The 55,609-nt window shown below is 74.0% G+C and carries 51 protein-coding genes, 2 tRNA genes and 1 riboswitch (1 of these 54 only partly in view); of the genes, 24 read left to right on the top strand and 29 right to left on the bottom strand.

The window, feature by feature from the left end:
• Positions 1–10: 10 nt before the first annotated feature.
• The 6 genes from CLV72_RS09625 to CLV72_RS09600 form a co-directional block, all read right to left on the bottom strand.
• A complete protein-coding gene (locus CLV72_RS09625; RefSeq protein WP_106243235.1) occupies positions 11–1,756 on the bottom strand; it encodes an OmpA family protein in 1,746 nt (581 codons plus the stop codon).
• A 154-nt stretch (positions 1,757–1,910) separates the two neighbouring features.
• Positions 1,911–2,315 carry a hypothetical protein gene (locus tag CLV72_RS09620; RefSeq protein ID WP_106243231.1) on the bottom strand — a complete coding sequence of 135 codons (405 nt, stop codon included), beginning with the start codon at positions 2,313–2,315 and terminating at the stop codon, positions 1,911–1,913.
• Positions 2,316–2,394: 79 nt separating this feature from the next.
• On the bottom strand, positions 2,395–3,759 hold the full coding sequence (locus tag CLV72_RS09615) for a dihydrolipoamide acetyltransferase family protein (RefSeq protein ID WP_106243228.1): 1,365 nt from the start codon (positions 3,757–3,759) through the stop codon (positions 2,395–2,397).
• Between the two features lie 16 nt (positions 3,760–3,775).
• Positions 3,776–4,765 (bottom strand): alpha-ketoacid dehydrogenase subunit beta, encoded by a 990-nt coding sequence (locus CLV72_RS09610; RefSeq protein WP_106243225.1) that lies wholly within the window; start codon positions 4,763–4,765, stop codon positions 3,776–3,778.
• Positions 4,765–5,922 carry a pyruvate dehydrogenase (acetyl-transferring) E1 component subunit alpha gene (pdhA, locus tag CLV72_RS09605; RefSeq protein WP_106243222.1) on the bottom strand — a complete coding sequence of 386 codons (1,158 nt, stop codon included), beginning with the start codon at positions 5,920–5,922 and terminating at the stop codon, positions 4,765–4,767. The genes CLV72_RS09610 and pdhA overlap by 1 nt, the downstream gene beginning before the upstream one ends.
• Positions 5,923–6,312: 390 nt before the next feature.
• The gene (locus CLV72_RS09600) at positions 6,313–6,933 is read right to left on the bottom strand and encodes a sigma-70 family RNA polymerase sigma factor (protein ID WP_106243219.1); all 621 of its coding nucleotides are present in this window, start codon (positions 6,931–6,933) and stop codon (positions 6,313–6,315) included.
• Positions 6,934–7,380: 447 nt separating this feature from the next.
• Between CLV72_RS09600 and purS the strand changes: the two genes are divergently transcribed.
• The 5 genes from purS (at position 7,381) to purL (ending at position 11,880) form a co-directional block, all read left to right on the top strand.
• Entirely contained in the window at positions 7,381–7,623 is a 243-nt protein-coding gene (purS, locus tag CLV72_RS09595) for a phosphoribosylformylglycinamidine synthase subunit PurS (protein ID WP_106243216.1), read from the top strand.
• Between the two features lie 116 nt (positions 7,624–7,739).
• Entirely contained in the window at positions 7,740–8,183 is a 444-nt protein-coding gene (locus tag CLV72_RS09590; RefSeq protein ID WP_106243212.1) for an ATP-binding protein, read from the top strand.
• Positions 8,184–8,364: 181 nt separating this feature from the next.
• On the top strand, positions 8,365–9,051 hold the full coding sequence (gene purQ / locus CLV72_RS09585; protein WP_106243208.1) for a phosphoribosylformylglycinamidine synthase subunit PurQ: 687 nt from the start codon (positions 8,365–8,367) through the stop codon (positions 9,049–9,051).
• A gap of 10 nt (positions 9,052–9,061) precedes the next feature.
• Positions 9,062–9,520, top strand: a complete 459-nt coding sequence (locus CLV72_RS09580; protein WP_106243205.1) for a hypothetical protein — start codon at positions 9,062–9,064, stop codon at positions 9,518–9,520.
• 68 nt (positions 9,521–9,588) lie between these two features.
• A complete protein-coding gene (purL, locus tag CLV72_RS09575) occupies positions 9,589–11,880 on the top strand; it encodes a phosphoribosylformylglycinamidine synthase subunit PurL (protein ID WP_106243201.1) in 2,292 nt (763 codons plus the stop codon).
• Positions 11,881–12,133: 253 nt separating this feature from the next.
• Here the strand turns inward: purL and CLV72_RS09570 are convergent, their stop codons facing one another.
• From CLV72_RS09570 to CLV72_RS09545, 6 genes are all read right to left on the bottom strand, one after another.
• Entirely contained in the window at positions 12,134–12,835 is a 702-nt protein-coding gene (locus tag CLV72_RS09570) for a response regulator transcription factor (protein ID WP_106243197.1), read from the bottom strand.
• Entirely contained in the window at positions 12,832–14,043 is a 1,212-nt protein-coding gene (locus CLV72_RS09565) for a sensor histidine kinase (RefSeq protein WP_211302785.1), read from the bottom strand. The genes CLV72_RS09570 and CLV72_RS09565 overlap by 4 nt, the downstream gene beginning before the upstream one ends.
• Before the next feature lie 26 nt (positions 14,044–14,069).
• A complete protein-coding gene (locus CLV72_RS09560) occupies positions 14,070–14,354 on the bottom strand; it encodes a hypothetical protein (RefSeq protein WP_106243194.1) in 285 nt (94 codons plus the stop codon).
• 93 nt (positions 14,355–14,447) lie between these two features.
• Entirely contained in the window at positions 14,448–14,795 is a 348-nt protein-coding gene (locus CLV72_RS09555; protein WP_106243191.1) for an ArsR/SmtB family transcription factor, read from the bottom strand.
• Entirely contained in the window at positions 14,795–15,250 is a 456-nt protein-coding gene (locus CLV72_RS09550) for an SRPBCC domain-containing protein (protein ID WP_106243189.1), read from the bottom strand. The genes CLV72_RS09555 and CLV72_RS09550 overlap by 1 nt, the downstream gene beginning before the upstream one ends.
• A gap of 157 nt (positions 15,251–15,407) precedes the next feature.
• Positions 15,408–17,480 carry a PhoX family protein gene (locus tag CLV72_RS09545; RefSeq protein ID WP_106243186.1) on the bottom strand — a complete coding sequence of 691 codons (2,073 nt, stop codon included), beginning with the start codon at positions 17,478–17,480 and terminating at the stop codon, positions 15,408–15,410.
• A 188-nt stretch (positions 17,481–17,668) separates the two neighbouring features.
• Between CLV72_RS09545 and CLV72_RS09540 the strand changes: the two genes are divergently transcribed.
• The 4 genes from CLV72_RS09540 (at position 17,669) to purM (ending at position 22,575) form a co-directional block, all read left to right on the top strand.
• The gene (locus CLV72_RS09540; RefSeq protein ID WP_106243183.1) at positions 17,669–18,124 is read left to right on the top strand and encodes a sterol carrier family protein; all 456 of its coding nucleotides are present in this window, start codon (positions 17,669–17,671) and stop codon (positions 18,122–18,124) included.
• Between the two features lie 73 nt (positions 18,125–18,197).
• Positions 18,198–19,841, top strand: coding sequence for a 3-hydroxyacyl-CoA dehydrogenase NAD-binding domain-containing protein (locus tag CLV72_RS09535; RefSeq protein ID WP_245930035.1), 1,644 nt, complete (start codon positions 18,198–18,200; stop codon positions 19,839–19,841).
• Positions 19,842–19,922: 81 nt separating this feature from the next.
• Entirely contained in the window at positions 19,923–21,437 is a 1,515-nt protein-coding gene (gene purF, locus CLV72_RS09530; RefSeq protein WP_106243180.1) for an amidophosphoribosyltransferase, read from the top strand.
• Positions 21,438–21,525: 88 nt separating this feature from the next.
• Complete coding sequence (gene purM, locus CLV72_RS09525; protein ID WP_245930034.1) at positions 21,526–22,575, top strand: phosphoribosylformylglycinamidine cyclo-ligase; 1,050 nt, start codon at positions 21,526–21,528, stop codon at positions 22,573–22,575.
• A 152-nt stretch (positions 22,576–22,727) separates the two neighbouring features.
• Here the strand turns inward: purM and CLV72_RS09520 are convergent, their stop codons facing one another.
• The gene (locus CLV72_RS09520) at positions 22,728–22,979 is read right to left on the bottom strand and encodes a DUF3073 domain-containing protein (protein WP_106243669.1); all 252 of its coding nucleotides are present in this window, start codon (positions 22,977–22,979) and stop codon (positions 22,728–22,730) included.
• Positions 22,980–23,330: 351 nt separating this feature from the next.
• Here CLV72_RS09520 and CLV72_RS09515 point away from each other — a divergent pair, with 351 nt between their 5' ends.
• Together CLV72_RS09515 and bldC are read left to right on the top strand one after the other, a co-directional pair.
• Positions 23,331–24,302, top strand: coding sequence for a DUF8083 family protein (locus CLV72_RS09515; RefSeq protein WP_245930032.1), 972 nt, complete (start codon positions 23,331–23,333; stop codon positions 24,300–24,302).
• Between the two features lie 428 nt (positions 24,303–24,730).
• Positions 24,731–24,940, top strand: a complete 210-nt coding sequence (bldC, locus tag CLV72_RS09510) for a developmental transcriptional regulator BldC (RefSeq protein WP_106243177.1) — start codon at positions 24,731–24,733, stop codon at positions 24,938–24,940.
• A gap of 269 nt (positions 24,941–25,209) precedes the next feature.
• Here bldC and CLV72_RS09505 read toward each other — a convergent pair whose 3' ends face one another.
• Positions 25,210–25,605: a YkvA family protein gene (locus tag CLV72_RS09505; protein ID WP_106243173.1), complete on the bottom strand. Its 396-nt coding sequence runs from the start codon at positions 25,603–25,605 to the stop codon at positions 25,210–25,212.
• A gap of 117 nt (positions 25,606–25,722) precedes the next feature.
• Here CLV72_RS09505 and CLV72_RS09500 point away from each other — a divergent pair, with 117 nt between their 5' ends.
• Complete coding sequence (locus tag CLV72_RS09500) at positions 25,723–26,604, top strand: N-acetylmuramoyl-L-alanine amidase (protein ID WP_106243170.1); 882 nt, start codon at positions 25,723–25,725, stop codon at positions 26,602–26,604.
• 39 nt (positions 26,605–26,643) lie between these two features.
• Here CLV72_RS09500 and CLV72_RS09495 read toward each other — a convergent pair whose 3' ends face one another.
• Entirely contained in the window at positions 26,644–27,150 is a 507-nt protein-coding gene (locus CLV72_RS09495; RefSeq protein WP_245930081.1) for a MarR family winged helix-turn-helix transcriptional regulator, read from the bottom strand.
• 271 nt (positions 27,151–27,421) lie between these two features.
• Between CLV72_RS09495 and CLV72_RS09490 the strand changes: the two genes are divergently transcribed.
• A complete protein-coding gene (locus CLV72_RS09490) occupies positions 27,422–28,594 on the top strand; it encodes a homogentisate 1,2-dioxygenase (RefSeq protein WP_106243163.1) in 1,173 nt (390 codons plus the stop codon).
• Between the two features lie 36 nt (positions 28,595–28,630).
• Here CLV72_RS09490 and CLV72_RS09485 read toward each other — a convergent pair whose 3' ends face one another.
• From CLV72_RS09485 to CLV72_RS09475, 4 genes are all read right to left on the bottom strand, one after another.
• Positions 28,631–29,002, bottom strand: coding sequence for an HNH endonuclease (locus CLV72_RS09485; RefSeq protein WP_245930031.1), 372 nt, complete (start codon positions 29,000–29,002; stop codon positions 28,631–28,633).
• 95 nt (positions 29,003–29,097) lie between these two features.
• Positions 29,098–29,189 (bottom strand) — tRNA-Ser (locus CLV72_RS32110).
• Between the two features lie 128 nt (positions 29,190–29,317).
• A tRNA-Leu gene (locus CLV72_RS09480) sits at positions 29,318–29,402 on the bottom strand.
• A gap of 121 nt (positions 29,403–29,523) precedes the next feature.
• On the bottom strand, positions 29,524–29,715 hold the full coding sequence (locus tag CLV72_RS09475) for a hypothetical protein (RefSeq protein WP_106243156.1): 192 nt from the start codon (positions 29,713–29,715) through the stop codon (positions 29,524–29,526).
• A gap of 316 nt (positions 29,716–30,031) precedes the next feature.
• Between CLV72_RS09475 and CLV72_RS09470 the strand changes: the two genes are divergently transcribed.
• Positions 30,032–30,730 carry a tetratricopeptide repeat protein gene (locus tag CLV72_RS09470; RefSeq protein ID WP_146159398.1) on the top strand — a complete coding sequence of 233 codons (699 nt, stop codon included), beginning with the start codon at positions 30,032–30,034 and terminating at the stop codon, positions 30,728–30,730.
• A gap of 40 nt (positions 30,731–30,770) precedes the next feature.
• Here the strand turns inward: CLV72_RS09470 and CLV72_RS09465 are convergent, their stop codons facing one another.
• Positions 30,771–31,328: a TetR/AcrR family transcriptional regulator gene (locus tag CLV72_RS09465; RefSeq protein WP_106243150.1), complete on the bottom strand. Its 558-nt coding sequence runs from the start codon at positions 31,326–31,328 to the stop codon at positions 30,771–30,773.
• Between the two features lie 99 nt (positions 31,329–31,427).
• Here CLV72_RS09465 and CLV72_RS09460 point away from each other — a divergent pair, with 99 nt between their 5' ends.
• The 3 genes from CLV72_RS09460 to CLV72_RS09450 all read left to right on the top strand — a co-directional run bounded on the left by CLV72_RS09460 (position 31,428) and on the right by CLV72_RS09450 (position 33,485).
• The gene (locus CLV72_RS09460; protein ID WP_106243147.1) at positions 31,428–32,351 is read left to right on the top strand and encodes an oxidoreductase; all 924 of its coding nucleotides are present in this window, start codon (positions 31,428–31,430) and stop codon (positions 32,349–32,351) included.
• Between the two features lie 101 nt (positions 32,352–32,452).
• A complete protein-coding gene (locus CLV72_RS09455) occupies positions 32,453–32,914 on the top strand; it encodes a PPOX class F420-dependent oxidoreductase (protein ID WP_106243143.1) in 462 nt (153 codons plus the stop codon).
• Between the two features lie 64 nt (positions 32,915–32,978).
• Positions 32,979–33,485, top strand: coding sequence for a GNAT family N-acetyltransferase (locus tag CLV72_RS09450; RefSeq protein ID WP_106243140.1), 507 nt, complete (start codon positions 32,979–32,981; stop codon positions 33,483–33,485).
• On the opposite strand, the gene CLV72_RS09445 is transcribed toward CLV72_RS09450, so the two are convergent.
• The 5 genes from CLV72_RS09445 to CLV72_RS09425 form a co-directional block, all read right to left on the bottom strand.
• Positions 33,442–34,794: a glycosyltransferase gene (locus tag CLV72_RS09445; RefSeq protein ID WP_106243137.1), complete on the bottom strand. Its 1,353-nt coding sequence runs from the start codon at positions 34,792–34,794 to the stop codon at positions 33,442–33,444. The two genes, CLV72_RS09450 and CLV72_RS09445, sit on opposite strands and share 44 nt — an antisense overlap.
• Before the next feature lie 249 nt (positions 34,795–35,043).
• A complete protein-coding gene (locus tag CLV72_RS09440; protein WP_106243135.1) occupies positions 35,044–36,327 on the bottom strand; it encodes an ROK family transcriptional regulator in 1,284 nt (427 codons plus the stop codon).
• A gap of 2 nt (positions 36,328–36,329) precedes the next feature.
• Positions 36,330–37,604, bottom strand: coding sequence for a sugar ABC transporter permease (locus CLV72_RS09435; RefSeq protein ID WP_106243132.1), 1,275 nt, complete (start codon positions 37,602–37,604; stop codon positions 36,330–36,332).
• Positions 37,605–37,620: 16 nt separating this feature from the next.
• Entirely contained in the window at positions 37,621–38,403 is a 783-nt protein-coding gene (locus CLV72_RS09430; RefSeq protein ID WP_106243129.1) for an ATP-binding cassette domain-containing protein, read from the bottom strand.
• A gap of 128 nt (positions 38,404–38,531) precedes the next feature.
• Complete coding sequence (locus CLV72_RS09425) at positions 38,532–39,617, bottom strand: sugar ABC transporter substrate-binding protein (RefSeq protein ID WP_211302784.1); 1,086 nt, start codon at positions 39,615–39,617, stop codon at positions 38,532–38,534.
• A gap of 334 nt (positions 39,618–39,951) precedes the next feature.
• Between CLV72_RS09425 and CLV72_RS09420 the strand changes: the two genes are divergently transcribed.
• The 3 genes from CLV72_RS09420 (at position 39,952) to CLV72_RS09410 (ending at position 45,119) form a co-directional block, all read left to right on the top strand.
• Positions 39,952–40,722: a thioesterase II family protein gene (locus CLV72_RS09420; protein ID WP_106243121.1), complete on the top strand. Its 771-nt coding sequence runs from the start codon at positions 39,952–39,954 to the stop codon at positions 40,720–40,722.
• A 97-nt stretch (positions 40,723–40,819) separates the two neighbouring features.
• Positions 40,820–41,084: riboswitch (cobalamin riboswitch) on the top strand.
• A 140-nt stretch (positions 41,085–41,224) separates the two neighbouring features.
• Positions 41,225–43,729, top strand: a complete 2,505-nt coding sequence (locus CLV72_RS09415) for a ribonucleoside-diphosphate reductase subunit alpha (RefSeq protein WP_281262402.1) — start codon at positions 41,225–41,227, stop codon at positions 43,727–43,729.
• A 268-nt stretch (positions 43,730–43,997) separates the two neighbouring features.
• Positions 43,998–45,119, top strand: a complete 1,122-nt coding sequence (locus CLV72_RS09410) for a ribonucleotide-diphosphate reductase subunit beta (RefSeq protein WP_106243117.1) — start codon at positions 43,998–44,000, stop codon at positions 45,117–45,119.
• Positions 45,120–45,176: 57 nt separating this feature from the next.
• Here CLV72_RS09410 and CLV72_RS09405 read toward each other — a convergent pair whose 3' ends face one another.
• The 3 genes from CLV72_RS09405 to CLV72_RS09395 all read right to left on the bottom strand — a co-directional run bounded on the left by CLV72_RS09405 (position 45,177) and on the right by CLV72_RS09395 (position 48,092).
• Entirely contained in the window at positions 45,177–45,629 is a 453-nt protein-coding gene (locus tag CLV72_RS09405; protein ID WP_106243114.1) for a hypothetical protein, read from the bottom strand.
• Positions 45,630–45,895: 266 nt separating this feature from the next.
• Entirely contained in the window at positions 45,896–46,714 is an 819-nt protein-coding gene (locus tag CLV72_RS09400) for a neutral zinc metallopeptidase (RefSeq protein WP_106243111.1), read from the bottom strand.
• Positions 46,715–47,096: 382 nt separating this feature from the next.
• Entirely contained in the window at positions 47,097–48,092 is a 996-nt protein-coding gene (locus tag CLV72_RS09395; protein WP_245930029.1) for a LacI family DNA-binding transcriptional regulator, read from the bottom strand.
• Between the two features lie 270 nt (positions 48,093–48,362).
• Here CLV72_RS09395 and CLV72_RS09390 point away from each other — a divergent pair, with 270 nt between their 5' ends.
• Positions 48,363–49,490 carry an endo-1,4-beta-xylanase gene (locus CLV72_RS09390; protein WP_281262401.1) on the top strand — a complete coding sequence of 376 codons (1,128 nt, stop codon included), beginning with the start codon at positions 48,363–48,365 and terminating at the stop codon, positions 49,488–49,490.
• A 62-nt stretch (positions 49,491–49,552) separates the two neighbouring features.
• Here the strand turns inward: CLV72_RS09390 and CLV72_RS09385 are convergent, their stop codons facing one another.
• Complete coding sequence (locus CLV72_RS09385) at positions 49,553–51,994, bottom strand: beta-xylosidase/alpha-l-arabinosidase (protein ID WP_211302783.1); 2,442 nt, start codon at positions 51,992–51,994, stop codon at positions 49,553–49,555.
• Positions 51,995–52,395: 401 nt separating this feature from the next.
• Between CLV72_RS09385 and CLV72_RS09380 the strand changes: the two genes are divergently transcribed.
• The 3 genes from CLV72_RS09380 to CLV72_RS09370 all read left to right on the top strand — a co-directional run.
• Positions 52,396–53,502: a Gfo/Idh/MocA family protein gene (locus CLV72_RS09380; RefSeq protein ID WP_425428053.1), complete on the top strand. Its 1,107-nt coding sequence runs from the start codon at positions 52,396–52,398 to the stop codon at positions 53,500–53,502.
• Between the two features lie 67 nt (positions 53,503–53,569).
• The gene (locus tag CLV72_RS09375) at positions 53,570–54,562 is read left to right on the top strand and encodes an ABC transporter permease (protein ID WP_106243106.1); all 993 of its coding nucleotides are present in this window, start codon (positions 53,570–53,572) and stop codon (positions 54,560–54,562) included.
• 12 nt (positions 54,563–54,574) lie between these two features.
• Positions 54,575–55,609, top strand: partial view of an ABC transporter permease gene (locus tag CLV72_RS09370; protein ID WP_106243103.1) — the 5' portion only. 126 nt of this gene lie beyond the right edge of the window; the window shows 1,035 of its 1,161 coding nt (coding positions 1–1,035); the start codon lies at positions 54,575–54,577; its stop codon lies off the right edge, out of view.

Below are 55,609 nucleotides of genomic sequence, written 5' to 3'. Positions count from 1 at the left end.
GGCCCGGCCGCTACGGCTGCTGGATCGGCACGTCCTCGATCAGCCCGAACTCCCCGGCGTTGACGTGCAGCGCGGTGACCTCGGGTGGGGGCGCCGGCAGGTAGAAGAAGCCCCGGTTGGCGCCGGCGCCCGCCGTCAGGTGCACCGGCCAGGCGGGGGTGCCGACCCGGCCGATCTCGTTCTCGTCGCGGCCGTCGGTGGCGCCGATCTGCACGTGCCGGTACGTGATGCCGGTGGCCGGGTCGAAGGCGGCGAAGTCGTCGAAGGCGCCCCTGCGGTAGCCGAAGTGGTCGGTGCTGTTGGTGCCGGGGTTGAGGTCCTCGCCGCTGACGACGGTGAAGTCGAAGGTCGCGACCAGGAAGGCGCCGTCGCGGAAGAAGGGGTAGACGTCCAGCCGGTAGGTGGTCTCCTCGGCGTTGCCCCACGGCTGGAGGGTGACGGTGCGGGTGGCCGCCGGCTCGCCGGGGCCGGGGCGGAACGGTGCGGGCTCGCCGCCCTCCTCGGCCCGGTCGAGGTGCTGCTGGACGTCGCCGGTCGCCCCGGCGGTCGGCTGCACCGTGGTCGGGGACGCGGTGGACGTGGTGGTCTCGCGGTAGTGGTAGGAGATCTCCACCCGCCGGTTGCGGGCGCGGGCCTCGCTGTCGTCGTCGCCGCCCTCGGTGGCCACCGGGTCCTCGCTGCCGCGCCCCTCGGACTCGTAGGCGAACTCCGGTCCGAGTTCGGCCGCCAGCAGCTCGCGCACGGCCTCGGCGCGCCGCTCGGAGAGGTCCTGGTTGTAGGCGTCCTCGCCGATGCCGTCGGTGTGGCCGACGATGGTGATCGGCGGCCGCTCGGGGTCGGCGCGCCGACGGGTCTCCTCGATCACCTCGGCCAGCACGCCGCGGGCGCCGTCGGTGAGCGTCGCCTCGTCGAAGTCGAAGAGCACGTCGGCGCGCAGGGCCACCGTCTCGGTGTCCGCCTCCACCTCGCGGTTCTGCACCACCGTCTCGGTCACCCCGAACAGCTCGGCGACGTCCTCTTCAGGAGCGGTCACCGGCCCGTCGACCACCGGCAGCGTCACCCGCTCGCCCGGCGCGGGCCGCTCCTCGCTGTCAGGCCGCCAGTCCACGAACGGGGTCTCCGACAGCGAGGGCACCGGTTCGGGCTCGGGCACGTCGGTGACGGGCACACCGGTGAACGGGCCGATGTTGCCCGGCGCGACCACGGTGACCGCGCCCAGGTCCTCGGGCAGCCGCGGGAAGTACGCGACCAGGTCGTACTCCACCTCCGGCACCCACTCGAACAGCCCGTTGGGCTGGCGGCTGCCCAGGTGGTTGCCGGCCTGGATCTGCGGCTCGCCGTCGAAGAGCAGCCGGTAGCGGCGCTGCCCGACCGCGTCGATGAGGCTGAAGCCGCTCAGCGTGGTGTCCAGCCCGTGCCAGCCGAGCACCCCGAAGGTGTGCCGGGGCGGCGCGGACTCCTCGCCCAGCGGGGTGTACCGGAAGCGCAGCGCGGTGCTGTCGGGCTCCCGCTCCACCGCCAGGATCTCGATCCGGCCCGGACTCGCGTTGTCCATCCAGCCCAGGTCGCCCTCCCGCACGAAGCCCTCGGCCGGGGCGGGCGGCGCCGAGGCGGCGGACGGATCGGCGCCGCCCGCCCGGTTGCCCGCGGGCACGCATCCGGCCAGCAGCAGCGCGAGCACCGCCGCCGCGCCGAGGAGGCCGGCCCGCGGGCGTCGCAGGGCCGGCGGGACGGGCAGGGGCGCTGAGGCTGGCATGGCGGGTACCTCCGTCATCCGGCGCGTCCGTACGGCCGCGGCTACCTGAATTGGATAACAGAGGGCGCTTGTGCGCTCCCTGGATAGCGAAGCTCGGCCGTATCCGGTCAGTACTTCGCGTCACCGGACAAAGCGCCGGACGCCGGCCGGCGCGCTACTCGGGGAAGACGGCCCCATGGGCGCCGAGGACGGGCGGCGAAGCGCCCCACCCGGTGCCCAGCAGCTCGGCGACGGCCACCGCGGCCGCGAACTCGATGTCGCCCGGCCCGGTGTCGGCGTACGTGCCGTAGATCCGGACCACGGTGACCGCGAGGGGCGCCCGCCCGTCCGCCGACCGGCGCAGCGCGTAGGCGGCACCGGCCCGGGCCTCGGCGGCCCAGCGCTCGTCCTCCGCACCGCCGATGGCCGCGCCGGGCCCGTAGACCGCGCGCCGCCAGCCGAGGGCGTCCGGGTCGACCGTGACGCGGTCGCGTCCGGCCGGCTCGCCGCGCACGGTGACCTCGGCGAGGTGGGGGACGCCGCCGACGTAGCGCCGCAGCCGGTGCGCCGCCTCGCGCACGCTGCCACCTCCTGCGGGTTCGCGGCCGGAAACGGCGCGGGGCCGGGCACCGCCCCGGCCCCGCGCTGGTGCGGGTGGATCAGCTCCAGGCCAGGGCCGTGAGCGGGTCGTGCAGCACCGCGCCGACGTCGCGCAGCACCTTGGAGCCGAGTTCGCCGTCGACGATGCGGTGGTCGAAGGAGAGCGCCAGCGTGGTGACCTTGCGCACCGCCAACCGGCCCTCGTGCACCCACGGCAGCTCGCGGATCTGCCCGAAGGCGAGGATGGCGGCCTCACCGGGCACCAGGATCGGGGTGCCGGCGTCCACGCCGAACACGCCGACATTGGTGATGGTGATCGTGCCGCCGCTCAGGTCGGCCGGGGTGGACCGGCCCTCGCGGGCGGTGGCCGCCGCCTCGTTCAGCCGCGCGGCCAGCTCCGGCAGCGGCAGCGCGTGGGCCTCCTTCACCGTCGGCACCACCAGGCCGCGCTCGCTGGCCACCGCGATGCCCAGGTTCACGTAGTGCTTGACCACGATCTCCTGCGCGGTCTCGTCCCAGCTGGAGTTCACCATCGGGTGCCGGCGCACCGCCAGCAGCAGCGCCTTGGCCACCAGCAGCAGCGGCGACACCTTCACCCCGGCGAACTCCGGCAGCTCGCGCAGCCGACGCACCGCGGCCATGGTCTCGGTGACGTCGACCTGGAGGAACTCGGTGACGTGCGGCGCGGTGAAGGCGCTGGCCACCATCGCGGCGGCGGTGTGCTTGCGCACGCCCCGGATCGGCACCCGCTCCTCGCGGGCGCCCGGGGCGCCGGCCACCGGGGCGGGCGCCGGCGCGCCCGTGTCCGCGTGCCGGTGCACGTCGTCGCGGGTGACCGTGCCCCCCGGGCCGGTGGGCTCGACGGCGCGCAGGTCGACGCCGAGGTCCTTGGCCAGCTTGCGCACCGGCGGCTTGGCCAGCACCGCCACCCGCCCCTCCGGCTCGGCCGCCGGGGGCGGCGGCTCGGGGGCCGGGGCCGGGGCGGCGGCCCGGGGCGCCGGAGCCGGCTCGGCCGCGGCGACCGGGCGGCCCCTGCGGGCGCGCCGCCGGGTGGCCGCCGCCTTCGCGCCGTAGCCGACCAGGTTCGGCTGCGGCTTCTCGGCCGCACCGGTCTTCTCCGGCGCGGCCTCCGCCGCGGCGCCGCCCTCGCCGGTGTCGACCGCGATGATCGGCGTGCCGACGTCCACGGTCTGGCCCGCCTCGACCAGCAGCTCGGTGACGGTGCCCGCCCACGGGCTGGGCAGCTCCACCGCCGCCTTGGCCGTCTCGATCTCCACGATGGTCTGGTTGACCGCGACCTGCTCGCCGGGCCGCACGTGCCAGCTGATGATCTCCGCCTCGGTCAGTCCCTCGCCCACGTCGGGGAGGATGAACCGGCGGACGGACCCGCCGTCCGCCGCGGCGGACGCCTGTCCCGCACTCATGTACGACCTCCCCGTCTCAGTGGCTCAGCGACCGGTCGACCGCGTCGAGGACGCGGTCCAGGTCCGGCAGGTAGTGCTCCTCCAGCCGGGCCGGCGGGTACGGGGTGGCGAAGCCGCCCACCCGGATCACCGGCGCCTCCAGCTGGTAGAAGCACTCCTCGGTGACACGCGCGGCGATCTCGCCGCCCAGGCCGTAGGCGACCGGCGCCTCGTGCGCCACCACCAGCCGGCCGGTGCGCCGCACCGAGTCGAAGAGCGCGGGGTAGTCGATCGGTGAGAGCGAGCGCAGGTCGAGCACCTCCACCGAGCGCCCCTCCTCCTCGGCCGCGGCCGCCGCCTCCAGCGCGGTCTTCACCATCGGGCCGAAGCAGGCGATGGTGAGGTCGGTGCCGGCCCTGGCCACCCGGGCCGCGCCCATCGGCAGCGCCGACTCCAGCGGCGCCGTCTCGTCGATCTCGCCCTTGTCGTAGTAGCGCCGCTTGGGCTCGAAGAACACCACCGGGTCGTCGCAGGCGATGGCCTGCTGGATCATCCAGTACGCGTCCACCGCGTTGGCGCAGGCCACCACCCGCAGGCCGTGGGTGTGCGCGAAGTACGCCTCCGGCGACTCGCTGTGGTGCTCCACGGCGCCGATTCCGCCGCCGAAGGGGATGCGGATCACCACCGGCAGCCGGATCGAGCCGCGCGAGCGCATGTGCATCTTGGCCAGCTGGGTGATGATCTGGTCGGCGGCCGGGAAGACGAAGCCGTCGAACTGGATCTCGCACAGCGGCCGGTAGCCACGCAGCGCCAGCCCGATCGCGGTGCCGATGATGCCGGACTCCGCCAGCGGGGTGTCGACGACCCGGTCCTCGCCGAAGTCCTTCTGCAGTCCGTCGGTGACCCGGAAGACGCCGCCGAGCTTGCCGACGTCCTCGCCCATGACGAGCACCTTCGGATCGGCCTCCATGGCGCGGCGCATTCCGGCGTTCAGCGCCCGCCCCAGGGTCAGCGTGGTGGTCGGCATCAGCGGTCCCCCTCGTGCTCGGCGCCCTCGAAGGAGTCCAGGTACGCCGCGAAGCGCTCCCGCTCCTCGTCCACCTGGCTGTTCGGCTCGGCGTAGACGTGGTCGAAGATCTCCATCGGACGCGGGTCGGGCAGCTCGCGGCAGGCCCGCCTGACCTGCTCGCCCAGCTCCTCGGCCTCGGCGTCGACCCCGCTGAGGAAGTCGGCGCCGGCCAGGCCCTCGCGGGCGATGTAGGCGCGCAGCCGCTCGATCGGGTCCTTGAGCTTCCACTCCTCCAGCTCGCCCGACAGGCGGTAGCGGGTGGGGTCGTCGTTGGTGGTGTGCGCGCCCATCCGGTAGGTGAAGGCTTCGATCAGGCTGGGGCCCTGCCCCTCGCGGGCGGCCCGCATCGCCTGGCGGGTGACGGCCAGGCAGGCGAAGACGTCGTTGCCGTCGACCCGCACGCCGGGGAAGCCGAAGCCGGCCGCGCGCCGGTACAGCGGGATGGGGGACTGCTTGGCCAGCGGCGCGGAGATGGCCCACTGGTTGTTCTGGCAGAAGAACACCACCGGGGCGTGGAAGACCGACGCCCACACGAAGGCCTCGTTCACGTCGCCCTGGCTGGAGGCGCCGTCGCCGAAGTAGGCCAGCGCCGCCTCGCCCTCGGCGCCCACCCGGCCGTCGCGCTGGATGCCCATGGCGTAGCCGGTGGCGTGCAGGGTCTGGCTGCCGATCACGATCGTGTACAGGTGGAAGCCGTGCTCCTTGGGGTTCCAGCCGCCGTGGCTCACCCCGCGGAACAGTTCGAGCAGCTGCTCGGGCCGCACCCCGCGGCACATCGCGACGCCGTGCTCGCGGTAGGTCGGGAAGACCATGTCGTGGCCGTGCAGGGCCCGCGCCGAGCCGACCTGGGCCGCCTCCTGGCCCAGCAGCGACGGCCACAGCCCCAGCTCGCCCTGCCGCTGCAGGAACACGGCCTCGGTGTCGAAGCGGCGCACCAGCACCAGGTCGCGGTAGAGGCCGCGGATCTCCTCCGGGGACAGGTCGAGCGGATAGTCCGGATGCTCGCGGCGCTCACCCTCGGGGGTGAGCAGCTGCACCAGCTCCTCCGGTTCCGGTGCCGCGGCGCTCGACGCCTGCCCGGATACCGGGGCGGCGTTCGAGGTACTGATCGACATCCGTCACTCCTCGCATGGTCGGGGCCGAAGGGCGGGTCGCCCCCTCACGGCCTGGTATCCACTCCCGAGCCCTGGGGTGGTGGGCTCGGCGGTGGCCTGACCGCCATGGTGACAGACGTCACGGTGCACCTGGCAAGACCCGGACCCGAGTTTTCCCACGCCCCAGACGAGCCCTGCCGCCCGCCCCGGAACCTCCGGTGGGCCGCGCCCGGACGGGCGGCGCCTGTCTGGAAACAGGACCGCTGCCCCGTGGAGCCCGCCGTGATCCTACGCCGCCCGCGCTTGTCGCGGAATGCCCGAAACCCCGTTGACCTGCTGGTTTGACGTCCTAGTACTTGTTGTGACGTCCGAGTTGACGGCCCGCCGCCGGCCGCGGGGCCGCCCTTCGGCTCAGGCCGCCGCGGCGATGCCCCGGCGCCGCGCGTAGCCGGTGAGCTGGGAGCGCAGCTGCCGCCGGGCGCGGTGCAGCCGCGACATCACGGTGCCCAGCGGGGTGCCCATCATCGCCGCGATCTCCTTGTAGGCGTAGCCCTCGACGTCGGCCAGGTAGACGACCCGGCGGAAGTCCTCGGGCAGCGCCTCCATCGCGCGGCGGATCTCGGCGTCGGGCAGCCGGTCGAGCACCTCGGCCTCGGCCGAGCGCAGCCCGGCGGACTCGTGGTCGGCCGCGGCGGCCAGCTGCCAGTCGTGGATCACGTCGGTGACGTCCTGCTGCGGCTCCCGCTGCTTCTTGCGGTAGCCGTTGATGAAGGTGTTGGTCAGGATGCGGTTCAGCCACGCCCGCAGGTTGGTGCCGGCGCGGAACTGGTGGAAGTTGGCGTACGCCTTGACGAAGGTCTCCTGCACCAGGTCCTCGGCGTCGTCGGGGTTGCGGGTCATCCGGAGCGCCGCCGGGTACAGCTGGGTGGCGAAGGGCACGACGTTCTCGGTGAAGTCGTCGTGCGCGCTCGCCTCGGGCGCGGTGCTCTTGGTGTCCGTCTCGTCCTGACGGTCCTGAACGAGTAGGGCCATGCGAACCTCCGCAGGTCGTGACGCGTCGTTGCGGCGGGTGGAGTCGGGTGGTGCCGAGCCGGTCGGATCCGGCTGGTGGGCGGGGCGGCGTCGGGATCGGCGGCCGCGGGGTGGAGCGGGTGGAGAGGCCGTTCGGCGGGCCGCGCTGCCGCGCCGTGCGCTGGGGTCGCGGCCCCGCTCCGGGTCCACTTCCCGGTGCCCCACACTGATAGACGTTCGGGAGGGGCCCGGATGGTGACGACGGCGGGCGTGATTTGGGTCACGGCCCGGTAACGGCGGGGCGGGCCGGGCGCGGGGGCCGGTGCTGCCGCGAGACCTGGAAGAATGACACGCCGGGCGCCCCGACCGGTGCCCTCGGCGGCCCCCGGCTACTCCATTGTATGCCGGTCGGGCCGCAGGTCAGCCGCCGGCCGGCGGCGGCCGGCCCACCGCACCCGAGGAGGACACGTGGCGCGCGTCATCGTCGACGTCATGCTCAAGCCGGAGATCCTGGACCCCCAGGGGGAGGCCATCGCGAGCGCCAGCGCGCGGCTCGGCTTTCCCGCGATCACGTCGGTACGCCAGGGCAAACGGTTCGAGGTCGAGATCGACGGTCCGGCCAGTGAGACCGTTCTGACTGAAGTGCGGGAGATGGCCCAGACATTGCTCGCGAATCCGGTCATCGAGGATTTCGAACTGCGTGTCGAATAGTTTCCGCATCTGTGGGATTACCACAATGGGCAGCGGGAACCGTCTACCTTGTGACGCATGACGAGGCGGCCGGGTCCCACCGGCCTCCTCCCGGGCCGGCGACGGGGGTTGGGCCCATGGATGTCAGGTTCTCACTGGCGCTGCCGCGCGCCGCGTACACGGTTCCGGTGATGCGGCGCGTCGTCGGGGACACCCTCCGCGCGCTGGGCGTGGCAGAGGAATGCCTCGACGATATTCTCATCGCCAGCTCAGAAGCCTGTACCAATGTCGTGGACCACGGAGTGTCCGCACACGGCTACGAACTGAACGTACTCATACGCGATTCCTGCTGCATTCTCGAAATCGTCAACGAGGGATCGGGATTCGATCTCTCCCGTGTACCGCCAGCCGCGCCCGACGCAGAGTCCGGGCGCGGTATCGCGTTGATGCGGGCCCTCGTCGACGACGTCAGCTTCGTCCGCGACGACGGCGCCCGGATGGCGGTCTGCCTGGAGAAGCGGGTGCGCTGGCGCGACGACCGGCCCGGCGAGCTGGTGGGCGCCGTCTCCCGCGCCTCCTGAGCGCTCCCGGCCGGCCGGCGGGACGGGCCGCGGTACGCCCGCGGCCCTCCCTGATCTGCGGACCCGCGCGCACCGGGTAGCCTTCTAGCGGACCCCCGGCCGTGCCGACGCCGGCGCGGCGCCCGCGGCGGACCCGTCGGCGGAACCGCGGCGAACCGGCAAACGACCACGGAGAGTGCGCATGACCGCCCGTGTAGGCGTCGTCACCTTCCCCGGCTCCCTCGACGACCGCGACGCCGCCCGGGCGCTGCGGATCGCCGGAGCCACCCCCGTACCGCTCTGGCACGGCGACGCCGACCTCCGCGGCGTCGACGCCGTGGTGCTCCCCGGCGGCTTCTCCTACGGCGACTACCTGAGGTGCGGCGCGATCGCGCGCTTCGCCCCGATCATGGCCGAGATCCTGCCGCCCGCCGCGGCCGGCCGGCTGCCGGTCCTGGGCATCTGCAACGGCTTCCAGATCCTGTGCGAGTCCGCCCTGCTGCCCGGCGCGCTGACCCGCAACTCCAGCCTGCACTTCGTCTGCCGCGACCAGCGGCTGCGCATCGAGAGCACCGACACCGCCTGGACCGGCGACTACCGGGTGGGCGACGAGCCGCTGATCCCGCTCAAGAGCGGCGAGGGCGGCTACGTCGCCGACGCGGCCACCCTGGCGGAGCTGACCGCGAACGGCCGGGTGGTGGCCCGCTACGCCGGCGCCAACCCCAACGGCTCGGCCGACGCCATCGCCGGCATCACCAACGAGCACGGCAACGTCGTCGGGCTGATGCCGCACCCCGAGCACGCCGTGGAGGAGCTGACCGGGCCCTCCACCGACGGCCTCCCGTTCTTCACCTCGATCATGTCCCGCCTGGTCGGGACGCCGGCGTAGGGCGGCCGCGATGCTCAAGCTGATGCGCTCCCCGCGGCTGCTGATGGTGATCGTCGGCATCGTCTGCCTCGGCCTGGTGGTCCCGGCGATCAGCGGGCTGATCGGCTTCGCGCCGTCCGCCCAGCCGCCGGACGCCGCCGCCTCGGCGCCCCCGCCGCAGCCCGCGCCGCCGGCGGCCGAGATGGGCGAGCCGCCGCAGGACATCCGGTACGACGACTACGGCGAGCAGTGCAGCGACATCTGCATCCGGGTGATCGGGCTGTCCGCCGAGGACGCGACCGTGGACGAGCAGCTGGACCGCGTCCGCGAGCGCCTGCACGACGAGGGCTACGACGTCACGGTGCAGAACGAGGAGACCGGCGAGTTCCTGGCCACCCGCGAGGCCGTCGTGGTGGCCGGCGGACCCACCGACCTGGAGAACCCGGAAGAGGCGGCTACCCTGCTGATGACCTGGGGCGCACCGGCCTAGACCCGCGCCCGGCCGCCGCCCGGCCCCCTGACCCGTCCCCCCCGCCCAGCCCCGCAGAACGGTCACGCATGCACATCGACACCGTCGCCCGCGCCGGTCAGAGCCCCGACACGTCCCAGCCCTACGCCGAACTCGGCATGAAGGACGACGAGTACGCGCGGGTCCGCGCGATCCTCGGCCGCCGGCCCACCTCCGCCGAGCTGGCGATCTACTCGGTGATGTGGAGCGAGCACTGCTCCTACAAGAGCTCCAAGGCGCACCTGCGCCAGTTCGGCGAGAAGGTGCCCGCCTCGGCCGCGCGGACCCTGCTGGTCGGCATGGGCGAGAACGCGGGTGTGGTCGACATCGGCCAGGGCTACGCCGTCACCTTCAAGATCGAGTCGCACAACCACCCGTCCTACGTGGAGCCGCACCAGGGCGCCGCCACCGGCGTGGGCGGCATCGTGCGCGACATCCTGACCATGGGCGCCCGGCCGGTCGCGGTGATGGACGCGCTGCGCTTCGGCCCCGTCGACGCGCCCGACACCCGGCGGGTGCTGCCCGGCGTGGTCTCGGGGATCTCCTTCTACGGCAACTGCCTCGGGCTGCCCAACATCGGCGGCGAACTCGGCTTCGACCCCTGCTACACCGGGAACCCGCTGGTGAACGCGTTGTGCGTCGGCGTGATGCGGCACGGCGACATCAAGCTCGCGCAGGCGCCCGGCCCCGGCAACAAGGTGGTGCTGTTCGGCTCGCGCACCGGGCCCGACGGCATCGGCGGCGCCTCCGTGCTGGCCAGCGCCAGCTTCGACGACGCCAGCCAGGCCAAGCGCCCCAGCGTGCAGGTGGGCGACCCCTTCCTGGAGAAGCTGCTCATCGAGTGCTCACTGGAGCTGTTCGCCGCCGACCTGGTGGTGGGCATCCAGGACCTGGGCGCGGCCGGCGTCTCCTGCGCCACCACCGAGCTGGCCGCGGCCGGCACCGGCGGCATGCGGGTGGCGCTGGACCGGGTGCCGCTGCGCGACCCCCGGCTCACTCCGGAGGAGATCCTGATGAGTGAGTCGCAGGAGCGGATGATGGCGGTGGTCGAGCCCGGCAAGCTGGACGCCTTCATGTCCGTCTGCGCCAAGTGGGACATCCTCGCCACCGTGATCGGCGAGGTCACCGACGTCAGCCCCGAGGAGGCCGAGCGGGGCGGGCGGCTGGTGATGACCTGGCACGGCGAGACCGTCGTCGACCTGCCGCCGCGCACCGCCGCCGACGAGGGCCCCGTCTACCAGCGCCCCTACGCCCGGCCCGGCTACCTGGACGCGCTCAACGCCGACGACGCCGTCGGGCTGCCCCGCCCGGTGCGCGGCGCCGAGCTCCGCGGCGACCTGCTGCGGGTGCTGTCCTCGCCGGGCATCGCCGACCCGTCCTGGGTCACCTCGCAGTACGACCGCTACGTCCAGGGCAACACCGTGCTCGCGGTGCCGCACGACGCCGGGGTGGTGCGGATCGACGAGGAGACCGGCCTGGGCATCGCGCTGGCCACCGACGGCAACGGCCGCTACACCAAGCTCGACCCCTACACCGGTACCCAGCTGGCGCTGGCCGAGGCGTACCGCAATGTCGCGGTCACCGGCGCCCGGCCGCTGGCCGTCACCAACTGCCTGAACTTCGGCTCGCCCGAGGACCCCGGCGTGATGTGGCAGTTCGCCGAGGCGGTCCGCGGCCTGGCCGACGGCTGCCTTGAGCTGGACACCCCGGTCACCGGCGGGAACGTCAGCTTCTACAACCAGACCGGCGACACCGCGATCCACCCCACCCCGGTCATCGGCGTGCTCGGCGTGCACGACGACGTGAGCCGGCGGATCGCCTCGGGCTTCGGCACGGCCGGCGCCGCGGTGGTGCTGCTCGGCGAGACCGACGACGAGTTCGGCGGCTCCGCCTGGGCGCGGGTCGTCCATGACCACCTGGGCGGGCTGCCGCCCCGCGTCGACCTGGCCGCCGAGCGGGCCCTGGGCGCCCTGATGGCCGAGGCCGCCCGCGACGGCCTGGTGGACGCCGCGCACGACCTCTCCGACGGCGGCCTCGGCACCGCGCTGGCCGAGAGCGTGCTGCACGGCACCGTGGGCGCGCGGGTGGTCCTGCCCGGCGACCCCTTCGCCGCCCTGTTCAGCGAGTCCGCCGCCCGCGCCCTGGTCGCCGTCCGCCCCGGCCGGGAGGAGGACTTCGCCGCCGCCTGCCGCCGCCACGGCGTGCCGGCCACCGACCTGGGCCGCACCACCGGCACCTCCCTGGTCATCGAGGGCGCCTTCGCCGACGGCCCGATCCGCCTGTCCGCCGACGAGCTGCGCGCCGCCTACGAGGGGCGCCTGGTCGCCGACACGGAGCGCTGAGGCGCGTGCGAACGGCGCCGGGCGGTGATCCGGGCGCCGTCCGCCCTCCGAACGGCGGGCAGGGGGTGGACGGGCCGCGGTTCGCGAGCGCGGACCCGAGCGGCCCCGCGGCCATCGTGACCGCGGCGGTGACCGGCGTCCACGTGCTCGGAGCCGCGCGGCACTCCGGCCGTCCCCCCACTGGTCGCCGGGCCCCTTCAGGGCACCGTCGGGCCAATGCAGGGAAACCGCGGACACCCGACCAGCGGAGACCCTAGCCCTCGGTGAGGCCGTGGCGGTGGGCGTAGTGGGCGGCCTCGGTGCGGTTGCGGGCGCCGATCTTGGCGAAGGCGTTGTTGATGTGCGTCTTGACGGTCGTCTCGGCGATGAACAGTTCGGCGCCGATCTCGGCGTTGCTGAGGCCGCGGGCCAGGGCGCGCAGGACCTCGGCCTCGCGGGCGGTGAGGCCGTCGGGCGGCGCGGGGGGCGGCTCCGCGGGGCGGCCGGCGCGCACGGCGGCGCCGAAGGCGGCGGTGAGCCGGGCGGAGACGGCGGGGTCGAAGGCGGACTGGCCGGCCACGGCGGCGTGCAGCGCGGCGGCGATCTCGGCGCGGCCCGCGTTCTTGGTGAGGTAGCCGCGCGCTCCCGCGCGCAGGGCCGCCGCTATCGATTCGTCGTCGGCATAGGTGGTCAGCACCACGACCGCCACGTCGGGGTACTGCTGGACGATCAGTTCGGTCGCGCGGACGCCGTCGACCACCGGCATCCGCAGGTCCATCAGGACGGCGTCGGGGCGGTGCTCGGCCACCAGCCGCAGCGCCTGCTCGCCGTCGGCCGCCGCCCCTGCCACCGACACGCCGTCGAGCAGGCCGAGCAGGGCGACCAGCCCCTCCCGCACCGCCGACTGGTCGTCGGCGACCACGACGCGCAGCGGCGCCCGGCCGCCGGGGCGCCGCCCGGGGGCGGCCGGGTTCATCCGCCGCCTCCGCCGGGCGCGTCTCCGGCCGCGGCCGTCCGTGCTCCCGGCACCTCCGCCGTCACCGTCCACCCCCGGTCACCGTCGTCCTGCGGACCCGCCTCAAGGGTGCCACCGGCCAGCGCCAGCCGCTCGCGCATCCCGGCCAGGCCGTGCCCGCCGGGGCGCGAGGGCGGTGGCGGGTCGGCCGGCGGCTCGTTGCGCACCCGCAGGCGGGCGCCGCCGTCCAGGTAGCGCAGTTCCACGCGGACCGGGGCGCCGGGCGCGTGCCTGGCGGCGTTGGTCAGCGCCTCGCGGGCGGCGCGCGCCAGTGAGACCTCGGCCGCCGCGGGCAGCGGCACCGGCTCGCCCTCGATGCCGAGCCGTACCGGGACGGCGTGGTCGCGGGTGTGGGCGGCGGCGAGCGCGGCCAGCGCGTCGGGCAGCGGCGGCGGGTCCTCGCGCAGCGCCGCGACGGCGGCGCGGGCCTCCTCCAGGCCCTCGGCGGCGAGCCCGCGCGCCCGGTGCAGGCGCTGCGCCGCGCCCTCGGTGTCGCCCCGCTCGGTCAGCAGCGCCTCGGCCAACTCCAGCTGCACGCTGAGCGCGCCCAGGGAGTGCGCGAGCACGTCGTGCAGCTCGCGGGCGATCCTGGCCCGCTCGTCCAGCGCCGCCGCCCTGGCCCGCTCGGCCTGCGCCTGGCGGGTGCGTTCGAGCAGCAGCGCCGTCTGCCGCGCCTGCACGCGGTACTGCCGCCGGTGCAGCGCGAACAGGACGACGCCGGCGAAGGCGGCCGCGTGCGCCAGCATGGCGGCCGGGGAGCGCTGCCACAGCAGCTGCATGGCGGCCAGCGCGAGCGCGAGGTCGGCGGCCAGCAGCCCGGCGATCTCCGGCACGCCCGGCCGCAGGTGCAGCGCGAAGGTGCTCAGCGCCACGTAGAAGAGCACCACGCCCGCGGCGCTCTGCGAGCCCGCCAGCGGCGCCGTCAGCAGCGAGCACAGCGCCAGGGCCGCGATCGACGCCCTCGGCAGCACGGGGTCGCCGAGGGCGTAGGCGAGCCAGCAGGTCAGCCCGGCGCCGAACAGCACCCACACCCACAGCGGCGCGCCGTGCGGCGGCGCGGCGAGCGCCGCCCACAGCAGCGCCACGGTGGAGGCGGCGCGGACCAGCCAGCCGGTCTCGGGATCGTCGGACCCGGCCAGCCGCCACAGCCGCCGCCACATCCGCGCCATACCGCGCCGCATCCCTCCGCCCCGGGCTAGCGCTCGCGCGCCAGCCCGAGGATCAGCTCGATCATGATCATCCGGTAGGCCAGGAAGCCGAGCACCAGCACCAGGCCGATCACGGCCACGACCACCAGCAGCCGCCCTGTGGACATCTTGCCTCCCTTCTCCCCGGTCGCCGCCAGGATCCGGTCCAGGACGGCGAGGACGAGGCTGTTCCGCCTCGACCTGCGCCCGCCGTCCCCGTCGGAGCCGCCCGTGCCGAGGAAGGCGTCGAGCATCCCGCGCAGCGGGCCGCGCCCGCCGTCTCGTTCGTTCATGCGCGACACGCTAGGCAGCCGGCGCTCCGGGCGGTTCCTCCGCAGGGTGGAGACCGGGGTGGAGACGGCGGCGGGAGGGTGGAGGCGCGGCGCTCAGCCGGCGTTGCCCGGCGCGGAGCGGCCCTCCGCGAGCTCGCGGAGGGCGGCCAGGCGGGTGTCCCAGGCGGCGGCCGTCGCCTCGATCCAGCGGGCCGTCGCGGCCAGGCGCTCCGGGCGGACCGAGAAGCGGACCTCGCGGCCGGAGCGGTGCCGGCCGACCAGCTCGGCCCGTTCGAGCACGGCGAGGTGCTTGAGGACGGCGGAGCGGCTGACCGGCACCGCCCGCGACAGGGCGGAGGCGCTGCGGTCGGCCTCGGCGAGCAGGTCGAGCAGCTGCCAGCGGGTGGGGTCGGCCAGCGCGGCGAACACGGCGACCGGGGCGCCGGCGGGCGCCGGCGGCATCAGCCTTCCCGCCGCTCGGCCAGCTCCGCCAGCATCGCGAAGCCGCCGCCCCAGCCCTGGCGGACCCCCTCCAGGTGCGCGGCCCGCTCCTCGGGGGACAGGTCCAGCGCCGCGAAGCCGCTCTCGGTGACCCGCACGGTGGTGGTGCCGTCGGCGCCCGCGCTGAGCTCGAAGACCACCCGGGTCTGGCGGCCGGGCTCGGGCTCGGTGTCGGGGACGGCGGAGTAGCGGTAGGCCAGCCGGGTGGGCGGCACCAGCTCTTCGATGATCCCCCGGTAGCGGCCGTGCTCCGCCCAGAAGTGCTCGATCGCGCCGCCGACGCGCAGGTCCAGGCGCGCGCCGTCGAAGGCGAACCACTTCTGGACGTGCTCGGCCCGGGTGACCAGCTCCCAGACGGCGTCGATCGGCGCCCGGATCGCGATCTCGCGCCGCACGGCGTCCGGTTCCGGTGCCATGGCGGCCCCCTCAGGTCACGACTGAACTGACACCTTACAGTTGCACATCGCGTCCTGATGTGCAACCGTAAGGTGGCACAACGACGGGGCCGCCCACCGGGAACGCGGACGGGGGCGGAGCCCGCAGGCTCCGCCCCCGCACGGTGGACCGGGTGGCTCAGTTGCCGATGTCACCGCCCCCGGTGTGCCAGGCCGCCACCACCGACGGACGCGGCTGGCCGCCGGGGCCGTCGGGGAACTGGGTGGCCGGGTTGTCCGGGGTCGCCTCGTCCACCTCGCCGGGGTGCTGGACCGCCACGAAGACGGTCTTCTGGTCCGGCGTGATGAACGGGCCGCAGGTCTCGGCGCCGACGGGCACGCTGAGGAACTGCCGCAGGTAGCCCCGGTCGGAGCCCTCGACCGGCATGACGTGCAGCGCGTCGTTGACACCGATCGAGCCGGGCTGGCCGTCGGTGGAGATCCACAGGTTGCCGGAGTCGTCGAAGGCGAGGTTGTCCGGCGAGGAGATCGGCGACACGCGGCTCTTGTCGAAGCCGGAGAAGTACGTCGACGGGTCGTCGGGGTTGCCGCAGACCACCGGGATCCGCCAGTTGAAGCGCTCGGCCCCGGCGTCGTTGCGGTGCTCCGCGATCTCCACGATGTGGCCGTAGCGGTTGGCGGCGCGCGGGTTGGCCTCGTCGGCCTGCGCGGCCGTGCGCGAGGAGTTGTTGGTCAGCGCCACGTAGATCGCGCCGTTGACCGGGTTGCGCTCGACGTCCTCGGGGCGGTCCATCGGGGTGGCGCCCACCCGGTCGGCGGCGATCCGGGTGTGGATCAGCACCTCGGCGGCGGACATGCCCTCCACGAAGCTGCGGTCGCCCTCGACGAGCTTGATCCACTGGCCGGTGCCGTCGAACTCGCCGTCCGAGGGCAGCGTGCCGGTGCCGTCGATCTCGGCCTCCGGGCTGTCGCCGGTGAACCGGGCGACGTACAGGGTGCCGTCGTCCAGCAGCGAGCTGTTGTGCCGCCGGCTGCCGCGGCGGAAGCGGTCGCGGCTGACGTACTTGTACACGTAGTCGAAGCGCTCGTCGTCGCCCATGTAGACCGCCACCCGCTGGTCGCGGGTGAGCGCGTGGGTGGCGCCCTCGTGCTTGAGCCGGCCCAGCGCGGTGTGCTTGCGCGGGGTGAAGGTGGGGTCGAAGGGGTCGATCTCCACGATCCAGCCGAAGCGGTTGGCCTCGTGCGGGTGGCGGGCCAGGTCGAAGCGCTCCTCGACCCGGTCGAAGCGGCGGTTACCGGCGCGGCCGTCGCCGCTGGTGGAGATGCCGTAGCGCTGCAGCGCCGGCCGGTCGGCCTCGGGCACGCCGTTGCCGCCGACGAAGTACTGGTTGAAGTTCTCCTCGGCCGTCAGGATGGTGCCCCACGGGGTGTTGCCGCCCGCGCAGTTGTTCAGCATCCCGATCGGGTTGCGGCCCTCGGGGTCGGCGGCGGTGCGCAGCAGCTCGTGGCCAGCGGCCGGGCCGGTGAAGCGCATCGGCGTCTGCGCGGTGATGCGGCGGTTGTAGCGGCGGCGGCCCTGGGTGACCAGCTCCCAGCGGCCGGTGCGGCCCGAGCGCGCGATCTCCACGACGCTGCCGCCGTGGGCGGCCATGCCGATCTCGATCTGCTCGATCGGCGCCTCGTTGCCGTCGACGTAGCCGCGGAACATCAGGTTCTCGTTGGTGTACTCGTGGTTCACCCACAGCAGCGCGCGGTCGTCGCTGATCGGGAAGAAGTCGACGTAGTCGCAGTTGTAGCCGAACTGGGCGTTCTGCGCCTCGGGCGTCTGGTTGTCGAAGTCGAAGGCGGGCGCCCCGGGCAGCACCGGGTCGCCCCAGCGCACCACCACGGCGCTCTGGTAGCCCTCGGGGACGACGACCGCGTCCGCGGTGGTCGGCTCGATCGGGGTGAAGCGCAGCCGCGCGCCGCCCCCTCGGCCGCGGCCGCGGCCCGGGTCCGCCATGGCGGGGGCCGAGCCCACGAGGCCGCCGAAGCCCACCGCGGCCGCGCCCACCGCCCCCGCCCGCAGCACATTGCGGCGGGAGAGCGCCTTGGCGACCACGTCGCCGAAGTACTCGTTGCCACTCTGGTTCGGGACGGCGTGGTCGCACGCGTCACCGCAGCGGAACCGGCAGGTCATCGCACTGCGGCCCGAGGGGTGCGGTGCGGAGATGATCGGGAGCAGTCGTCTGCGCGGGGTGGAGCCAGACACAGGGCCTCCAGGTCCGAAACGAACAGGGAAACGGCCCACCACCTGCGGGGAGTGCGGACCGTGGGCGCCGTGCGGCGCTCCAGGTGGAGTCAAGCGGTACCGCGCCACCGGGGCGTGAATCCCAGGTGAACGGCGGTGACCGGCCACGATGCGATAAACAGTGATGCTGCCCGTTCTACGCTTGCCTTATGCCCCCCGTAAAGCTCTCCGCACGGAGAGTCCGCGAAGCTCTCGACGCGCAGCTCGACGCCTCCGGCGAAGACCCTTATCAGGGCGCCGACGAACTCGGCGCGCTCGTCGACGCCCTCGCCCGCGCGGTGCTGCGGGCGGCCGACGCGGGCGCCGTGCCGGTGCGGGCCGCCGCCAAGGCGGCGGTGCGCGGCACCCTGGACCGCCTCGCGGCCGCCGCGCCGGGCCACTCCCTGGAGGTCCGGGTGCCCCCGCACGGCGCCGTGCAGTGCGTGGCCGGGCCCCGCCACACCCGGGGCACCCCGCCCGGCGTGGTCGAGACCGACCCCGTCACCTGGCTCGAACTGGCCACCGGCCGGCTGACCTGGGCCGACGCCGCCGCCCGCCACCGGGTGGCGGCCAGCGGCGTGCGCGCCGACCTGGGCCCCTACCTGCCGCTGGCGCCCCCGCGCTGAGCCCCGCCCGGACCGCCGCCGGACGGAGACCGCGTGCGAGAGTGGACGCACGCGGCGGCGAGGAGGCGGTCTCGTGACGAGTACGGCGGACACCGGGGTCCCGGCGGAGGCGGCGCCGGGCGCGCCCGCGGACGGGGCGGCGTCGTTCCGGCGGGCGGTGGTGGTCGGCGCGGGCGCCATGGGGCGCGGGATCGCGCAGGTGCTGGCGGTGGCCGGCGTGCACACCACCCTGGTCGACGTGCGGCCGGGCGCGGTGGCCGAGGCCATCGCCGAGGTGCGCGGCCGGATCGCCCGGCTGGCCGAGAAGGGCGCCCTCGCCCCGTCCGACGCGCGGGCGGCGGCGGGCCGCCTCGCCGAGGGCGGCCTGGAGGCCGCCGCGGCCGCCGACCTCGTCATCGAGGCGGTGGTGGAGGAGCTGCGGGTCAAGCGCGAGCTGTTCGCCGAGGTCGAGGCGCGCACCGGGCCGCACACCGTGCTCGCCACCAACACCAGCTCGCTGTCGGTCACTGACATCGCCGCCGGCCTCCGCCGCCCCGAGCGCCTGTGCGGCCTGCACTTCTTCAACCCGGTGCCGCTGATGAAGCTGGTCGAGGTGGTGCCGGGCGAGCGCACCGCGCCCGAGCTGGTCGACCGGCTCGGCGCCTTGGTCTCCGCCCTCGGCCACACCCCGGTACGCGTCATCGACACCGCCGGCTTCCTGGTGAACCACGTCGGCCGGGCGCTGGGCACCGAGGCGCTGCGGCTGCTGGACGAGCGGATCGCCACCCCCGCCCAGATCGACCTGGTGGCCCGCTCCGTGCTCGGCCTGCGCATGGGCCCGTTCGAGCTGTTCGACCTGACCGGCGTCGACGTCTCCCAGCCGGTCACCGAGAACGTCTACCACGGCTTCTACCAGGACCCCCGGCTGCGCCCCTCGCCCACCCTGCGCCGCCGGCTGGCGGCCGGGCTGCTCGGCCGCAAGAACGGCACCGGCTTCCGCGCGGACGGCTCCCTGGACGCCGCGCCCGGCGACGCCGCCGCCCCGGCCGGGCCCGGCGCGCCCCCGGTCTGGGTGTCGCCGGCGGAGCCCGCCGCCGCCCGGCTGGCCGCGATGCTGGCCGAGGCGGGCGTCCCGCTCGCGGCCGAGCCGGGGCCCGGGGCGCTGCACATCGTCACTCCCTTCGGTGCCGACGTCACCGCCGAGGCGCGCGAGCAGGGCCTGCCGGCCGAGCGCACCGTCGGCGTCGACCCCTTCGGCCGCCCCGGCGACACGCCCGGCCGGACGGGAGGCGGAACGGGAGCCAGAGCGGGCGGCGCCCCCGAGCACTACTTCGCCGGCCCGCTCACCCTGGCGAGCAGCCCCGCCACCGCTCCCGACGCCCTGCGCGCCGCCGCGGCCGCGCTGCGCGCCACCGGCCGCGAGGTCGTCGCCATCCGCGACAGCCCCGGCTTCATCGCCCAGCGGCTGCTCGCCGCCATCGTGAACCTGGCCGCCGAGACGGCCCAGCTCGGCATCGCCGCCCCGGCCGACATCGACGTCGCCGTCGTCCTGGGCCTGGGCTACCCGCAGGGCCCGCTGGCCTGGGGCGACGCCGTGGGCGCCGCCCGCGTCGACACGATCCTGCGCCGCCTGCACCAGCGCTACCTCGACCCCCGCTACCGGCCGAGCGCCTGGCTCAGCCGGCGCGCCGAGCTCGGCCTCTCCCTCACCCGCCCAGAAGCCCGGCTGGACGCCTGAGCGCGCCCCCGATCCCGCCGCTGACCTGGACCGGCGGGGGCGCCCCGCTCGACGGGTCGGGGGAGCGGGTAGGCTGAAGGCGTGTCGCATCCCGACGGACGGCTGACCGACGACCTCGATCCGCACGACCGTGGACCACAGGACGCCTGCGGGGTCTTCGGCGTCTGGGCTCCCGGCGAGGAGGTCAGCAAGCTCACCTATTTCGGACTCTACGCACTCCAGCACCGCGGCCAGGAATCCGCCGGCATCGCGGTCAGCGACGGCCAGCGCATCGTGGTCTACAAGGACATGGGCCTGGTCTCCCAGGTCTTCGACGAGTCCGCGCTGAACTCGCTGCGGGGCGGCATCGCGGTCGGCCACTGCCGCTACTCCACCACCGGCTCGCCGGTGTGGGAGAACGCGCAGCCCACCTTCCGCTCCAACGACCGCGGCGGCGGGCTCGCCCTCGGCCACAACGGCAACCTCATCAACACCGCCGAGCTGGCCAAGGGCGTCGACCCCGCCGAGCTGACCGCCACCAGCGACACCGAGGTGCTGACCGCGCTGCTCGCGGCGCACGACGACCACCGCGTCGAGGACGCCGCCGCCGAGCTGCTGCCCCGGGTCAAGGGCGCGTTCTCCCTGGTCTTCATGGACGAGCACACCCTCTACGGCGCCCGCGACCCCCAGGGCATCCGCCCGCTGGTGCTGGGCCGGCTGGAGAGCGGCTGGGTGCTGGCCAGCGAGACCGCCGCCCTCGACATCGTCGGCGCCACCTTCATCCGCGAGATCGAGCCGGGCGAACTGATCGCCGTCGACGCCTCCGGGCTGCGCAGCCGCCGCTTCGCCCCGGCGAAGCCCAAGGGCTGCCTGTTCGAGTACGTCTACCTGGCCAGGCCCGACACCACCATCGCGGGCCGCGGCGTGCACGCCACCCGGGTGGAGGTGGGCCGCAGACTCGCCCGCCAGTCGCCGGCAGAGGCCGACCTGGTCATCCCGGTGCCCGAGTCCGGCACCCCCGCCGCGATCGGCTACGCCGAGGCCAGCGGCATCCCCTACGCCCAGGGCCTGGTGAAGAACTCCTACGTGGGGCGCACCTTCATCCAGCCCAGCCAGACCATCCGCCAGCTCGGCATCCGGCTCAAGCTGAACCCGCTGCGCGACATCATCGGCGGCAAGCGGCTGGTCGTCGTCGACGACTCCATCGTGCGCGGCAACACCCAGCGCTCGCTGGTGCGGATGCTGCGCGAGGCCGGCGCCGCCGAGGTGCACGTCCGCATCTCCAGCCCGCCGGTGATGTGGCCGTGCTTCTACGGCATCGACTTCGCCACCAAGGCCGAGCTGATCGCCGGGAACCTCGGCCACGACGAGATCCGCGCCTCCATCGGTGCCGACTCCCTCGCCTACGTCGCGCTCGACCAGCTGGTGGAGGCGACCACCATCCCGTCCGACCGCCTGTGCCGGGCCTGCTTCGACGGCGTCTACCCGATCGAGGTCCCCGATTCCGAGCGCGGCAAGTTCCTGCTGGAAGAGGCCGAGCCGCACCGTCCCGACCCCGACGGTGTGGCCCGCCTGGCGGGAGGCGTCGGCGCGGCCGACGCGCTCAGCCGCCCCTGAGCCCCCGGACGGCCCCGCCGGGGCCGCGCCGCGGGGCCGGTGCCCGGCACCCACGCTCATGTCGCAGACGGCTACGAAGGGTTCACCCGTGTCCGAAGCAAGCAGCTACGCCGCCGCCGGAGTGGACATCGCCGCCGGCGAGCGCGCCGTCGAGCTGATGAAGGCCAAGCTGGCCCGGGCCCGCCGGCCCGAGCAGCTGGCCGACGCCAGCGGCTTCGCCGGGCTGTTCCGGCTCGACACCGCCCGCTACCGGGAGCCGGTGCTGGCCACCTCGACCGACGGCGTGGGCACCAAGGTGCTGCTGGCGCAGGCCCTGGACCGGCACGGCACCATCGGCCTGGACCTGGTCGGCATGGTCGTGGACGACCTCGTCGTCAGCGGGGCCGAGCCGCTGTTCATGACCGACTACATCGCCTGCGGCAAGGTGGTGCCCGAGCGGATCGCCGAGATCGTCGGCGGGATCGCCGAAGGCTGCCGGCTGGCCGGCTGCGCGCTGGTCGGCGGCGAGACCGCCGAGCACCCCGGCGTGCTCGGGCCCGACGAGTACGACCTGGCCGGCGCCGGCACCGGCATCGTGGAGGCCGGTGCGCTGCTCGGCCCCGACCGGGTCAGGGCCGGCGACGCGGTGATCGCGCTCGGCTCCTCCGGGCCGCACTCCAACGGCTACTCCCTCATCCGGCACGTCGTCGCCCGGGCCAAGCTGGCCTGGGATGCCGACCTGCCCGAGCTGGACCGGCCGCTGGGAGAGGAACTGCTCACACCCACCCGGATCTACGCGCTGGACTGCCTCGCCCTGGCCGCCGGCACCGAGGTGCACGCCTTCGCCCACATCACCGGGGGCGGGCTGGCCGCCAACCTGGCCCGCTCGCTGCCCGGCCACCTGGACGCCGAACTCGACCGCGGCACCTGGACCCCTCAGCCGGTCTTCTCGGTCATCGCCGGGCACGGCGGGGTGCCCGCCGCCGAGATGGAGGCGACCTTCAACATGGGGGTGGGCATGGTGGCGGTGGTGGCGGCCGGCGACGCCGAGCGCGCGCTGGCGCTGCTGGCCGGCCGCTCGGTGCCGGCCTGGCGGCTCGGCGAGATCGTGCCGGGCGGCGGCCGGACGGTACTGCGGGGCGAGCATGCCAGGGTCTGAGCACACCAAAGGGCCCGGTCCGCGAAAGGCGGGCCGGGCCTTCGGAGACGTCAACCCTGGGACCTCCGCCGCAACCGCCGACGGCAATGCCCCCGACGACTGGTGCGGACGCGCGACCGCCGAGGCGGGAACGCGACCGCTGCCGGTCGCCGCTAGCGCCGACGGGCGTTCTCGGACTCGTCTTCGCGATCGTCGTCCGAGTACTTGTCGGCCAGATCCGCATAGCGGTCTACCAGTCCGTCGTCCGAGGAGTCGTCGTAGTACGGATCGTCCGCGGACGACCCGCCTTCATCCTCAGCGACACCCAGCTCTGACCGCAGCCGATCGAGATCGGTCCCGCCGCTGCTGTACTTCAGCCGTCGGGCGACCTTCTGCTGCTTGGCCTTGGCTCGGCCGCGCCCCATTGGCTCGACCCCCTCAACGAACGGGGTTACGTGACCCCAGATCACTCGCAAAACCGCATGCCGGGCTGACAGCCGTCACCGCACTGACGACAGGCGCCAGCTTGTCGTACAGATACAACCGTACCCGTTTCTGACCCGACTCGCCTACGTCGCACGACGCGGCGCAGGTCGGCCGGCGCCGCTCCAGGCGTCGTCGGCACCGCTGCGGAGCGGCTCCGGGCTGGCTGCCCGGGCCCGCGGCCGACGGCGGGACACCCAGGATATGACGCGCCGTCCAGCGCCCGTGCGCGGGCCCGCTCTGGAGCGGTTTCCACGAAATCATCGAAATCCCGGCGACAGGCCGGAGGAATCGTGCGCGACACCCCGCCGCCGTGCCACGATGCGTTCGTGCTGCCCTACACCGCGTATTTCCGTGTATACCAGCCCCTGATCGCCTACACCGGAGCCGACCGCGCCCACTGGCAGCAGTACGCGGCGTCGGCGGACCGTCCGCGCCGGGTGAACGCGCTCGCGGTGGAGCACCGCGCCGCCCTGCGCCGCTTGATGGGGCGCCCCCCGGTGGTGGCGCCGGAGCGGGAGAGCGGCGACGCCTATGTGCGCCGGGCCAACGGCCAGACCTATGTGTGCCCGTGGCGGACCAGATCGCGCTCGTGGGCGGCCTTCGGCCGCTTCCGGGCGCAGACCGAGGAGCGGCTGGTCGACGTCTTCGTGCCGCGGGTGGTGGTGGACCAGCTCACCGCCGACCAGGAGCGGGCCCGGCTGCGCGGCGAGGACGCAGTGCCGCAGATCCTGGAGAGCAACTGGACGATCCCGCTGTCGTGGTTCGTCCCCTTCGACTCGGCCCAGCGCTGGCTGGTGCTGGCCAAGCCCGGCCCGCCCGCGGCCGCGGGCGCCGACGACGCGGTGCCGCAGGGCGGCGAGGCGGCCGAGGGCCGGCGGGCCGCGGTCGGCCAGCCGGTCCCGGCGGCCACCCACGCGCCCAGGTCGCTGCTGTACGTCGCCCCGATGGGGCAGGCGCGGCGCCGGCTGGCCCGGGCGGTGGCGGTGATCCGCCGCCACGTCGGCGACGGCGACCTGCTCACCGAGGTGCGCGACGCCGGCCGGTGGCTGGAGGGCTTCCACCGCGACTCCCTGGTGGAGCTGGACTACGGCGGGCTGGTGCACCTGCTCGACGACGAGACGCTGCGCACGGACCAGTCCGTGGCGGAGGTCGCCGCGGCGCTCACCGGTCTGGAGACGCGGCAGGACGAGGTGTCGATGGCCATGTACCAGCGGCTGCGCGGCCGCTGGGACGCGGTCCAGGCCCGTGAGCGCGCCAACTGAGCGGCCGCGACGCCGCGTCGGCGCCCGGTGGCCGTGAGTTACCTTCGTGTCTGCTCGAATGGCGAGACGGCGGATAACTTGGCCGAATGAGGCCATCCGGTTGACGCGAGCCTGTCGAACCGCTCGGTTTTGGCGCAATTTGTCCCTTTCTTGGGCTGGTTCGCCAGAAAAATCTGGCAGGGAGGCGAAGTTTTAGGTGAATCCGCCCCGTTGCAACACAACGTGTCGCTAGAATCACGCAGCGTGACTTCCTGTGCGGGTAGCGGCGGGCGACTCTCGGAAAGTTCGTCGCGGTAAGTACTCGCGTAGTCACCTCGGGTGATGCCAATATGTACCTACGAGGCGATATTGGACATCCGGGCCATGCGCCGAGAATGCCGGGAATTGGGACAGTGGATCTGGCAGGTCCAGGAGGAGAGGCCGAACTCATGTCAACACGCACGCCGGAGGCGGAGCCGCTGCTGACCCCCGCTGAAGTCGCGACGATGTTCCGCGTTGACCCCAAGACAGTCACCCGTTGGGCCAAGGCGGGGAAGCTGACCTCGATCCGTACGTTGGGGGGGCACCGGCGCTACCGCGAGACCGAGGTGCGCGCTCTGCTGGCTGGTATCCCGAACCAGCGCGCCGAGATCGCCTGAGCGGCACCTAGGAGGGGGATCACTCGTCGCCCGTCGGGCGCGGCGGCGGCTGGAGGGGAGGCTGCCGGACCCGCGCCCCGGGCGGCAGGGAAGCGCCGATGACCGGGGCGTACGGGCGGCTTCGCCGACCGGGCGCCCCGTTCGACGTGTCAGGAGGGCCGGCCGCGGCGGCGGCCGGGATCGAAGGGCGCGGCCGGGCCCCGTTTCCCGGCCGCGCCCGCGGCATGAGACCGTTCCGTCGCCCGGTCCGGGGCGTCAGCGGGCGCGGGTCAGGGCTGCTCGGGCTCGGGGCCGTCCGGTTCGACCCGCTTGGCGCGGCCCTGGACGACGCGGCCCTGGCGCCGCTCCCACTCCAGGTACTGGCCGCTCTCGCTGAGCGCGCTGGTGGTCAGCCAGACGGCGAGGCCGACGTCGTCGGCGAAGCCGAGGAAGGGCACCAGCATCTCGGGGAGGGCGTCGATGGGGGAGACGACGTAGATCAGGGCGACCAGGTAGAGCAGCACCTTGCCCTTGCCCAGGCCCGGGTACTCGCCGCCCAGTCCGGCGCGCAGGGTGCGCGGGAGCGCGGCCAGGCGCTCGCCGAGTCCGGGCGAGCCCGGCCGGTCCGGTTCGCGTGCGGCGCGCCACGCGGCGGCGGCCGCGGCCGTGCGCTGTGACTTTCGCATCGGGGCTCCTTCGTGTTCGTCCGTCGCCCGCCCAGGCGTCCGGTTTCCGCTGTCCCGTGGGCGTTCCTACCCCGATCCCGGACGATTGCGCACCGGGCGCGGCTAGGCTCGGGCGGCATGGGACTCTTCACCAGGGGCGGCGCCGGTGTGCTGGCTGCGGTACTGGTGCTCGCCGCCGGCTGCGGTCCGGGCGGCGGGGAGCCCAGCCCGTCGGCCGGTTCGCCCGCCGCCGCTCCCGGCGGCTCCTCCGCCCCGCCGCCGGGTGCCGTCGGCGAGGGTACCCGCCCGCCGGGCGCCGTGCCGCCGACCGGCTCCGCCTCCGCGCCGGCACCCGCGCGGGACGCGCTCGACGGCGCCGTCATCGCCGTCGACCCCGGCCACAACGGCGGCAATGCCGCCGCGGCCGAGCAGATCGCGCAGCAGGTGCCGGCCGGCCCCGACACCAAGGAGTGCGACACCGTCGGCGCCGAGACCGACTCCGGCTACGCCGAGCACGCCTTCAACTACGACGTCGCGCTGCGGCTGACCGAGCTGCTGGAGGCGCGGGGCGCCGAGGTGGTGCTGACCCGGCACGACGACGACGGCGTGGGGCCGTGCGTGAACGAGCGGGCCGAGATCGGCAATGAGGCGGGCGCGGACGCCGCCGTGTCCATCCACGCCGACGGCGGTCCCGACGGCGGCGGCGGCTTCCACGTGATCGTGCCGGAGCGGATCGAGGGCTACACCGACGCCATCGCCGAGCCCTCCGCCCGGCTCGGCCGCTCGCTGCGCGACGCCTTCCACGAGGTGACCGGTCAGCCCTACTCCGACTACACCGCCGAGGACGGCCTGGACGTCCGCGGCGACCTGGGCGGGCTCAACCTCTCCACGGTGCCGAAGGTGTTCCTGGAGGTCGGCAATATGCGCAATGCCGACGACGCCGCGCTGATGACCGATCCCGAGTGGCGCCAGCTGGCCGCCGAGGGCATCGCCGCGGGCCTGGCCGACTACCTGGGCTGAGATCCCCCGCCGGCCTTCGCGCGGCGGCCGGCGGACCCCTCAGCGCCGGCGGATCTCGGAGTGCTGGGCGGCTGAGCCCAGTTTGCCCAGCAGGCGGACCAGGGTGGCCTGCTCCTCGGCGGACAGGGAGGCCGCCCACAGGCGCTCGCGCTCGTTGTGGGCGGCGAAGGCGTCGGCGATGGCGCGCTGGCCGGTGTCGGTCAGGCTCAGCCGCACGGAGCGGCCGTCGCGGGCCGAGGGCGCGCGGGAGACGAGGCCCTGGCGCTCCAGGGTGTTGGTGAGCGCGGAGACGGCCTGGCGGCTCATCCCGCTCAGCTCGGCGGCGCGTCCGGCCTCCAGCGGGCCGGCCAGCCAGAGCACGAACAGCAGCCGGAAGCCCGGCCAGCTCCAGCCGCGCGGGCGGTGCACGCTGGACTCCAGGTCGTAGACGACCATGTTGGTGACCCGGTACAGGGTGAGGACCAGGCGGGTCGCGTCGGTGTCGGTGCCGGGCAGCTGCCGCGCGGTGCGCGTCACGGCGGCGTCGACGAAGGACCAGAAGGTCAGCGGCTCCTCGGCGGCGGGAGGCGTCGGCCCGGCACCGGACTCGGGCGGCGGCTCCGCCGGCGGCGCGGCGGGCGGGTCTGCGGGAGGGGTCACGCCGTCAGCCTAGGTCGGTTCCGCCCGCCGCGGCGGGGCGCGCGGCCACCGGACCGGCGCTGCCGGAACCGGCCACCCACCAGCCGCCGGGCGCCCTGGACGTCCCGTACCAGCCGCGTTAATGTCATTTGGTCAAGGCTTTGACGATATGCGTGATGTGTGCGGGAGGTCGGTGCCGATGCCGTACTACCGGGCGGTGGGGGAGCTGCCGCGCAAGCGCCACATCGCGTTCCGCCGGCCCGACGGCGGCCTGTACGCCGAGGAGCTGATGGGCGAGGAGGGCTTCTCCTCCGACTCCTCGCTGCTCTACCACGTCAACCTGCCCACCGCGATCGTGCGCAGCGAGCCGGTGGAGGCGCCGGCCGACGGCGCCGAGGTGCGGCCCAACCAGCCGCTCGCCCCCCGCCACTTCCGCACCGGCAAGCTGCCCGCCGGCGGCGACCTCGTGCTCGGCCGCCAGGTGCTGGCCGCCAATGCCGACGTCACCATCGGCTACGTCCGCGCCGACGCGCCGAGCCCGCTCTACCGCGACTCCGCCGGCGACGAGGTGGTCTACCTCCAGGACGGAGCGGCCCGGTTCGAGTCCAGCTACGGCGCGCTCGACGTGGCGGCCGGCGACTACGTGGTGGTGCCGACCGGCACGATCCACCGCTGGGTGCCCACCGGCGGGCCGGTGACCGCGCTGACCGTCGAGGCGCGCGGCCACGTGCGGCCGCCGCGCCGCTACCGCTCGGCCTACGGGCAGCTGCTCGAACACGCCCCCTACAGCGAGCGCGACCTGCGCGGGCCCACCGAGCCGCTGGTGGCCGAGGGCCCCGAGGCCGCCCGGGAGACGCCGGTGCTGGTGCGCACCCGGGGCGGGCTCACCCGGATGACCTTCGCGCACCACCCCTTCGACGTGGTCGGCTGGGACGGCTACCTGTACCCCTACGCCTTCAGCATCCACGACTTCGAGCCGCTGGTGAAGCGGGTGCACGCGCCGCCGCCGGTGCACCAGACCTTCGAGGGGCCGAACTTCGTGATCTGCTCGTTCTGCCCCCGGCCGCTGGACTTCCACCCCGAGGCGGTGCCGATCCCCTACAACCACCACAATGTCGACTCCGACGAGTTCATGTACTACGTCGGCGGCGACTACGCCGCCCGGCGCGGCTCCGGGATCGACGTGGGCTCCGTCTCGCTGCACCCGGCCGGGTTCACCCACGGCCCGCAGCCGGGCGCGGTGGAGGCCAGCCTCGGCAAGACCCACACCACCGAGACGGCGGTGATGGTCGACACCTTCCGCCCCCTAGGCCTGGGGGCGGCCGCCCTCGCGGTGGAGGACTCCGGCTACGCGTGGAGCTGGGCGCGCTGACGGCACGGGGCCGGGCGGTGCACCGCCCGGCCCCGCTCAGCGGAAGAGCACCTCGCCCCAGGGCGGCACCCGGGGCGTGACCAGCAGCCGCATCCCCGCCTCGGCCGGGGTGCGGTCGCGCTTGCGGTTGTTGCACGGGCCGCAGGCCAGCACCGTGTTCAGCCAGTCGCTGGGGCCGCCCCGCGAGACCGGCACGATGTGGTCGACGGTGTCGCCGGGCCGCTCGCAGTACGCGCAGCGCCCGTTCTCCCGCAGGTGCACACCGCGCTTGGACCACGAGGGGGTGCGGCCGTAGCGCCACTTCATCGTCACGTACCTGACCAGGCGCAGCACCCTGGGCACCGGGAAGGTGCCGAAGGTGGCGCCCTCGACCACCTCTTCGACCACCGCCACCTGCCGCACCAGCATGCGTATCGCGTGGGTCAGGGACACTTTGTGCAGGGGCTCGTACGAGGCATTCAGAACCAGCACGCCCACCGGGCGCACCTCCTTTGCGGGCTGTGCGGAGGGAAGGGGGATCGAACCCCTACGGGACGCACCCGTCCCCGACGGTTCTCCAAACCGCGGCCGCCGCCATCCTTCGGCTGGCCCCTCCAGTGGACTGTTGTCATCTCGCTGCCGATGTGTCCTCCCGGTTATGCCCCCTCAGGCGCTGATTGAGCCTTCGCGGACGAACCGGGTGATCGCGGCGGTCTTCACCGCACGATCGCGGGGAAGCGCCGGTACCCGGGACAGGAGTCGAACCTGCAGTGGCCCGTGGGCCGCCGGATCCTGAATCCGGTGCGTCTGCCAATTCCGCCACCCGGGCAAGGTGTGCGAGGAGTGCCGCCCGCGATCGGGCGGTGGTAGGGGCGGGGGGCGCCCGGACGGAGCCGAGCCGCCGTCCAGGACGGGTCCCGGAGGGCGGCTCGTACGGGCCCGGAACGGACCTAGTCGCCACACCTCCGGCCGGTGCCGGCGAGGGTGCCGTGCTCGTAGCGGCCGAGCGGGGACTCGGCCGGGCGGAGCGGGGAAGGGCACGCGACGCCGGACCACCGGTGCGCGCCCAGCGGCGCGCCGCCGGCGAGCGCCGCCGGAGCGCTGCGCGGCGGCAGTAGCGGCATCAGCCGTTTCGCGTCCATGGCGGCCTCCTTCCGGTGTGCCCTGGGCCGGTCTCAGCGGCCCGCTGACGTGATTCAGGGTGCCGGAGCCGGGTGGGCGGCGCAACGGATTAAACGGGGCCGCGGCGGCGATCCGCACCCTGACCGCGGCGCACGGTTCCCTGGCCTCCCGGACAGGTTCTCCGGCGGTGCATCCGGGGCATCTGTAGATCGTTGGGTCAAACGGGGCGGTATCCACCTCGACCCGCCCCGTCCGGCCCGCGGCGTCACGGGAGCAGTGTGCAGTGTGCTGTGGGGGTGAGCTCGCGTGCAGAACCCGTCGAGAGGACCGGTGGCGGTGGGGTTGCGGACCCTGGGGATCGCCGCGCTGGTCGGACTCTTCCTCGGTCTCGTCCTGCTGCCGCCCGGCTGGGCGCAGCTCGGCATGGGGGCGCTGGTGGCGGCGGCGGTGCTGCTGACGGCGGCCGTCGGCTGCCTGATGTTGGTGCTGCTCGGCCAGCCGCCGAGCGCGCGCCGGCTGCGGGACCGGCTGGCCCGGCTGGAGTGCCGGCGCGGCCCCGCCGACCCGGAGGTGCTGTCGGCCCGCCGCGAGCTGGCCCGGGTCTATGTGCAGCAGGGCCGGGTGGGTTCCGCGGTGCCGCTGATGGAGCACGCCGTGCACGACTCCCTGTACGCGCTCGGCCCGAACCGGCCCGAGACGCTGGACGCGCGCCGGGAGCTGGGCTCGGCCTACCTGCTGCTGCACCGCCCCGACCACGCCGTGCCGCTGCTTGAGGAGGCGATGGCCGAGCTGGAGCGGGTCGCGGGCCCCGACGACCCCGTCACCCTGCTGACCCGCGCGGAGCTGGCCGACGCCTACGCCTGCGCCGGCCGGCGCGGCGAGGCGCGGGTCTGCTACGAGTTCGCGATCGGCGAGCTGACGCGGGTGCTCGGCCCCGGCCACCCCGAGACCCGCCGGCTGCTCGGGCAGTACGGCGACCAGTGCCGGGACTGGCGGCTGCTGGGGACCTCGTCCTTCGGCGCCGAGGCGGCCTGAGCGCGGCGGGCGGCCGCCCCCGCCGTCCTCTGGCGCGGCCTCAGGGCTCGACCAGGCGGCGGACGGCGTCGACCACGGTGGCGCGGCGCACCGCGCGGTCGGCCGCGTCGGATCCGGCCTCGACGGAGGCGGCGGTCCACATCGCCGAGAGGGTCAGCACGAGCGCGATCAGCTGCTCGGCGTCGAAGCGGCGGGAGACGGTGCCCGCCTCCTGGGCGGCGCGCACCGCCGCCACCTTGGCGCCGGTCGCCGCGCCGGCCGAGGACGGCAGGGCGGTGCCGCGCTCGAGCCGGTACCAGCCGACCACCCGGGCGACCTCGGGATGGCGCTCGTGCGCGTCGAAGAGGCGCCCGGCGTAGCCGGGAATGTCGTCGGGGGTGATCGGCACCTCGGTGACGGCGCCGTCCACCACGTCGGCGAAGACGGCGTCGAACAGCTCGTCCTTGCCGCCGAAGTAGGTGTAGACGAGCCCGGCGCTGCACCCGGCGCGCTTGGCGATCCGGTCGACCCGGGCGCCGGCGATCCCGTGGGCGGCGAACTCGGCGCGGGCGGCGTCGAGCAGCCGCCGCCGCTTGGCCTCGGGATCGCGGGTGGGCATGGCGGCCAGGTTATTGAGTGAATGTTCAGTTGACAAGTCGGTGTCCCGGCTGCTTCGCTGGACGGAGTTATTGAATGAACATTCAGTCAGGAGTGGGCGATGTCCGGACGAAACGGGTGGAGCGCGGCCGACATCCCGCCGCAGCACGGCCGGCTGGCGCTGGTCACCGGCGCGGCCGGGGGGATCGGCCTGGAGACAGCGCTCGGGCTGGCCCGCGCGGGCGCCACCGTGCTGCTGGCCGGCCGCAAGCCCGAGGCGCTCGACCGGGCCGCCGCCGGCATCGCGCGGCGCGCGCCGGGCGCGGACCTGGAACACCTCGTGCTCGACCTGGCCGACCTCTCCTCGGTCGAGCGCGCCGCCGAGCAGGTGCTCACCGCGGGCCGCCCGCTGGACCTGCTGGTCAACAACGCCGGGGTGATGGCCGTGCCGGAGCGGCGCACCACCGCCGACGGCTTCGAGCTGACCTTCGGCACCAACCACCTCGGCCACTTCGCGCTCACCGGCCGGCTGCTGCCCGCGCTGCTCAAGGCCGAGGCAGCCCGGGTGGTCACCGTCAGCGCGATGGCCTCGCGCTGGCGCTCCGCCGCGCTCGCCGACGTCAACAGCGAGGGCGGCTACCGGCCGATGCGGGCCTACGCGCTGTCGAAGTTCGCCAATGTCGTCTTCACCGAGGAACTGGACCGGCGGGCCGCAGGCACCGACCTGCACGCGATGGCCGCGCACCCCGGCACCAGCGACACCGGCATCCAGCGGCACGGCTCCAGCCTCGTCCGCTGGCTGACCCGCACCGCGCTCGAACCCGTCCTCGGCCACAGCCCGGAGCGCGCCGCGCTGCCCTCCCTGTACGCCGCCACCGACCCCACCGTGCCCGGCGGCGCCTTCATCGGCCCCGGCGGCGCCGGCGAGTCCCGTGGCGCGCCCACCCGCGTCCCGCTGCCCCGGGGCGCCGACGACCCCGAGACCGGCCGCGCCCTGTGGGAGCTGTCGGAACGGCTCACCGGGGTCGGCTACAGCTGGGACTGAGCGGCCGCCTCAGGCCCGGTGCCGCCGGCGCGGCAGAGAGCGCGGCGGGCGGCGCCGTGTCGGCTCGGGGACGAGCGGGGGCGCGGTCCTAGACTGGGCGGGTGAGTCCCAGAATCGCCACCAACCAGACCGTCGGCCGCGACGAACTGCTGGAGTTCGTCCGCCCCCGCCACCACGCCCTGCTGATCACCCGCCGTGCCGACGGAGGGCCGCAGGCCTCGCCGGTCACCTGCGGGCTCGACGGCGAGGGGCGCATCGTGGTGTCCACCTACCCCGAGCGCGCCAAGGCCCGCAACGCGCGCAGCCGGCCCGAGGTATCGGTGGTCGTGCTCTCCGACGACTTCGACGGCCCCTGGGTGCAGGTCGACGGCACGGCCGAGGTGCTCGACGTGCCCGAGGCGGTGGAGCCGCTGGTGGAGTACTTCCGCTCCATCGCCGGGGAGCACCCCGACTGGGACGAGTACCGCGCCGCCATGCTCCGCCAGGGCAAGTCGCTGCTGCGGGTCACCCCGAACCGCTGGGGGCCGATCGCCACCGGCGGCTTCCCGGCCCGGCTCGGCTGAGCAGCGCGGCGGCCGCCCCGCGTGGAAACACCGCCGAAACGCGCGGTCGGGTAGTTTTCGCCAGGTGGTCATCGAAACCCGCGAGCCCGCCGACCCCGAGCTGTCCCGGCTGGTCGCCGCCCAGCAGGCCGAGCTGGCCGAGCGCTACGGCGACGAGGACGGCCACTTCCCGCTCGACCCCGCCGCCCGCTTCCTGGTGGCCGTCGACGGCGGCGAGGCCGTCGGCTGCGGCGCCGTCCAGCGCCTGGACGAGCGCACCGCCGAGCTGAAGCGCATGTACGTGCGGCCCGACCGGCGCGGCGAGGGCATCTCCCGGCTGCTGCTGGCCGCGCTGGAGGACGCCGCCCGCGCCGCCGGCCACGAGCTGCTGCGGCTGGAGGCCGGCACCCGCCAGCCGGAGGCCGTGGGGCTCTACACCCGTTCGGGCTACCGGCCGATCCCGGCCTATGGCATGTACGCCGGCAACCCGCTCAGCCTGTGCTTCGAGAAGGAGCTCCGCTTCGAGGAGGAGCCACCGCCCGCCGGGCTCAGGAGCGGCGCAGCGAGAGCGAGCGGAGCCGGGGGCGCCTGATCCTGATCCGGCGCACGCGCCGCGGCCGCTTGGCCGGTGCGGACGGCGGACCCCAGCCGGAGCCGGCGCCCATGGTGTCCTCGATCACGTCGGCCGCGACGTCGGCACCGCGCTCGGCCTTGATCATCCGACCCGCCGCGGCGGCGCTCTCGCGCATCGCGGGGTCGGCGACGGCGGCGCGGATCGCCTCGCCGAGGTCCTCGGCGGTGAGCTTCCTGGCCAGCAGCGGAGCCGGACCCGCCCCGATGGCGTGCACCCGCGCCCCCCAGAAGGGCTGGTCGGAGATGAACGGGCAGATGATGGTGGGCGCCCCCGCCCGCAGCCCGGCGGCGGTGGTACCGGCCCCGCCGTGGTGCACCACCGCGGCCACCCGGGGGAACAGCCAGTTGTGCGGCACGTCGGAGACGACGTGGAACTGGTCGTCGGAGGGCTGCTCGCGCGGGTCGCCCAGGATGATCGCGCGCACCCCGGCCCGGCGGACGCCCTCGCGGACCGTCTCGGCCATGCCCTCGGGCGGGACCATGCTGCCGAAGCCGACGTAGACCGGCGGCGGGCCGGCGGCGAGGAAGGCGGCCAGCTCGGGGGAGGGCCGGTAGTCGTCGGGCGCGTCGTGGAACCAGAAGCCGGTGATGTGGACGTGGCGCTTCCAGCCCATGGGTCTGGGCACCAGGGTGGGGCTGAACGCGGCCAGCACCGGCACCTCGGCGTCGCGCAGGTAGTGGAAGGCGCCGCGCCGCCCGATGGGGTCGAGCCCGATCCGCTCCGAGCGGCCCCGGTTGGTGGCCTCGCGGGCGAGGTGCCAGGCGACCTGCTCGAAGGCGGTGTAGCTGAGGCGGTTGCCGAGCTTGCCGAAGGACCGCTCCCCGCCGAACACCGGGAACTCGCGGGTGGGCTCCATCGGCTGGAGCTGGGCGTGCAGGGTGGGACGGCCGTCGCGCTCGGCCGCGCAGGAGCCCATGAAGCCCATGGTGGAGTAGACGACCGCGTCGGCGCCCTCGCCGGCCGCCTCCAGCTCGGCGAAGTAGTCGTCGATGACCGGGGCGACCAGCTTCTTCAGCCCGCGCAGGAAGCGCAGCGGGCGGTGGCCCTTGCTCAGCAGCTCCTGGCCCTCCGGCCCCGACAGCAGCAGCTGGGGGTCGACGCCGAGCGGGATGTGCTCCAGGCCCGCGCCGGTGACCAGGCCCGCGTAGCTCTTGTTCGCGGCCAGCCGGACCAGGTAGCCGCGCGCCGTCAGCGCGCGGCCGAGCGCCACGTAGGGCTGGGTGTCGCCGCGCGTACCGACGGCGATCAGCGTGATCGTTTTGGCCACGGTCTCTATCCTGCCGGGTCCGGAAAGGCGCCGGGACGGGCCCGGGCGCGCGCCGCCGGTGCGCGGACCCCCGGTCCGGACGTCTCGGTGTTCGGTTGGTCGTCCTCGCGACACGAGCCGTGCGGCGGGCCGCCCGAGGAGCGGACGGTGACCGGCTGGTCCCGTACGTATGGCGAGCGTACCGGAACGGACGCCGCCGGGCAGCCGGGCGTCACGCCACGCTATCGCCCGTTTCGTCGCCCCGCGCCTTTACCATTCCACCCGCGCCTGCGCCGCGCGGGACCCCTGCTGCACCACCCCGAGCGGATCGTGCAGCAGCGGCGCGAAGGCGAGTTCGGCCGCACCGCCGAGCAGCGCGTCGTTGCCGAGCCGGGAGGGCACGATCCGCACCTGCTCCCAGGGCGCGCGCAGCGAGCGGCGCGCCACCTCGGCCCGCACCTGGGCGGCGCCCGCCTCGAACATCGGCCCCAGGTGGCCGCCCAGCACCACGATGTCGGGGTTGAAGATGTTCACCAGCATGCCCACCCCGATACCCAGCCAGCGGCTGAGTGAGTCGAGACCGGGCAGTTCGCGGCCGTCGAACAGGGTGCTGACGTCCTGCGGGTCGGCGTCCTGGCCGGCGCCGACCGCGCGCAGCACCGCGTCGGCGCCCAGCTCGGTCTCCAGGCAGCCCCGGGTGCCGCAGCGGCAGACCCGCCCTTGCGGGTTCACCACGATGTGCCCGATCTCGCCCGCGTAGCCGCCGCTGCCGCCCAGCAGCCGGTCGCCGACGATCACGCCGCCGCCGACGCCCACCTCGCCGTACATGAAGATCACGTGCGCGAAGCCGACGGCGCGGCCGCGCAGGTGCTCGGCGATCACCCCGAGGTTCGCCTCGTTCCCGACGGCGACCGGCATGCCCAGCGCCTGCGACAGCGGCGCGCCCAGCGGCACGTCCTTCCAGCCGAGGTTCGGCGCGAAGCGCACGAAGCCGTCGCGCTCGCGCAGCACGGCCGGCACCGCGACCCCCATGCCCAGGCAGCGGGCGTCCGGCGGCGTGCCGGCCATCAGCTCGCGGCAGGTCCGCACGATCGCCGCCACGGCGCTGCCGGGGTCGCCCGGCCCGAACTGGTCGTCGAGCCGCCGCCTGGCCAGCACCGCGCCGCCCAGGCCGACCAGCGCCACGTGCAGCCGCCGCACGCCCAGGTTCACCGCGATGACGTACACCGTCTCGCTGTGCGGGGTGACCGTCAGCGAGGGGCGGCCCGCCCGGCGGCGGGCGCCGTCGCGCGGCGCCGGGGGCACCGGCCCGCCGGGCACCGCCCGGTCCCCGGCGCCGCCCTCGCCGGGGCGGGGGCGGCGCTCGTACACCAGCCCGGCCGCCGCCAGCTCGGCCACCAGCGCGCCGATCGTGCTGCGGTTCAGGCCCATCCGCGCGGTCAGCTCCGCACGCGAGCGCGGGCCGTGGCGGTGCAGTTCCCGCAGGATCAGCGAGAGGTTGTGGCGGCGTACGTCGTCCTGGGTGGAGCCCCGTGGAGGCCGCGGCGACGGCATCGTCAGCGACCAGCCGCCTGCCGGCGCCTCCGGGCGAGCGCGTCCACGCTGGCCGCCACCAGCAGCACGCCGCCGGTGATCAGGAAGTTGGCGAAGGCCGGCAGCCCGATCAGGCCGAGGCCGTTGGCGATCACGGAGATGACCAGGCCGCCCAGCAGCGCGGCCACCACCCGGCCGCGGCCGCCGAACAGGCTGACGCCGCCGATGACGGCCGCGCCCACCGCGTACAGCAGGGTGTTGCCGCCGCCCGCGTCGGGCGCCACCGAGCCGATGCGGGCGGCCGCGACGATCCCGCTGACCGCGGCCAGGCCCGAGCAGATGACGAACATGGTGAACCGGACCCGCGCCACGTTGATGCCGGCCCGCCGGGCCGCCTCGGCATTGCCGCCCACCGCGTAGATGTGCCGGCCGAAGCGGGTGCGGGTGAGCACGAAGCCGGCGGCCAGCAGGAAGGCCAGCACGACCGGCACACCGACCGGGACGCCGCCCAGGAACACCGTCGGGGACGGCGCCCGGTCGACGCTGAGCAGGGCGGTGGCGCCGATGATGAGCAGGCCGACCGCGACGGCCTTCCCGATGACCACCGGGAGCGGGTCGCGGGCCAGCCCGCCGGCCCGCTTGCGCGACCAGCCGTACAGGACGGCGCCCGCGTAGGCGAGCACGCACAGCGCGCACAGCACCCAGCCGGCCGCCAACGGCAGGTTCTCGTTGGCCACCGCGGAGATGACCTCGTCGCGGACCGGGATGGACCCGCCCTGGCCGATCAGCCACAGGGTGATGCCCTGCAGGCCGAGGAAGAAGGCGAGGCTGACCACGAAGGACGGGATGCCCACCAGCACCACCATCGCGCCGATGGCGGCCCCGATGACGACACCGGTCAGGATGGCGCCGGCCGCCGCCGCGAACCAGGGCAGCCCGGCGTCGGCGAGCGCCGTCGCCATCACCGCCGCCGAGGCGCCGCTGGCCACGCCGGCCGACAGGTCGATCTCGCCGATCAGCAGCACGAAGACCAGCCCGAGGGCCAGCAGGGTGATCGACATGGCCTGCAGCAGCAGGTTGGCCATGTTCAGCGGCGAGGGGAAGGTCTCCGGCCGCAGCGCGCTGAACAGGATGAACAGCGCGACCAGGCCCAGGACGGCCGGCAGCGCGCCGAGGTCGCCGGACCGGATCTTGACCAGGTAGTCCTGGATCGCGGATGCGGCGGTGTGCTCGCGCACGTCGGCCGAGAACTGCCCGCGCTCGGCGGGCGCCTCGGCGGCGGGGGACTGGGTCGTCATCGGTGGTACTTCCCCCTCAGAGGTTCGCGCCGTTGTGCGCGGCCAGGCCCAGCTCGCCGGAGCGGCCGGAGGTGATCAGCTCCACGACCTGGTTCTGGGTGACCTCGGCCGCCTCGACCTCGGCCGCGATCCGGCCCAGGTACAGCACGGCGATGCGGTCGGCCACCTCCAGGACGTCGTTCATGTTGTGCGAGACCAGGATGACGCCGTGGCCCGTCTCGGCCAGCCGCCGGACCAGGTCGAGCACCTGGCGGGTCTGCGCGACGCCGAGCGCGGCGGTGGGCTCGTCCAGGATGACCACCTTGGAGTCCCACAGCACCGCCTTGGCGATGGCGACGGTCTGCCGCTGGCCGCCGGACAGGCTCGCCACCAGCTGGCGCACCGACGACAGCGTGCGCACCGACAGCCGGGTCAGCGTCTCGCGGGCCTTGCGCTCCATCGTCGCCTCGTCCAGCACCGGGCCGGAGGTGATCTCACGGCCCAGGAACATGTTCTGGGTGACGTCGAGGTTGTCGGCGAGCGCGAGGTCCTGGTAGACGATCTCGATGCCCAGCTGGGCGGCGTCGCGCGGGCTGCCGATGCTCACCGGGGAGCCGTTGAAGCGGATCTGGCCGCTGTCGGCGGCGTGGATGCCGGCGATGCACTTGATCAGGGTCGACTTGCCCGCGCCGTTGTCGCCGACCAGTGCGGTCACCTGGCCCGGATAGACGGCCAGGTCGACGTCGTGCAGCACGTGCACCGCGCCGAAGCTCTTGTTGACGCCGTGCAGTTCCAGCACGGGCTGTTCAGGGGAGGCCACACCAAGCCCCAATCTGCTCTGGGTTCCTGACCGGTCCGCGGACCCGAGGAGGGGAGTGGGCCCGCGGACCGGCGCTGGTTGCGGGACGCGCGGCCGGCGGCGGCCAGGACCGCGCGTCCCGGGTCCGGTTACTCGATGCCGGCGTCGGCGCAGGGCTCGGCGAACTCGCCCTCGCACAGCTCCTCGGCGGAGACGACGCCGTCGTCGACGACCTGGCTCACGTTGTCCTGGAAGATCGCGATCGGGTCGAGCAGCACGGCGGGCACGTCGCGGCCGCCGGTCTCGTCGCGGACCGTGGTGGTGGTCTCGGCCTCCTCGCCGTTCAGCAGCGCGATCACCAGGTCGGCCAGGGCCTGCGCCTCCAGGTGCGCCGGCTTGTAGACGGTCATGCACTGGTCGCCGGCGAGGATGTGCTGCAGGCCCTCGACGGTGGCGTCCTGGCCGGTGACGGGCACGTCGCCCGCGGCGCCGTTGCGCTCCAGCACCGAGATCACCGCGTTGGCGAGGCCGTCGTTGGCGGCGACCACGCCGTCGATCTCGCCGCCCTCCTCGGTCCACATCTGGTCGAAGATGGTGGCGGCCTGCTGGTTGTCCCACTCGGGCACGGCCTGCTCGGCCACGACCTCGTAGTTCTCCACCGCGTCCAGCACGGAGTGGGCGCCCTGGGAGAACAGGGTGGCGTTGTTGTCGGTGGGGGCGCCGTTGAGGTACACGATGTTGGCGTCGCCCTCGCCGAGGCACTGCTGCAGGCCGCGGCCCTGCTCCTCGCCGACCACGACATTGTCGAAGGAGACGTAGTACTCGGCGCTGCCGCCCAGGGTGAGGCGGTCGTAGTCGATGGTCTGGACGCCGGCCTGCTCGGCGCTCTGCTGGATGGTGGCCGCGGAGTCGGAGTCCAGGTTCACCAGTGCGAGCACACTGATGCCGCTGGTGATCATCTGGTCGGCGATGGTCTGCATCCGCTGGGCGTCGCCCTCGGCGTTCTGGATGTCGTACTCGATGCCGGCCGCCTCGAAGGCGTCCTCCAGGTAGGGGCGGTCGAACTGCTCCCACCGCACCGACGAGACCGTGTCGGGCAGGATGACCCCGACGCCGCCGGTGGCGGCGCCGCCGCCCTCGCCTTCGCCCTCCGGCTGGGCACCCCCGCCGCAGGCGGCGAGGGTCAGTGCCGCGGTCGCGGCCGCGGCCGCCATTCCCACGTAGCTTCGACGCACTTCGGAACTCCTCACCTGGTTCGCCCGGTGCCTGGGGCGCCCGGCCGCCCTTTGTTGTTCCGGGCAACTTATTCCTTAATGAGAACTTGGTCCAGATAAGTGCCCCCTGTCGATGCGGTTCCGTAATGTGACTGTCATCTCTGTTTAACATCGCTTGCCGTGTGTTCGCGCTGGTAGCGGCCGGTGAGCGGCGGCCGCGGCCGCGGCTGCGCGGGGTGCTCCAACGGGCAGTGGCGCGGCGCCGCCCGCCGTGAGGGAATGGGGGCGGGCCGAGCGCCGGGCCGCAGGCGGCGGCCGCGCCACGGCCGGCACCGCTACGAGAGGACGCAGACCCATGCCCGCAGCCGCCGCGGACCGGTGGACCCGCCGCTTCCACCCGCGCCCGGGCGCCGAGTTCCGGCTGGCCTGCCTGCCGCACGCCGGCGGCTCCGCCTCCTACTACCACCCGGTGTCCGCGGCGCTGCCCGAGCGGATCGAGGCGCTCGCCGTGCAGTACCCCGGCCGCCAGGACCGCCGCGCCGAGCCGCTGGTACCCGACCTGGCCGAGCTGGCCGACGGCCTGCACGCGGTGCTGCTGGCCTGGACCGACCGGCCGCTCGCCCTGTTCGGGCACAGCATGGGCGCCCTGCTGGCCTTCGAGGTCGCCGACCGGCTGCGCCGCTCCGGTGCGCCGCCGGCCGCCCTCTTCGTCTCCGGGCGGCGCGCGCCCTCGCGGTGGCGCGAGGACGAGGCGGTGCGGGAGTTGGACGACGACGGCCTGGTGGCCGAGCTGGGCCGGCTCGGCGGGGTCGAGCCCGAACTGCTGGCCGACCCCGCGCTGCGGCGGCTGGTGCTGCCCGTCGTACGGGCCGACTACACGGCCGTCGAGACCCACGTGTACCGTCCGGCGGAGCCGCTGGACTGCCCGGTCGTCGCGCTCACCGGCGACCGCGACCCGCGGGTGGAGCCCGAGGAGGCGGCGGCCTGGGCCGCCCACACCACCGGCCCGTTCGAACTGCACACCTTCGCCGGCGGCCACTTCTTCCTCAACGAGCACCGCGAGCGGGTGGTGGAGCTGGTGGCCGAGCGGCTGCTCGCCGTAGGGGACGGCCGCCTGGGCGGCTGAGGCGCCGGCGCGTCCGGCACCAGAGTGGCCAGAGTGAGAAAGAGAACGCGACGCGCCACATCATGTTGGGCAGCTCGACAAGACCGCCACAAGATGTAGGCTGTGCCCTGCTGGTGGTCCACCGGCCCCCACGGGCCGGTGGCGAAGAGGGAACCCGGTGCGAATCCGGGACTGCCCCGCAGCGGTGAGCGGGAACGACCACCGTCCCGGAGCCGGCCCGCCCGACGGTGCGAAACCGCCGGCGCGGCCGCGCCCCGGACAGCACTGGACGCCTGCGTCCGGGAAGCGACGGTCAGTAGATCCGCCGGGCCCCCGCCCGGACGCCCGCGAGTCCGAAGACCTGCCACCGGCGCGCACGCCTCCGGCGTGCGCGTTCCGGAGCCTCGCGGGTGGGCTCACGGGCGGCGACGGCGGCCGTGCGGGCCGCCGCGCTCCGTCTTGTGCCGCCGCTGCGCCTTCTCGCGAGCCCGGACCACGGGGTCCGAAGCGACGAGGAGCAGCAGTGACCATCACCGAAGACGTGCGCCACCGAACCGAGAGCGCCGCCGCGCCGAGCGCGGTGCCGGGGATCTCGGTACGGCGGCCCGACGGCGGCCTCATGCCGCTGGACACCGACCGGCTCGCCCTGGTGATCGGCGAGGCCTGCGCCGGGCTGGACGCCGTCGAACCCCGGCGGGTGCTCGACGCGGTGCTGCGCGACCTCTACGACGGCGTGCGCGTCGACGAGCTGGAACTGGCCCTGGTGATGGCCGCCCGCACCCTCGTGGAGGTCGAACCCGAGTACTCCCAGGTCAGCGCGCGGCTGCTGCTGGACAAGCTGCGGCGGGAGGCGCTGGGCTTCGTGCACGGCGGCTTCGACCAGGCCGCCCAGGCCGAGATGGCCGAGCGCTACCCGGCCTACTTCGCCGCCTACGTGCGGCGCGGCATCGAACTGGAGCAGCTCGACCCCGAACTGGCCGCCTTCGACCTGGACCGCGTCGCCGCCGCGCTGCGCCCCGAGCGCGACCTGTCCTTCACCTTCCTCGGCCTGCAGACCCTCTACGACCGCTACTTCCTGCACAGCGACGGCGTCCGCTACGAACTGCCCCAAGCCTTCCTGATGCGCGTCGCCATGGGCCTGGCCCTGCGCGAGGACGACCGCGAGGCCCGCGCGGCCGAGTTCTACGAGCTGCTGTCGTCCTTCGACTTCATGTGCTCCACCCCGACCCTGTTCAACGCCGGCACCCGCCGCGCCCAGCTGTCGTCGTGCTTCCTGACCACCGTCCAGGACGACCTGGCGTCGATCTTCCACGGCATCCAGAACAACGCCCTGCTGTCGAAGTACTCGGGCGGCCTCGGCAACGACTGGACGCCCATCCGCGGCATGGGCGCCCACATCAAGGGCACCAACGGCAAGTCCCAGGGCGTCGTCCCCTTCCTCAAGATCGCCAACGACACGGCGGTGGCGGTGAACCAAGGCGGCCGCCGGCGCGGCGCCGTCTGCGCCTACCTGGAGACCTGGCACATCGATGTCGAGGAGTTCCTGGACCTGCGCAAGAACACCGGGGACGAGCGGCGGCGGACGCACGACATGAACACCGCCAACTGGGTGCCCGACCTGTTCATGCGGCGGGTGGAGGCCGACGCGCACTGGACGCTGTTCTCGCCGGACGAGGTGCCGGACCTGCACGAGCTGTACGGGGCGGACTTCGCCGAGCGGTACGAGTCCTACGAGCGGGCGGCCGAGGCGGGGGAGATCCGCGTCCACCGGCGGGTGCGCGCGGTGGAGCTCTGGCGGCGGATGCTGACCATGCTGTTCGAGACCGGGCACCCGTGGATCACCTTCAAGGACCCGTGCAACCTGCGCTCGCCGCAGCGGCACACCGGGGTGGTGCACTCGTCGAACCTGTGCACCGAGATCACCCTCAACACCTCGGCGGACGAGGTGGCGGTCTGCAACCTGGGCTCGGTGAACCTGGCCAGGCACGTGGTGGACGGCGCGCTCGACACCGAGCGGCTGCGGCGCACCGTGCGCACCGCCGTGCGGATGCTGGACAACGTCATCGACGTGAACTTCTACACGATCCCCGAGGCCGAGCGGTCCAACCTGCGGCACCGGCCGATCGGGCTCGGGCTGATGGGCTTCGCCGACGCGCTGTTCCGGCTGCGGCTGCCGTACGCCTCGCAGGCGGCGGTGGAGTTCGCGGACGCGAGCATGGAGCGGATCTCCTACCACGCGATCGAGGCGTCGGTGGAGCTGGCGGCCGAGCGCGGGCGCTACGCCAGCTTCGCGGGCTCGCTGTGGAGCCGGGGCGTGCTGCCGATCGACTCGGTGGAGCTGCTGCGCGAGGCGCGCGGGGGCGAGCTGGAGATGGACGCGGGGGCGCGCCTGGACTGGTCGGGGCTGCGGGAGCGGGTGCGCACCGTCGGCATGCGCAACTCCAATGTGATGGCGATCGCGCCCACGGCGACGATCTCCAACATCTGCGGGGTGGGGCAGTCGATCGAGCCGCTGTACCGGAACCTGTACGTGAAGTCGAACATGTCGGGCGACTTCACCGTGGTCAACCCGTACCTGGTCGCCGACCTCAAGGAGCGCGGCCTGTGGGACGCGGCCATGGTGGCGGACCTGAAGTTGCACGACGGCAGCCTCGGGCCGATCGGTCGGGTGCCCGCGGACCTGAAGGCGCTGTACGCGACGGCCTTCGAGATCGACCCGTCCTGGCTGGTGGCCGCCGCCTCGCGGCGGCAGAAGTGGCTGGACCAGGCGCAGTCGCTGAACCTGTACGTGGCCGCGCCGAGCGGGCGAAAGCTGGACGAGCTGTACCGCGGGGCGTGGCGGGCCGGGCTGAAGACCACGTACTACCTGCGGTCCCAGGGGGCCACCCACGTGGAGAAGAGCACGCTGCGCGGCACCGACGGACGGCTGAACGCGGTGGCGGTGGAGCAGCCGGCCGCGGCGCCGGCGCCGGAGCCGTCCGGTGCGGCCTGCTCGATCGAGGACCCCGACTGCGAGGCGTGCCAGTGAGGCGGTCGGCGCCGGGCGGCCTCGCGCCCCGGGAGGCGCGGGCGGGGGTGGCGCGGGCGGCTCAGTGGGCTCTGTCCGCACTGTCCGCTCTGTCCGCTCCGTCGGCCCGGACCGGGAAGCCGGGAGTTGATGCCCCGCCCGCCCAGGGGGCCACCCTCCCTTCAATTCTTCCCGAATCGCAAGGCCCCGCGCCAGGTGGTGGGGCGGGGCTGTGGACAACTCGGACCGGCGGCGGCCGGCTGTGGACAACTCGACGAGAGGGTGGGCGATGAGCGGCACGGAGACCTTCGGCACGGATACGGCGGCGGCCGCGGCCGCTCCCGGGGGCACGGGTTCCGGGACCACGGGGCTGGAGGCGATCGAGCGCGGGGCCGGGCGGGTGGAGGTCGGCGACAAGGCGATGATCAACGCCAGGGCCGACGTGAACCAGCTGCTGCCGCTGAAGTACCGGTGGGCCTGGGACAAGTACCTGGCCGGCTGCCGCAACCAGTGGATGCCGACCGAGGTCGGCATGCAGGCCGACATCGCGCTGTGGAAGTCGCGCGACGGGCTCACCGCCGACGAGCGGCTGATGATCAAGCGGAACCTGGGCTTCTTCGCCACCTCGGAGTCGCTGGTGGCCAACAACATCGTCCTCGCGGTCTACCGGCACCTCACCAACCCCGAGTGCCGCCAGTACCTGCTGCGCCAGGCATTCGAGGAGGCCGTGCACACCCACACCTTCCAGTACATCTGCGAGAGCCTCGGCCTGGACGAGGGCGAGCTGTTCAACATGTACCGGGAGGTGCCCTCGATCACCGACAAGGCGGCCTGGGCGCTGGACTACACCCGCAACCTGGAGGATCCGGAGTTCCGCACCGGCACACCGGAGGCCGACCGCGCCTTCCTGCGCGACCTGGTCGCCTTCTACGTGGTCTTCGAGGGGATGTGGTTCTACACGGGCTTCGCCCAGATCCTCGCCCTGGGCCGCCGCAACAAGATGGTGGGCGTGGCCGAGCAGTACCAGTACATCCTGCGCGACGAGTCCATCCACCTGAACTTCGGCATCGACGCGATCAACCAGATCAGGATCGAGAACCCCCACCTGTGGACGGAGGACTTCCAGCGCGAGGTCCGCGGCATGCTCGCCGAGGGCTGCGAACTGGAGGTCGCCTACGGCCGCGACACCATGCCCAACGGCATGCTCGGCCTCAACGCCGAGCAGTGCGAGCGCTACATGCACGTGATCGCGAACCGCCGCGCCGCCCAGCTGGGCCTCGCGCCCATCTACGGCGAGACGGAGAACCCGTTCCCGTGGATGTCGGAGCTGATGGACCTGAACAAGGAGAAGAACTTCTTCGAGACCCGCGTCATCGAGTACCAGACGGGCGGTGGGCTCGACTGGGACTGAGCGCTCCCAGCGGCGGGCACCGGCCCCATGCGGGCCGGCGCCCCCGGCGGCGCCGGGTCAGCGCAGCAGTTCGACCTGCCGCTCCAAGCCCTGCCTGATCAGCCGCCCGTAGTCGTCGTCTTCGAGGGCGCCGATGGTGGCCTGGGCCTGCCGCAGGTGCTCGCGGGCGCGGTCGAGGTCGCCCAGTTTGCGGTGGCACTCGCTGAGGTTGAGGTGCAGGGACGGGTACAGGCCGGCCACGGTGAGGCCGACGCCGGCCGACGCGACGCGGGCGTCGGTGAGTTGGGCGGCGGCCTCCAGGGCGCGCTGGTCCCAGGCCAGTTCCTGGTGGACGTCGTCCTGTACGTCGGCCATCGAGTGGGCGAGGGTGCAGCGGTGCAGGGCGTCGCCCTGCTCGCCGCCGATCTCGTCCCACAGTTCGGCGAAGCGGCGGCGGGCGGACTCGCGTTCGCCCTGGTGGGCGAGTTGGACCACCTCGCCGATCCTGATGAGGGTGGGGTCGGTGGTCATCGGCGCGTCCTCTCCGGTGCCTTCGGGTGACCGTGACCCTATCGGCGCGGCGGGCCGGGGCGGAGACGCCTCCGGCGGCCTCGGAGCACGTCCGCAGCCGCCGGTCGGTGGGATGCCCCCGGGCGGGTGGTGGTCAGCGCGGTGGGGGCCAGGCTGGTGGGCGGTCGATGGGAATCGGGGAACCCGTCGTCCACCGCCGCCCGCACTGCGTATACCCATCCTTCCGTCTGTAAACCTGAGCGGGGGCTAAGAATCCGCTTGGAAGATCAGCAGGTTTCCCAGCCGCTGTTGTAGCCGAGCAGGAACTGGCCCTGGCGCTGCTGGACGGTGCCGTGGATCTGCGGGTCCCACCACTGGTCCTCGGGGTCGGCGATCTCGCTGAAGAGGGCGGCGATCTCCTCCTCGTCGCCGAGTTCGGCCTGGGCCATGCCGGTGGACAGGACGTGGTCCAGGAAGGCGCCCGCGTAGCAGTCGGCCTGCTGCTCGGTGCGCTGGCCGGACGGGACGCTGAGCGAGAGCTGGTGCTGGGCGGCGTGGCCGTACTCGTGCGGGATGATCACCCAGACGACGGCGTCGCCGAGGCGGTCGTACATGGCGCGCATCCACGGGTCGTCATAGGCGATGTAGTGCTCGGGGATGCAGTAGTAGGCGTTCTCCGGCACCGAGGGCTCGCCCGCGCAGGTGGGGCCGGTTTCGCCCTCGTAGGCGTAGAGCATCTCGATCGGGGTCCACTCGTAGCCGCCGGCCTCGAAGTTCTGCCGCCAGAACTGGTCGGCGGCCTGGTGGATCCACATCACCTCGGCGTGGAAGAGCTCCTGCTGCGGGTCGGCGCCGGCGTCGGCCGGAACGGTGCCGGCGCCGGGCACCGGTTCGCCGCTCGCCTCCGTCGGCGCGGTGTCGGCCAGGTCGGGCAGGCCGGAACCGTCGCCGGGGTTGCCCAGCGGGTCGGTGACGATCACGAAGCCCTGGTCCTCGGCCTCGGCGGCGGCCCCGGCCGGGCCGGCGCCCGGCAGGGCGGCGCCGGCGCCGCAGCCGGCGAGTGCCAGGGTCGCGGCGGCGGCGAGGGCGGGGACGGTTGCGCGCATCGGTGTCCTTGCGGGGCGAGAGGGGGCGGCGGCGCCGCCCGGTCCCGGGCGGCGCGCCTCGTACGCCGGGACGATAGCGCTCCGCGTCCCCGGTGCGGCGCTGCTGGCCACTGCCGGAAAGGCACGGAACCGGCGGTCCGCAGGCCGCGTCGACCCCGGTGCGGGCCGGTCTGGGTCCGGATCGGCCCGCACAGTCCGGCCGGACGGTGCAGCGGACGCCCGGGGTCCGGCGTCCGCGCCTCCCGGGGGTGCCGCCCGGCCGCGCGTGGAGCCCGCCGCCTCCCTCGCGGGGCGGCGAGAGTCCGGTCCCGTCCGGGCCGCCCGCCCCGGTACGGCGGAGGGAGCCGTCAGGCCCGCTCCTCTGGGCGGGACCGCCCGTCCGTCAGTGGCCCAGCCGGGCCGTGCTGTGGCGCAGGATGAGGTTGGTGGCGAGTTCCACCCGGGGGCTCTCGATCTGCTCGCCGTCCATCAGGCGGAGCATGGTGCGGGCGGCGAGCAGGCCCATCTCGACCAGGGGCTGGCGGACGGTGGTCAGCGGCGGGGAGGTCCAGCGGGCGCCGGGGATGTCGTCGAAGCCGACCACGCTGAGGTCGTCGGGCACCCGCATGCGGCGCACCCGCGCCGCCTCGTAGACGCCGAAGGCCATGGTGTCGCTGCACGCGAAGATCGCGGTGGGCGGGTCGTCGAGGTCGAGGAGGCGGCTCGCGCCGGTGTAGCCGGACTCGTGCGAGAAGTCGCCCTCGACCACGAGGGCGTCGTCGGTCGGCACTCCGGCCGACTGGAGGGCGGCGCGGTAGCCGTCGAGGCGGGCGCGGCTGCACAGCAGCCGGGGGTGGCCGCCGATGACGCCGATCCTGCGGTGGCCCAGGCTGAGCAGGTGCTCGGTGGCGCTCATGCCGCCGGACCAGTTGGTGGCGCCGATGGTGGGCACGTCGAGCGCGGGGATGCCGGCGGAGTCGACCACCACGGTGGGCACGCGCAGCCGGCGCAGCTCGGCGTGCATCCGGGGCTCGGGGTCGGAGGTCACGAAGATGACGCCGTCGGACGCGCGGGTGCGGACGTTCTCCAGCCACTGGCGGGCGACGGTGGAGCGGCGGCGGATGGCGGAGATGACGGTGCCGATGCCGGCGCCGTGCGCGACCTCCTCCACGCCCCGGATGATCTCCAGCGCCCATGGGCTGTCGAGGTCGTTGAAGACGAGGTCGATGAGGTTGGCCCGGACCTCCTGGCGCCGCACCGGGCGCTGGTAGCCGTGCCGCTGGAGCAGTTCCTCGATGCGCTTGCGGGTCTGGGGTGCGACGTCGGCCCGGCCGTTCACCACCCGCGAGACGGTGGGGAGTGAGACCCCCGCCTCCTGGGCGATGGTGGTGATGGTCACGCGACCAACCCGACCGGTACTGCCGTCCGTGTCGTCGGTCACGGAGCCTCCTCGATTGGCCGGAACATCGCCAGTCTACGTCCGAGATTCTTACGGGAGCCGCGGATCGGCGAAGCCCCCGGCGTGTCCGGCGGCTTCGAGGCGTTCCGGTGTTGACGGTCCACAGCACTGATCCTACCGTTGCTGTGTTTCCGGAATGCTTCCGGAAAATCTCGCCCGAACGGCCGCGGCCATCCGGCTTCGGTCGCCGGACCCGAAGGAGCTTTCACCGTGCGAAGCCTGCTTTCGATCCGGACGCGGGGGGTGCGGCGCGCCGGAGCGGCCCTGGTCCTCGGCGCCCTGCTGCTCGCCCCCGCGACCCCCGCCGCCGTGGCCGCGCCGGCCGCCGCCCCGCTGCCCGCCGACCGCCACCAGCCGGAAGGAGACCCCGACGTGCTCCGCGACGCCGCCCCCCGCGGCCTGTTCGTCGGCACCGCCGTCGACATGGCGGCGCTGGCGAACGACCCCGTCTACCGCGAGCGCGTCGGCGCCGAGTTCTCCTCGGTCACCGCCGAGAACGTGATGAAGTGGGAGACCCTCCAGCCCGAACGCGGCCGCTACGACTTCGCGGCCGCCGACGAGCTGGTGGAGTTCGCCCGCGCCAACGGCCAGCGGGTGCGCGGCCACACCCTGGTCTGGCACAACCAGAACCCCGCCTGGCTGGCCGAGGGCGACTTCAGCCGCCAGGAGCTGCGCGCCATCCTGCGCGAGCACATCCACACCGTGGTCGGCCGCTACCGCGGCCAGATCTGGCAGTGGGACGTGGCCAACGAGATCTTCGACGACGAGGGCAACCTCCGGCAGAACATCTGGCTGGAGACCATCGGCCCCGACTACATCGCCGACGCCTTCCGCTGGGCGCACCAGGCCGACCCCCGGGCCCAGCTCTTCCTGAACGACTACAACATCGAGGGCGTCAACGCCAAGAGCGACGCCTACTACGAGCTGGCCCGGCAGCTGCGCCGCGAGGGCGTGCCCGTGCACGGCGTCGGCGTCCAGGGCCACCTGGGCGTGCAGTACGGCTTCGCGCCCGACACGACCGCCAACCTCCAGCGCTTCGCCGCGCTCGGCCTGCGCACCGCGGTCACCGAGGCCGACGTGCGCATCCCGATGCCGGCCGACACCGTCGAGCTCCAGGCGCAGGCCCAGGGGTACAGCAGCCTGCTGACCGCGTGCCTGCGCACCCCGCGCTGCGACTCCTTCACGGTGTGGGGCTTCACCGACCGCTACTCGTGGGTGCCGGACTGGTTCGAGGGGGAGGGCGCGGCCAACCTGCTGGACGAGGACTACAACCCCAAGCCCGCCTACCGGGAGGTGCTGGAGACCCTGGCGCTGGCCTCCGGCCGGGGCCGGGACTGAGCGGGAGCTGACGCGGTGCGGCCGGCGGAGGAGGGGGTGGCGCCGGCCGCACCGCGCGTCTCTCAGCCGGCCACGACCTCGACGGGCACGTCGAGCACGCGGTCGGGCCCCGGCTCGCGGACCGGGCCGCGCAGCCGGAAGGAGCCGGTCAGCGGCAGCTCGCCGCTGGAGCGGCCCAGGGCGACGTCGATGCGGCCCGGCTCCACCACCCGGCGCAGGCGCGGGTCGGTGAAGGAGGTGCGGTCGGCGTGCACGGTGAAGCGCACCCGGGCCGAGGCGCCCGGTTCGAGGTGCACCCGCGTCCAGCCCGCCAGCCAGCGCACCGGGCGGACCACGGAGGCGACCGGGTCGGACAGGTACAGCTGGACCAGCTCGCCGCCGGCCCGCCCGCCGGTGTTGGTGACGGTGCACGACACCACGACCGAGCCGTCGGTGGGCACGGCCACGCCCGACTCGCCCGGCTCGCGGACGCCGGCGCCGGACGCGGTCTCCAGGGCGAGATCGGTGAAGGCGAAGCTCGTCCAGCCCAGGCCGTGGCCGAAGGGGTACAGCGGGGTGGGGTCGACCGAACTGACGTCGGAGCGGCCGGCCAGCGGGGCGTGCAGGTAGGTGGCGGGCTGGCTGCCCGGGGTGCGCGGAATGGAGACGGGCAGCCGCCCCGACGGCTCCACCCGGCCGGTGAGCACCCCGGCGATGGCCGCGGCGCCCTCCTCGCCGGGGAAGAACGCGGCCACCACGGCGGCGGCGCGCTCGGCGAGCCCGCCCAGCGCGTAGGGGCGCCCCGACAGCAGCACCAGCACGGTGGGGGTGCCGGTGGCCAGCACCGCCTCGGCCAGCTCGCGCTGGCGGCCCGGCAGCTCCAGCGACTCGGCGTCGCAGCCCTCGCCGGAGGTGCCGCGGCCGAACATGCCCGCGCGGTCGCCGACGGCCAGCACGCAGACCTCGGCCTCGCGGGCGGCGGCCACCGCGGCGGCGATGCCGCGGTCGACCTCTTCGCGGTCGGTGCTCTCGGGCGCCTCGATGACCGGGCAGCCGAACTCCACCCGCAGCTCGGCGCCGGGCAGCTCGGCGGCCAGCCGCTCGGCCAGGCCCGGGATCTCCACGCCCATCGGCATCTCGGGGTGGCGGCGGCCGACGTGGATCGGGAAGGTGTAGCAGCCGAGCATGCCGAGGGGGTCGTCGCCGAGCGGGCCGACGACCGCGACCCGGCGCAGCTCGGCGGAGAGCGGGAGCACGCCGTCGTTGGCGGCCAGCACCACCGAGCGCTCGGCGAGGCGCCGGGCGACGGCGCGGCTGGCCGGGGAGTCCAGGTCGATCGGCGCCTCCGCCGAGGCGGCGGCCTCGGCCAGCAGGTCCAGCCGCTCGGCCCAGTCGGCGTCCAGCAGCCCCAGCTCGCACTTCTGGGTGAGCACCCGGTGCACCGAGCGGTCGACCAGCTCCTCGGGGACGGCGCCGGAGTACACCATCTCCAGCAGCGGCTCGCCGTAGCAGCGCACGGTGGGCAGCTCGACGTCGATGCCGGCCCGCAGCGCGAGCGCGGCGGCCTCGCCGGGGGACCCGGCCACGCCGTGGGTGGTCTCCAGGAAGGAGATCGCGTAGTAGTCGCTGACGAGCACGCCGGTGAAGCCGAGTTCGCCGCGCAGGCGGTCGGTGAGCAGCCGCTCGTCGGCCGCGGCGGGCACGCCGTCGAGGTCGGCGTAGGAGTTCATCACCGAGCGGGCGCCGCCGGTGCGCAGCGCCATCACGAAGGGTTCGACGATCACGTCGTTGAGCTCGCGGGGGCCGAGCGCGGCGGGCGCGTGGTTGCGCCCGGCCCGCGAGGTCGAATACCCGGCGAAGTGCTTGAGGGTGGCGACGATGCCGCCGCGCTCCAGGCCGCGCACGTAGGCGCTGCCGAGCACGCCCACCAGCTGGGGGTCCTCGCCGATGGTCTCCTCGGTGCGGCCCCAGCGGTAGTCGCGGGTGACGTCGAGGACGGGGGCCAGGCCCTGGTGCACGCCCAGGGCGCGCATCGAGGCGGCGATGGCGCTCGACATCTCCTCGACCAGCTCGGGGTCGAAGGTGGCGCCCCAGGCCAGCGGGGTGGGGAAGACGGTGGCGGCGTGCGCGGCCAGCCCGGTCAGGCACTCCTCGTGCGCTATGGCGGGGATGCCGAAGCGGTTGGCCGCGGCGATGTCGCGCTGCAGCGCGGCCAGCCGCACGATGCCCTCGGCCGGCCGCACCGGGGCGGTGCCGAAGACGCGGGTGAGGTGGCCCAGGCCGTCGGCCGAGACAAGGTCGAGCGAGGGCACGTCGGCGCTGAAGCTGTCCTGCATGGGCGCGACGGTCTCGCCCTCGGCGGCCGGCGCCGCCCAGAAGCCGATGAGCTGCTGGACCTTCTCGCGCAGCGTCATCCGGGACATCAGGTCGGCCACCCGCTGGGCCGTCGGTAGGGAGGGGTCCTGCCAGGGTCCGCCGGCCATGGTGCCCATGGGGGTGTCGGCCCGTTCGGGAGCGTCAGTCATCCGGGGGGTTCCCTCTGTCGGCTGGGGGCGCGGTGGCGCCATGTCACGGAGTTGTCGGAACAGTAGTACCGGAAGACTTCCGGTTGGTCCACTCCCGACGCCCAACATGCTTCTTGTCCGTTTCTCCCCGTGTAAAAGCCTATGAAAACGCTTTCCGGCAAGTCCTTGACGACCTTTACGAGAGCTGCCTAGGGTACGGACTCAAACTACGGGCCGGTCTGATTTCCGGAAACTTTCCACTCAGTGCTTGCAGCGCGTGCAGTGCGCGTCGCGCCCGGTGCCGGCCGGACCACTTGGGGCCGGCCGCCGCGGCGCGGCCGGGTGACGAGGAGGCGGTCGATGAGCAGGGCCAGCAGCGGCGGTACGGAACGGGGCGGCGCGGTCCGCCGGGCGGCGTCGTGGTGAGCGTGAGCGGTGCGCCGGGCCCGGCGGGCCCGGTCCGCGCCGCGATCGTCGGCACCGGGAACATCGCGCGCTACCACGTGGAGGCGCTGCGGGCGCTGGGCCGGCAGGTCGAGGTGGTGGCCGGCGTCGACGTCGACGAGGAGCGGCTGGCCGCCTTCGCCGACCGCCACGAACTGCCCGCCCTCTTCACCGACCTCGGCACCATGCTGCGCGAGGCCCGCCCCGACCTGGTGCACGTGTGCACCCCGCCGGGGCTGCACCGCGAGCAGGCCCTGGCCTGCCTGAGAGCAGGCGCCACCGCGCTGGTGGAGAAGCCGCCGGCGCTGAGCCTGGCCGAGATGGACGAGCTGGCCGCCGCCGAGGGCGCTGAGGGGCCGTGGTTCGCCACCGTCTTCCAGCACCGCTTCGGCTCGGGCGCGCGGCGGCTGCAGGAGGTGATGGCCACCGGGGTGCTCGGCCGCCCGCTGGTGGCGATCTGCCACACCACCTGGTTCCGTGAGCAGGAGTACTTCGACGTGCCGTGGCGGGGCCGCTGGGACACCGAGGGCGGCGGCCCCACCATGGGGCACGGCATCCACCAGATCGACCTGCTGGTCGCGCTGCTCGGCGAGTGGACCTCGGTGTCGGCGCTGGCCCGGCAGCAGGCGCGGGTGATGGACACCGAGGACCTGTCGCTGGCGCACGTCACCTTCGCCAGCGGCGCGGTGGCCAGCGTGGTCAACAGCGTGCTGTCGCCGCGCGAGGAGAGCTACGTGCGGATCGACTTCGAGCACGCCACCGTCGAGCTGACCCACCTGTACGGCTACGGCGACGACGACTGGCGGGTCACCCCGGCGCCCGGCCGCGAGGAGGCCGTCGTCAACGCGTGGAAGGCGGGGGAGTCGGGGGTGAGCAGCGGCCACCGCGCCCAGTTCGCCCACGTGGTGCGGGCGCTGGGCGAGCACCGCCCGCCGCCGGTCACCTCCTCCGACAGCGCGCGGACGATGCGGCTGGTGGCCGGGATCTACGCCTCGGCCTTCGAGCGCCGCACGATCACCCCCGCCGACCTGGCCGCCGGCTCGCCCTTCCACGGCCGGATGGACGGGAGCGGTCCGCGGTGGTGAGCCTGCGCGCGCCCGGCGGGACCGCCCGCCGGCCCGGCGCCTCCGGGGGAGAGGGGGTGGATCCGGCATGGCCAAGCTCGTGATCCGGCGGCTGATCTACATGGTGCCCACCATGTTCGCCATCTCGGTGGTGACTTTCCTGATCATCCAGCTGCCGCCGGGCGACTTTCTGTCCACCTACATCGCGGAGCTGTCCTCGCGCGGCGACGCGGTGGACACCCGGCTGGTGGAGGCGCTGCGGGAGCGCTACGGCCTCAACGACCCGATCTACGTGCAGTACTACCAGTGGATCTCCCACATCGTGCTGCAGGGCGACTTCGGCGACTCCTTCCTGTACCGGCGCCCGGTGGCCGACCTGATCTGGAACCGGCTCGGGCTGACCATCGCGCTGGCCGTGGCGACCCTGCTGGTCAGCTGGGCGATCGCCTTCCCGATCGGCGTCTACTCCGCCGTCAAGCAGCACTCCGCCGGCGACTACGCCTTCACCTTCATCGGCTTCCTCGGCCTGGCCACCCCGAACTTCCTGCTCGCGCTGATCTTCGTGTGGATCTCGTTCAACTACTTCGGGCAGAGCGTGGGCGGGCTGTTCTCCCCGGAGTTCGCCGACGCGGCCTGGAACCTCGGCAAGGTGCTCGACCTGCTGTCGCACGTGTGGGTGCCGGTGCTGATCATCGGCATGGCGGGCACGGCCTCGCTGATCCGGGTGCTGCGCGCCAACCTGCTGGACGAGCTGCGCAAGCCCTATGTCACCACCGCCCGCGCGAAGGGGCTGCCCGAGTGGCGGATCATCCTCAAGTACCCGGTGCGGATGGCGCTGGGCCCGTTCATCAGCACGGCCGGCTGGCTGCTGCCGTCCCTGATCGGGGGCGAGGTGCTGGTTTCGATCGTGATCGGCCTGGACACCACCGGGCCGCTGCTGGTGGAGGCGCTGATCAGCCAGGACATGTACCTGGCCGGCAGCTTCATCCTCATCCTGGCCACCCTCACGGTGATCGGCACGCTCCTGTCGGACCTCCTGCTGGCGTGGTGGGACCCGCGCATCAGGTACGCGGAAGGGTGATGGTGCACGCAGATGGCAGTTAGACAGCTCCCCCCGGACCAGCCGGCGGGCACCGCCCCGATCGAGGCGGCGGCCGCCACCGACGGCGGCGTCGCCGTCGCACCCCAGTGGAAGCTGGTGTGGTGGCGCTTCCGCAAGCACCGCCTGGCGATGGTCAGCGCCGTGTTCGTGCTGCTGTTCGCGCTGGTCGGCGTGTTCGCCGAGTTCCTGGCACCGACCACGCCCGACTCCTACAGCGCCGACCACACCTACGCTCCGCCGCAGGGCCTGCACTTCGTCGACACCTCCGGCGGCGGGACGCGGTTCGGCCCCTACGTGCACGGCTACACCTCCGTGCGCGACCCCGAGACCCTGGCGCGGGTCTTCCAGGAGGACGAGTCGCAGCGCATCGACGTGGGCTTCTTCGTGCGCGGCGAGCCCTACGAGATGTGGGGCTTCATCCCCTCCGACCGCCACTTCATCGGCCCGACCGACCCCGAGCAGCGGGTGTACTTCCTGGGCGCCGACCGCAACGGCCGCGACCTGCTGTCGCGGATCATCTACGGCACCCGGATCTCGCTCTCGATCGGCCTGGTGGGCGTGGCGCTGACCTTCGTGTTCGGCATCGTGCTCGGCGGCGTCTCCGGCTACTTCGGCGGCCGTACCGACACCGCGATCCAGCGGGTGATCGAGTTCCTGATGTCCATCCCGACGATCCCGCTCTGGCTGGGCCTGTCGGCGGCGGTGCCGCGCACCTGGGGGCCGCTGGAGACCTACTTCGCGATCACGGTGATCCTCTCGGTGATCGGCTGGACCGACCTGGCCCGGGTGGTGCGCGGCCGCTTCCTGTCGCTGCGGGAGGAGGACTTCGTCTTAGCGGCGCGCCTGGACGGGTGCAGCAGGCCGCGGATCATCCTGCGCCACATGCTGCCCTCGTTCAGCAGCCACATCATCGCCTCGCTGACGCTGGCGATCCCGTACATGATCCTGGCCGAGACCTCGCTGTCCTTCCTCGGGCTCGGCCTGCAACCGCCGGTGGTGAGCTGGGGCGTGCTGCTCCAGGAGTCG

Source organism: Allonocardiopsis opalescens (assembly GCF_003002095.1).
Lineage (GTDB): Bacteria > Actinomycetota > Actinomycetes > Streptosporangiales > Streptosporangiaceae > Allonocardiopsis > Allonocardiopsis opalescens.
The sequence above is the reverse complement of the archived record's forward strand: the minus strand, read 5'-3'. Positions and strand labels throughout refer to the sequence as shown.

Coding starts and splice junctions, on each gene's coding strand:
- CLV72_RS09560 (WP_106243194.1), bottom strand. CDS start 14,354: ATGAACGAACGAGACGGCGGGCGCGGCCCGCTGCGCGGGATGCTCGAC.
- pdhA (WP_106243222.1), bottom strand. CDS start 5,922: ATGTCGATCAGTACCTCGAACGCCGCCCCGGTATCCGGGCAGGCGTCG.
- CLV72_RS09505 (WP_106243173.1), bottom strand. CDS start 25,605: ATGCGAAAGTCACAGCGCACGGCCGCGGCCGCCGCCGCGTGGCGCGCC.
- CLV72_RS09500 (WP_106243170.1), top strand. CDS start 25,723: ATGGGACTCTTCACCAGGGGCGGCGCCGGTGTGCTGGCTGCGGTACTG.
- CLV72_RS09435 (WP_106243132.1), bottom strand. CDS start 37,604: ATGACGACCCAGTCCCCCGCCGCCGAGGCGCCCGCCGAGCGCGGGCAG.
- CLV72_RS09565 (WP_211302785.1), bottom strand. CDS start 14,043: ATGGCGCGGATGTGGCGGCGGCTGTGGCGGCTGGCCGGGTCCGACGAT.
- CLV72_RS09490 (WP_106243163.1), top strand. CDS start 27,422: ATGCCGTACTACCGGGCGGTGGGGGAGCTGCCGCGCAAGCGCCACATC.
- CLV72_RS09580 (WP_106243205.1), top strand. CDS start 9,062: ATGCTCAAGCTGATGCGCTCCCCGCGGCTGCTGATGGTGATCGTCGGC.
- CLV72_RS09600 (WP_106243219.1), bottom strand. CDS start 6,933: ATGGCCCTACTCGTTCAGGACCGTCAGGACGAGACGGACACCAAGAGC.
- CLV72_RS09460 (WP_106243147.1), top strand. CDS start 31,428: ATGTCCGGACGAAACGGGTGGAGCGCGGCCGACATCCCGCCGCAGCAC.
- CLV72_RS09385 (WP_211302783.1), bottom strand. CDS start 51,994: ATGACTGACGCTCCCGAACGGGCCGACACCCCCATGGGCACCATGGCC.
- CLV72_RS09400 (WP_106243111.1), bottom strand. CDS start 46,714: ATGCGCGCAACCGTCCCCGCCCTCGCCGCCGCCGCGACCCTGGCACTC.
- CLV72_RS09465 (WP_106243150.1), bottom strand. CDS start 31,328: ATGCCCACCCGCGATCCCGAGGCCAAGCGGCGGCGGCTGCTCGACGCC.
- CLV72_RS09420 (WP_106243121.1), top strand. CDS start 39,952: ATGCCCGCAGCCGCCGCGGACCGGTGGACCCGCCGCTTCCACCCGCGC.
- CLV72_RS09570 (WP_106243197.1), bottom strand. CDS start 12,835: ATGAACCCGGCCGCCCCCGGGCGGCGCCCCGGCGGCCGGGCGCCGCTG.
- CLV72_RS09615 (WP_106243228.1), bottom strand. CDS start 3,759: ATGAGTGCGGGACAGGCGTCCGCCGCGGCGGACGGCGGGTCCGTCCGC.
- CLV72_RS09410 (WP_106243117.1), top strand. CDS start 43,998: ATGAGCGGCACGGAGACCTTCGGCACGGATACGGCGGCGGCCGCGGCC.
- CLV72_RS09485 (WP_245930031.1), bottom strand. CDS start 29,002: ATGCTGGTGCGGCAGGTGGCGGTGGTCGAAGAGGTGGTCGAGGGCGCC.
- purQ (WP_106243208.1), top strand. CDS start 8,365: ATGACCGCCCGTGTAGGCGTCGTCACCTTCCCCGGCTCCCTCGACGAC.
- CLV72_RS09610 (WP_106243225.1), bottom strand. CDS start 4,765: ATGCCGACCACCACGCTGACCCTGGGGCGGGCGCTGAACGCCGGAATG.
- purL (WP_106243201.1), top strand. CDS start 9,589: ATGCACATCGACACCGTCGCCCGCGCCGGTCAGAGCCCCGACACGTCC.
- CLV72_RS09625 (WP_106243235.1), bottom strand. CDS start 1,756: ATGCCAGCCTCAGCGCCCCTGCCCGTCCCGCCGGCCCTGCGACGCCCG.
- CLV72_RS09375 (WP_106243106.1), top strand. CDS start 53,570: ATGGCCAAGCTCGTGATCCGGCGGCTGATCTACATGGTGCCCACCATG.
- CLV72_RS09405 (WP_106243114.1), bottom strand. CDS start 45,629: ATGACCACCGACCCCACCCTCATCAGGATCGGCGAGGTGGTCCAACTC.
- CLV72_RS09590 (WP_106243212.1), top strand. CDS start 7,740: ATGGATGTCAGGTTCTCACTGGCGCTGCCGCGCGCCGCGTACACGGTT.
- CLV72_RS09555 (WP_106243191.1), bottom strand. CDS start 14,795: ATGCCGCCGGCGCCCGCCGGCGCCCCGGTCGCCGTGTTCGCCGCGCTG.
- CLV72_RS09550 (WP_106243189.1), bottom strand. CDS start 15,250: ATGGCACCGGAACCGGACGCCGTGCGGCGCGAGATCGCGATCCGGGCG.
- CLV72_RS09520 (WP_106243669.1), bottom strand. CDS start 22,979: ATGGGGCGCGGCCGAGCCAAGGCCAAGCAGCAGAAGGTCGCCCGACGG.
- CLV72_RS09540 (WP_106243183.1), top strand. CDS start 17,669: ATGCCCCCCGTAAAGCTCTCCGCACGGAGAGTCCGCGAAGCTCTCGAC.
- CLV72_RS09475 (WP_106243156.1), bottom strand. CDS start 29,715: ATGGACGCGAAACGGCTGATGCCGCTACTGCCGCCGCGCAGCGCTCCG.
- bldC (WP_106243177.1), top strand. CDS start 24,731: ATGTCAACACGCACGCCGGAGGCGGAGCCGCTGCTGACCCCCGCTGAA.
- CLV72_RS09440 (WP_106243135.1), bottom strand. CDS start 36,327: ATGCCGTCGCCGCGGCCTCCACGGGGCTCCACCCAGGACGACGTACGC.